A 57,671-nucleotide genomic window follows, 5' to 3' on the forward strand; every position below is an offset into this window, starting at 1 on the left:
TTCTTGACGACCATAGAGCATTGGAACCACCTGATCCCATCCCGAACTCAGTAGTGAAACGATGCATCGCCGATGGTAGTGTGGGGTTTCCCCATGTGAGAGTAGGTCATCGTCAAGATTAAATTCCGAAACCCCTGATTGCTAACGCAATCAGGGGTTTTGTTTATGTAGAAGTCCATGAATTTCACCGGCACGTTGCAAGCGCAACGGGCTGGTACACAGAATTTCTTGACGACCATAGAGCATTGGAACCACCTGATCCCATCCCGAACTCAGCAGTGAAACGATGCATCGCCGATGGTAGTGTGGGGTTTCCCCATGTGAGAGTAGGTCATCGTCAAGATTAAATTCCAAAACCCCTGTCTGCTAACGCAGACAGGGGTTTTGTCGTTTAGGGGGGATGATAATGCCCCGGCTGCAGATCGCCCACATATACGTCTGGGCCGGACAAAGGCAACCTGACGACACCCACAAAAAAGCCGGCACCAGGAATCAGGCGCCGGCTTGTTAGAAGCTTTAACGGATCAGAACTGATAGCTGACCGTCGCACTGACATTACGCTCTTCACCCAGATAGCAAAAGTTCAGGCTGGCACAGGACGCCACATAACTCTCATTGGTCAGGTTGTTGGCATTGAGCCTTACATCCACACCCTTCAAGCCCACTTTGCCCAAGTCGTATCCTCCTGAAGCGTCAAACAACGTATGGTAGGAGGAGTCTGGTGAGTCGTTGAGAAAGCGCACAGTCATGATCAAGGTCCGTAGAGGCCGGTCAAGGCAGATAAAGAGGCTTACTGTCTAAGCCGGACTCACGGAAAAAAGCCGCCAACAAAAGCTGAAAAAGTCAGGCCTGGCGTTCCAGGCTCACCCACCAACGTGTGCGATAGCGCACTTGAACTGGCAGTGTTTGCGCAACGATCGCCAGCAACTTGTCGGTGTCGTCCAAACGGAAAACCCCTGATAGCCGCAAGTCGCCGATATCCGCCGCACAGCCCAGGTAACCCTGACGGTAGCGCTCCACTTCCGACACCAAGTCAGCCAGGCGCATGTCTCGCGTCACAATCAGCCCATCGGCCGTCTGCGGTGAATGGATGGCCACATTGCCGCTGACCACGCCTTGCTGTCTTGGCGCACGGTAAAACGCCCATCGATGCCTTCGAGCAAGCCGTGGCGAGTGTGTACCAGCAAAGGTGCTGACGATAGCGAACCGCAGGTCACCTGGATTTCCCCGCGCACCAATGTGATCAGGCGCTGTTGCGGATTGAAGGTGAGGTACACCGTACTGTCGGAGTTGAGTTGCAGGCGTGTGCCGTCCGGTAATTGCACGCTGCGCCGCTCGCCGGTGGCGGTTGCGAAATCGGAGGTCCAGCGCTGCCAGCCGGTCATGCCCCGGCTTATCCACGCCGCGCACCCCACCAACACCACACTCGACAACACCTTCAGTGCCCGTCGTCGGCCCAAGCCTTGTGCGACGTTTTCCAGTGCCGCATGCGCCCCAGGAATCGCCGCCCTTGCCCAAGCGACTGCGCAGACAAGTGTTGAGCCAGTTGTGGTGGGTGCTGCAAAGCGTGTGTACAACCCTTTCGCGCGCAATGTAGTCAGTAGAGGGCACTCACACAGGCCTGGCCAAGTGTCACAAATGACAATTAGTCGCATTGTCGCGAGGGCAGAAAAAATTTGCAGCGCCGAACCCTGAGCGTCTACCGCTGGTCGGTTTCCTACTCAAAATCAGGATGCTTCTCACAAATCTCTAAGATTTCTCCTGAAGTGGCCGAAAGCCTGACGAGCCATGCGTGCACCGAAATAGAGCGGCCGAAGAGTCCGCCTATCCCGTTACATGGAATGTTCCACTCGGCACGCTCACCCCCCTTTGGCAAAAGAAGTCGATGAAATGAATCTCAAGTTCAGTCATAAAATTCTACTGGCCGCGTCAGGCGTCGTGGTTCTGGCCTTCGCGCTATTTACCCTCTACAACGATTACCTGCAGCGCAGCACCATCAAACAAAACCTTGAGTCGTCCATTCAACAATCGGGCGAACTCACGGCCAGCAGCGTGCAGAACTGGCTCAGTGGCCGCATCCTGGTCCTCGAAAGCCTGGCGCAAAACGTTGCTCACCAGGGCAGCGGTGCTGACCTGCCAGGGCTGGTCGACCAGCCCGCGCTCACCTCGAACTTCCAGTTCACCTATGTCGGCCAAACCAACGGCGTATTTACGCAGCGCCCTGACGCCAAGATGCCCGACGATTACGACCCTCGTCAGCGCCCTTGGTACAAGCAGGCGGTCGCGGCCGATAAAACCATGCTCACTCCGCCTTATATGGCGGCGGTTGGCGGGCAAATCGTGACCATCGCCCTGCCGGTCAAAAAGAACGGCGAGCTGCTCGGCGTAGTCGGCGGTGACCTGAGTCTGCAAACCCTGGTGAAGATCATCAATTCGGTGGACTTCGGGGGTATTGGCCATGCGTTCCTGGTCAGCGCCGATGGCCAGGTCATCGTCAGTCCTGACCAGGACCAGGTGATGAAGAACCTCAAGGATATCTACCCTGGCACCAGCCTGCGTATCGAGAAGGTCAGCCAGGACGTTGTACTCAACGGCCAGGACCGTATTCTGTCATTTACCCCGATCAGCGGTTTGCCGGGCGCGGATTGGTACATCGGCCTGTCGATCGACAAAGACAAAGCCTACGCACCACTGAGTAAATTCCGTACATCGGCACTGATCGCCATGTTGATCGCCGTGGTGGCGATCGCCGTGCTGCTCAGCCTGCTGATTCAAGTGCTGTTGCGCCCGCTGACCACTATGGGCGTGGCCATGCAGGACATCGCCCAGGGCGAAGGCGATTTGACCCGCCGCCTGGACGTGACCAGCAAAGATGAGTTCGGCGAAGTGGGCAGTGCGTTCAACCAGTTCGTCGAGCGCATCCATGCCTCGATTTCCGAAGTGTCTTCGGCTACGCGTCAGGTGCACGACCTGTCGCAGCGCGTCATGGCGTCCTCCAACGCTTCGATCATCGGCTCGGACGAGCAAAGCGCGCGCACCAACAGCGTGGCAGCCGCCATCAACGAACTGGGCGCCGCCACCCAGGAAATCGCCCGCAACGCAGCCGATGCATCGCAACATGCCAGCGGTGCCAGCGAGCAAGCAGATGACGGGCGCAAGGTGGTGGAGCAAACCATCCTGGCCATGTCGGAACTGTCGCAAAAGATCAGCTTGTCCTGTACGCAGATCGAAACCCTCAACGCCAGCACCGATAACATTGGGCACATCCTGGATGTGATCAAAGGCATCTCTCAGCAAACCAACTTGCTGGCGCTCAACGCGGCGATCGAGGCTGCGCGTGCCGGTGAAGCCGGGCGCGGATTTGCCGTGGTTGCCGATGAAGTGCGCAACCTGGCGCACCGTACCCAGGAATCGGCCGAAGAGATCCACAAGATGATCACTTCGCTGCAAGTGGGCTCGCGTGAAGCCGTGACCACCATGAACGCCAGCCAGGTCTCCAGCGAAGAAAGCGTTGAAGTGGCCAACCAGGCGGGTGAGCGCCTGGTCAGCGTGACGCAGCGAATCGTCGAGATCGATGGCATGAACCAATCGGTTGCGGCGGCTACCGAAGAGCAGACCGCAGTGGTTGAAACCCTCAACGTTGATATCAACCAGATCAATCTGTTGAACCAGCAAGGTGTCGTCAACCTCAACGAAACGCTCAAGGACTGCGATGCGTTGTCGCAGCAGGCCAGTCGATTGAAGCAACTGGTCGACAGCTTCAAGATCTGACCCGGCTTGGCAGGAGCGAGGCCTCTCGCTCCTGCTGATCAGTCGAACATCCGGCGCACATTCTCCAAGGCGCTGTCGGCAAAAGCCTGCGCAAACTGCTCGAACTCCGCCTGCGGTATATCAACCGGTTCGCCAATCAGCGTCCAGGTCGCCCTGGCGTGTTTGGCGCCAAGTGCTTCCACACGCATGGCGGCCCATAGCCGCGCGACCCCCAAGGTGTTGTAGAGGGTGGTCCACGTCATGCACATCGCTTCGTCGTCACGGCTGTTGAGTTGCTCAACGACGCGATGCCCATCATGGAAAAATTTGGTGCGTAATGCGCCTACGCCGGTTCCCGTCATTTCGATGTGCGACAGGGCAGGAATGAAGGCATCAAAGCCTGCAAAATTTCCCACCACACTCCACAGGCTTGCGGCATCGCACGCGACGTCAACACACGCTATCAGCGGCGCGCCATTCGGGTTACGGATCAATGTATCGGGTTGCAGCGGTTCCATAAGGAGTCCTGTCAAAGAAAGCCAATGGCCTTGAGGTGGTCGCAGCCTTTGCGCAACAGCGCAGGGTCCTTTCGCGGGTACTGTTCGCCCATCGCTGCCACACCCTGGCGTGCGTTGTCGTGACAAATCATCGAGACGTCGCTGATATCTTCCGCGAGGTCATCCAGGTAAAAACCCAGTACGCCAAACAGCGCGTTATCAGGCCCCACCGTTGGCAGCATCTTTTGCCACTGCGCGACGCTCACCCGTTCGAAAAGATGGCCGGCCTGGCTGAATGCATCCAGGTAATGGTCCCAGCTCAAAGGCTGCGGGTTATGCAGGTTGAAGACGTTTCGCCGTGCCGCGAATTGACTGCAGTGAAACGCGACGAAACGTGCGAGAAAGTCCACCGGCATCAAGTCAAAATTCACTTCCAGGCTGGGCGCGAAGCCCAACTGCAGCGACCCCTTGAGCATCAGCATCAGGCGGTTGTTTTGCGGCTGGCAAACACCGTTGTGGCTGTTGAACGCAATATTCCCCGGTCGATGAATATTCACCCAGGCACCTTGTTCGACCGCACGCCCCAGCAGCCGCTCGGCAACCCACTTGGAAAGGTTGTAGCCATTCTTGAGGTAGAGCGGCAACGTGGCCACGGCCGGTGCTTCGAGGATGTGACCCTGAGCGTCGATGCTGCTGCAGGCTGACAGCGTCGAGATGAAGTTGAAGACTTTCTTGCTGTGGGTTTCACACAGGCGCAGGCACTCAAGCACGGGTTCGACGTTATCCCGGGCGAGTGAGGCATAGTCCAGCACATGGTTGACCCTGGCGGCGTTGTGCACCAACACACCATGGTTTCGGGCGAGGTGGTCATAGACATCGCAGGCCAGGCCCAGACGAGGCTGGCTCATGTCAGCGGCATAAACCTGCACACGGCTCAGGTCCAGATGCTCCAGGTGGTACTCGCGCAGTGCCTGTGCAAACCGCGCTGGCGCCGAGTGCCCCGGGCGTTCACGCACCAGGCATGCCACCTCCTGTGCTCCACCCGCCAACAACGCTTCGACCAGATGCACACCCACGAAGCTGTTTGCACCCGTGACGATCACCTTGCGCGGATCCCCAGCGGACCGCTCTGGCAGGATTTCTACATTCAGCGCCTGGCATGCGTCCTTTTCCATCTGGCATGACGGTGTGTAAGACGGTGCGGCGTCTTCCATCAGCAAGGCAAGCGAACGAATCGTCGGTGCTTCAAAAAAACGGTTCAAAGAAAGGCTGCGGCCAAACTGTTCGCGCAATCGCAGCAGCAAGGTCGACAGCAAGATGGAATGGCCGCCCAGATTGAAAAAACTCTCATCAATGCAAAGATCAACGCCAGGCACGCCCAACAACTCGCTCCACAGGGTCACCAGTTGCGTTTGCAGCGGCGTTTGCGCCGAGGCGCGGGCGGTGCGTGGCGTCGCGTGCCCGAGCACCGTCAGCAACGCCTGGCGGTCAATTTTGCCATTGCCGGTGCAGGGCATGCCCGGCAGCTCTGTCCAGCGCTCGGGTTGCATGTAAGCCGGCAACCACTGCTCTGCATGCTGCTTCAGATCCGTCACCGTTGCGTCGGCCTCGGGCTGGGCGGCAAAAGCTAAAACCCGTCGGTCACGGTCGATCACCACCGCCACTTGGCGAAATAGCCGACTGCTGCGCAGGCACTGTTCGATCTCCTGGGGTTCGACGCGAAAGCCCCGGATTTTCACCTGATCGTCCCGTCGTCCGCCCAGCTCTATACCGTCCGCCGTCCATTTGGCCCGGTCACCGCTGCGGTAGGCCCTCAGCGCTTGGCCGCCCGGCAACGTAAGCTCAACGAACGGGTTGCCCCCGGGCGGCGGCGCGGTCACATACCCCAGCCCTACGCCAGGGCCTGTGATGTAAAGGTCGCCCATGACCTGCTCATCCACCGGTTGCAGCGCGTCATCGAGGATCAGCACCTGGCTGTTGGCAATGGGGCGCCCCACGTTGCGATTGCTGTCACCGGGGCGCAACGTCCGGTGGCTGACCAGCACCGTGGTCTCGGTAGGGCCGTAGAGGTTGTGCAACCGGCACTGGCCCGCCAGCCGTTCGATCACATAGGGCTCGCAGGCATCGCCGCCGGTCAACAGATGGGTCAGGCCCAGGGGCTCTTCCAACGGTAGGATGCTCAGTAGCGCCGGCGGCAAAAAACCATGGCTGATGCGCTGTTGGCGAATCAACTCGACCAGTTGCTGAGGGTCGCGCCGCTGCTCTTCGCTTGGGACGATCAACTCGGCACCGGCGATCAGGGCCGGGAAGATATCGATCAGTGATGAGTCGAAACTCAGTGGCGAAAACTGCAGGACACGGCTGTGTTCATCCAACGCCAGGCTGGCGCCGGTCCAGCTGGTGAAATGCGCAAGATTGCCCTGGCTCAGTAGTACGCCTTTGGGCTGGCCGGTGGTGCCCGAGGTGAACAGCACCATGCACGGAGCGTCGATGTCGGGGCGGCGTTGTATCAATGGCTGCGTGATGTCGGCGTGGTTGGAGTCAATATTGCCGACACTCAGTGTCGTGAACTGCTCGCGCAAAGGGTGTCGGCCGTCATCCAGCAATACCTTGGCGCCGCTGTGTTCCAGCATGGCCTGCTGGCGTTGCGGCGGATGATCCGGAGCCAGTGGCAGATACACCGCGCCGCAACCGAGTACTGCGAGAATACTGGCATACAACTCGACGGACTTTTCCAGGCACACGCCAACCACCGGCGTCTCAACGCCTTCCAGTAGAGGGTGCAGGCGTTGCTGGATCGACAAGGCGCGAAGCTGCAATTGGCGGTAGGTCAGCACGCTACCCGCGATGTTCAGCGCCGGGCGCTCGGCGAAGGCGTGCAGACCGGCCTGCAATCGCTCGATCATCGGCACCTGGGCAGCCAGCAACAATGCTGGCTGGTCGGTGCGATTGAACCGGTGCATAAACGCAAGGGCGTCCAGTCCGTGCAAGCTTTGCTCAGGCCAGAGGTTAATGGTGCTGCTGGCGGCAAAAAAGCCCGCATCCCTCGAGAAGCCGCTGACCAGCGAGGTGGCCCACTCCACGAGTGAGCTTGTCGCCTGCCGGCGCAATCGCTGGCCGTTGCCGCTGGGCTCCTCGGCAACGTTATGTACCGCCAGCACGCGTTGGTCACGGTCATAGCAGCGTAACTGCAGTGAGGGCAGGCCGCCTTCGTACACCGGGCCGATACCCAACCGCAGGCTTAACCATCGGGTTGCGGCACAGTATGCGAGCGGCGCTTGAGTGCCGTCCTCGATAAACAGGTCGAAGGCTTGTGTCACGCTGGCGTGTCCGTATTCTTCGAGCACTTGCTTCAGCGCAATCAGGGCGTGGCTGGTGCCGGCCCATCCGATACTCAGACGTCGCATGTCTGCCTCCCCGACTCGGGCAGGTAGTCGCTCAACGCGCGGGCGACGCTTGGCGTGTGCAGCACGCCGCTGTTATGCAGGAACCCCATGATATTGCCGAGCAGCGGGTGCTGGCGGGTGATGGGAAAGTGCAGGGCCGTGACTTCGTCGCGTAGTGCCTGGCGGATGTCGGTGCCTACGTCCAGGTGCTCGACAAGCTGAAGGTCGAAGCCTTTGTGCAGCGTGTTGGTCAGGTAGTGGGTCAAGAAGGTCGGCAGGACTGCGGCGATGCTGTCGCGGTCTGCCGGGCTAGCCGCCTGCCAGTAGAGACGCACCAGCTGCGTCCAGAACTGGGCGTGACGCCCCTCGTCAAACAAGTGGTCGGCCATCAAGCCGCGAATCGAAGGTTTGACGCTATCGTCCTTGGCAAACGCCGCTACATCGTGGGTGACGGTGTTCTCGGCGATGGCCACGCCAATCAACGCTACAGCGTCGTGCAGGTGTTGCGGGGCAAGCGCCTGGGCGGCCGGCAAGGCCCGGCTCAGTTCGATTTGCGTGGGCAGCTCGAGCGGTTGTATGCCGGTCAGTTCAATGGTCTGTTGCAGGAAGTCCAACGCGACCAGCGCGTGGTAATCCTCATCGACCACGACCGTCATCGCATCAATGCGACAGGCAAGGGGGAAGGGCAGTGCGAAGCGATTCTTGGCAATGCTGCGGGCGGTCTTGTCGACGATCTCGGTTTCGAAGATCACCACGTCATTAATGAATTTGTAGAAACTTTGCGTCAACACGAAGTCGCGCCACTGCGGGCAATGCTCGACAAAAGTTGCGTTTAGCACCAAGGGTTGGCGGCAGAGCGGAAAGATCAAGCGATCGTCGTTTTCCAGCAGGCGCCGGGGGCGCGTGCGGATGGTGGCGCGACGTTCCCAATCTTCGGCAAACGAGCGGTAGTCTGCGGTGTTCATGGTCGCACCTCGTGTAGGGAGGCATGCACGTCGTCCCAGAAACCGAGGCGGTTTTCTATGGCGCTGATGGCGGTTTCATCCGCTTCGCGTTGGCGTTTGGGGTCGGCACCGATCAAGCGCTGGAGTAACTGCTCTGCGCCTGGGCCATGATCCTCGGTGTCCAGTTCGATGTGACGGCTGAGGTAGTGACAGAACAGCGGTGCCTGACGCGCCATGAAGGCGTCGCCCTGCAGAATACGTTCGAACATCGATGGGATGACGCTCTCGCGGCCGTGCAGGAACGTCGCTGCCACACAGTGGGCGGGCGCGTTCAGCGCGATCTGCAAGGTGCTGCTGACGAAGCGCGTTACGCCAGGGCGTACATTGACCCTTTGCATCGCAGCATCTGCCTGGACGCCTTGGCGCTGCAGTTCAATGAAGCGTTGGATGGCTGAGGTATCTGCGCCGGTCTCGGTCATCGCCTCCAGATATAGCTCGAAGTGGCTGCAGTGGCCACGCGTTGGATGTTCGTCTGACTCTTCGCCAAGCACTATTTCATTGATCAGCCGTGCGCTCTGCGGGTCAACGGGTGGCAGCCACGGCAATTGCATGCATGTCAGATCCTGCTGCAGGCGTTTAGCCAAGCTCATGAAGTCCCAAACAGCAAATACATGCTGCTCCATAAAAATTTGTAACTTGTTAAGTGAAGTTATTTCTGCAAATAACGGATGGCTGCATAGCTGTAGTTTTTTTTGTTCAAGCAAATGTTGATGCATGGTTGACGCCTATAAGTTGTTGCGACTGCTCTGGAAACAGTAATGGGGTTTTGTAATGAAAAGCGGATGGCCTGCGTTTAGGCAAGCCACGCGTACAGCGCTAACCTGACATAGGTTGGCACTGCCGAATGAAGTGTTCTTTTATGGGTGAAAGATAATAATCCGATTAAACGTTTGGATAAACTGATGAAAGTATTAAATGTTTTTGCGGGAAGCAACTAGTCGTGATCAAGTAGTGTGCAAGTGTGTGAGAAGTTTCTTTAACAAGCGTGGGCTTATTTGAATGTTAATCTCAGCGTGGCGCATAAACATGGGGCACTTCCTGAGAGGATAGATACCCCATAGCGTTAACGTGGCAAGAAAGGGCGGTGTAGACCCTTACTGTGAAGTTTTTTTTGCGGTGCCCTCAAGGCTATCGAGGTAGGTATTGATCACTTCCATGCCGCGCATCAGGTGATTGCGTAGCGTCAGGATGCTTTCGTCGACTTTCTTGTGCACCACCAGGTTCAGCAATTCACGGTGATCTTCCTGGGATGTCTCGCCCAGGCCCATCGCTTCGAGGTTGAAGCGCAGAAAGCGTTCCTCCTCATTCAAGCCGTGCGCAACCAGATTGAGCAACCGCTGGTTGGGCGCCTTGCCATACAACGCCATGTGGAACAGCCGATTGAGCCGGCCAATCTCGGCATAGTCACGCTCTTGTTCCAACGCATTGATGCAGGCTTCAGCCTCGGCAATGTCTGCGTCGGTGAGCAACGGAATTGACAGGCGCAGCGCTTCGGATTCCAGCAACATGCGCAGGGCATAGGTCTCGGCCGAATTGTCTTGGATCAACGGCGCAACCACAGCACCTTTGTGGGTTACCACATGGAGCAAGGACTGGGCTTCCAGCTGGCGCAAGGCTTCGCGCACGGGCATGCGGCTGACGCCGAACAGGCTGGCCAATTCTTGCTGGCGCATCGCGGTACCACAGGGCAACCTGCCGTCGAGAATGGCATTGCGCAACGTTTCTTCAATAACGGCGCGTGCAAGATGGGCGGGAATAGGCCCGCTGATTTTGATGCTGCTTAATGGGTTCGGCTTCTGCGTCACGGTTACGCTATCCTCCCTTCTTGAATGGAGTGTGTTTAATTGGATCCAAAGCACACTAGAGATGGGTCGCGCGCTTGTCAAACAGCCAAAGTTTCAGTTTGTAAGGGCTTACAGGCGGAACTTTGTGAGTCCCACAAACGGTGTTTATAAACTCGAACCCCTCATGAATGATTGCACTGTGCCATTGTTTTTTGTTGATCGAAGCTTCACCATCCCTGAAATTCCGTCTCCCTTCACGGACTGAACGCCTTGGCGGTAAGTTTTATTCCCTCTCGAATAGTCGGCTGGCTACTTTCAGCGACTTTGCTCGCTGGCCTGATGCCCGGCGGGCTGCATGCCGATTGGGATTTCTCGCAGATCAGCCGCAAAGCCACGGCTCTGTACGGGCCGCTCGGCGAGGGCCAACAGCGCATCGACGCCTGGCAGCGCCTGTTGGCGACTGAAAAGAAGGTCGATGAACAGGAGCAGCTCAAGGTCGTCAACCTGTTCTTCAACAAGCAAATGAGCTACGTAGAAGACATCGACCTCTGGCACGTGGTCGACTATTGGGAAACCCCCATCGAAGCGCTGTGGAAGGGTGCAGGAGATTGCGAGGACTACGCAATCGCCAAGTATTTCAGCCTGCGCCACCTGGGCGTCTCCAGCGACAAATTGCGCATTACTTACGTTAAGGCTTTGCGTCAGAATCGCGCGCACATGGTGCTGACGTATTACCCGACGCCCGATGCCATCCCGCTGGTGCTCGACAGCCTGATGGATGAGATCCTGCCGGCCACCCGCCGTACCGACCTGGTGCCGGTGTACTCATTCAACGCCGAGGGCTTGTACCTGCCCGGCGCCAAGGGCAACAAGAAAGTCGGTGATACCAAACGCTTGTCGCGTTGGCAGGATGTGTTGAAAAAAATGCGTGCGGAAGGCTTCCCGGCCGAGCCTGCCAACTAGGAGTAACTGATCGGATGTCACTGTTCAAACAACTATTGATCGCAATCTGTCTGTTCCTGGTGGTCGCCTTCAGCGGCAGCTTCATGGTCAGCCTGGAAAGCTCGCGCACCCAATACGTCAACCAATTGCGCTCCCATGCACAGGACGCGGCTACTGCGCTGGCATTGTCGCTGACGCCCAATATCGACGACCCGGCGATGGTGGAGTTGCTGGTCAGCTCGATTTTCGACAGTGGCTATTACGCCAGCATCCGCGTGGTGGATTTAGCCACCGACAAAACCATCGTCGAACGCAGCGGCATCCCGGACAACAACGGCGTGCCCAACTGGTTCGTCAAGCTGATCGGCCTTGAACCGGCCGGCGGCGATGCACTGGTCAACCGCGGCTGGGAGCAGGCGGCGCGCGTGGAGGTGGTCAGCCACCCGATGTTCGCCCTGGCCAAGCTCTGGCAAAGCGCCCTGGGCAGCCTGGGCTGGTTGCTGCTGTGCGGCGCGGTGAGTGCGGTGCTCGGTGCATTGCTGCTTCGTCGGCAGTTGAAGCCGCTGGACTACATGGTCAAACAGTCCCACGCCATCGCCCGCCGCGAGTTTCTCAGCCTGCCGGATCTGCCCCGCACGCCGGAACTGCGGCGCGTAGTGCAGGCCATGAACCAGATGGTCGAGAAACTCAAGGCGCTGTTCCAGGAGCAGGCCGAGCGCAGTGAAAAATTGCGCATTGAATCCTATCAAGACAACCTGACCGGCCTCGCCAACCGGCGTTATTTCGAGATGCAGCTCAACGCCCGCGTCAGTAACCCGGAAGACACCAACTCCGGTTACCTGCTGCTGCTACGAGTCAAGGACCTGGCCGGCCTTAACCAACGCCTGGGTGGCCAGCGCACCGACCAGTTGCTGCAAGCGGTTGGCGAACAATTGTTGCGCCAGTGTGAGCCTTACCCGGAAACCCACAACCTCGTCACCCGTATTCGTGGTGGTGAGTTCGCGGTGCTGGCGCCCGGGCTGGTGCGTGAAGAAGCGCTGCAATTGGCACAAAACCTTGAAAGCACCCTGCTCAGCCTGCAGGCCACCAGTGCCAGTGACGTCACGCCGGTGGCCTACATTGGCCTTGCGCCATTCAACCACGGTGATTCGCCCCAGGCATTGCTGACCCTGGCTGACCAGGCTCTGGCCCAGGCCGAAGGGCAGGGCGACAGCAGTTGGGTGTGCCTGGACCACAGCGCCGCCGCCAGTGTCGGTGACGATCACCATGCCTGGCACACGCTGTTGGACCAGGCCCTTACCCACCAGCGTTTTGAGCTGTACTTCCAGCCGGTTGTCGCCAGCCAGGACCCGCAATTGGTGCTGCACTACAAAGTGCTGTCGCGTTTGCAGGATGACGACGGCCACACCATCCCGGCCGGGCGTTTCCTGCCGTGGCTTGAGCGTTTCGGCTGGACTGCACGCCTGGACCGACTGATGCTCGAACACGTGCTCAAGCAGATGGCCAGCCATACGCACAGCCTGGCGCTGAACCTCTCGGCGGCCACCTTGCAGGACGCCCAGGCGTTGAACCGGATTGTCGAGTTGCTGCGCCAGCACAGCAACCTCGGCCCGCGCTTGACCCTGGAGATCGGCGAAGAACAATTACCCGAGCAGGCTCTGCTGGAGCAGTTGACCCAGCGCCTGCGCGAGTTGGGCTTCTCCCTCAGTCTGCAGCGTTTTGGTGGGCGCTTCAGCATGATCGGCAACCTGGCACGCCTGGGCCTGGCGTACCTGAAGATCGACGGCAGCTACATCCGCGCCATCGACCAGGAAAGCGACAAACGCCTGTTTATCGAAGCGATCCAGCGCGCGGCCCACAGCATCGACTTGCCGTTGATTGCCGAGCGCGTGGAGACCGAAGGTGAATTGAAGGTGATTCGCGAGATGGGGATTTTCGGTGTGCAGGGGCAGTTGATTGGTGAGCCTGCGTCCTGGAAGTGATGCAAATCCAATGTGTGTGCGGGCTTGTGTGGGAGTTGGCTTGCCTGCGATAGCATCACTTCGGTGTATCAGGCAAACCGAGGTGATGCTATCGCAGGCAAGCCAGCTCCCACATTTCGATCCGGTTCGACTTTAAGAAATTAGATCAACCCAGTCTCTTCATCATTGATCAGATGGCTCAACCCACCCAGCGCTTCCCGTGCATGGTTACGGTCCATCAGCTTGGCCTGGGCCGCCGGGGGCAGGTCGGTGACGCTGATCACGCCCTTGCGGGTCAGTACCTGAATCAAGTCGTCCAGTACCCGGATCATCTCCATGTCACTTTGTTTGAGCTGGGCCAGGCTGGTTTCCACCACTTCGTTGGCGTACCAGGCCTGGATCTCATGGTGATCGGCCGGCAGGGTTTCGGTCGAATCGGCAAAGGCGGCGGCCTCCACGCGACTCAGCACTCCCTGTGCATCACGTTGCACGTAAAACATAAGAATCCCTCGAAAATGAGCCACACGCGTTCACCAGCATAGGTCAATGCTGTGTTTATGGTCGCGAGTATGCGATGCAACCGGCCGCCAGGGCCAGCGACGTATCGCCCAAGCAAATCGACCGCCCTTGCGGGCGGCCGATAAATCACAGCTTAGGAGGTGTGGTCGATCTTGATGGTCGGGTCGGCGCCTGTGATCAGCGAGTTGATGCTGGTGTGCGACCAATCGTTGCCTTCCAGCTTGATGGTCACATCGGCATTGGCCAGGCCGCCGGCGGCGTTGAGCTTGCCTTCACTGCTGATTTGCAGGGTCGACACACCTTCTACCGTGGTGATCTTGAGGTAGTTGTCGATGGTGCTGTCCGTCTCACCTTTCAACAGATCCTTGAGATCGATCCGGTCACCTTCCGAGGCCTTGAAGTCCTTGATCACGTCGTTGCCGAAGTCGCCCGCCTTCCAGACGAAGGTGTCGGCACCCGAGCCGCCGATCAGGATGTCGTTGCCCGGCCCACCGATCAGGGTGTCGTTACCGGTGCCACCCAACAGGATGTCATTGCCTTTGCCGCCGTCCAGCAGGTCGTTGCCGCCCTGGCCGAACAGGATGTCATCACCTGCGCCGCCCAACAGCGTGTCGTTGCCGTCCTTGGCGCCGGAGACGTCGAAGTCCGCGTAGTGCTCGGTGACGTACTGGTGCACGTTCGAGGTGGTTACCGCGGAGACGGCCACACCGGTTTTCTGTGCCACAAAGGCCTGCAGTGCGTTGTAGCCCTCACCGGTAATCCCGCTGAAGCTCACCAGGTCGCCGAAGAGGATGTCGTTGCCGTCGCCACCGCTGATGGTGTCGGCGCCTGGCAGCGTGGCTTCGGTGTGGCCGAGGATCGCGTTGGCCAGGTCCTTCGGATCGATGTTGCTTTGCGGCTTGCCATCGGTGTCGTAAGGCTTGAGGTCGTTGAGGCTGACGTCGCCGTTGATACCGATGGCTTCAACCGCCGACAAGCCTTTGAGCAGTGCAAAACCGCTGTTGGCATTGCTGGTGGTTGACGAGTCGGTGCTGCTGCCGCTGCCGTTGAGGTACGAGACTTCAAACGTCCCGTCGCCCTGGGCATGCACGGTGCCGATAACGCCGTTGTCGTACCAACTGCCACCGCGGTATTGCACCCACTGGTGGACCTGGCCACGACTGTCGATCAACTGCAGGTTAGTGCCATTGACGTTGATGTTGAAGGTGTTGCCCAGCACATAGTTGTTGGTGTTGATGTAATCGTCCAAGCGACCATCGGTGGTGTTGCTGCTATAGAAATCAACCACCACCGGGTTCGTCTGCTCGCCGCTTTGGTAGTAGGTTGGCTGACCATCGGTGATGAAGTACGTCAGGTTCGTGGCACTTGTGTTACTGGTTGCCAGGTTACTCTGGAAGAAGTTCGCAGTGGCCTTGAACACGTCTTCATAGTTGGTACCGCCACCCGACACCATCGAATCCAGCACAGACTTGAGCAACGTCAGTGCATTTGGATCGTTAAGGTTGATCGCGATCGACTTGTTCACCTGGGTATCGAAGTCCGCCAGGAAGATGTTCACGGTGCCCGAGGTGTTCGCGCCGAGGCTGTCTTTGAGCGAGTTGAACACCGACGTCAGCGAAGCTTTGGCCGCGTTGACCGAAGCGGTGCTCATACTGCCGGAACTGTCCACCATGAACGCGATGTTGTAGTTCTTGCCTTGCACCACGTTCAGGCCGCCGATATCGGCCACGACGATGTCATTGCCGTCAGTGCCGACAATGTTGTCGCTGCCCGAAGTACCCGTCACCGAGTTGTAGGTTGCCGGGTACACGGTGACTGGCAATTGCGCCGTGGTAGACGCCGAACCGCCGAGGCTTTCGGTGGAGGTCGACGTCACGGTCAGGTTGAACTGGCCGCTGTAATAGGTCGGTGGCTTGATGGACAGGGTGTTCAGGTCCCAGCCCGTGACGTTCACTTCGCCCACGCCTTTGGTCGCAGTGAAGGTGTGCCCGGACGCGTCGGTGAGGACCGAGCCTGCCGGTACGCCGCTGATCTTCACGCTCAGGGTTTCCGAACCGTCGGTATCAGTCAGCGCGGTGGTTACCTTGGACAGCTTCACAGTGCCGTTTTCCTGGGCTTCGTTAAGCTTGTAGCCCACGTAATAACCGTCACCGTTGCTGCCATGCAGGTCGGACACGGTCACACCGGCGTTGGTCAAATCAGTGAGGCCGGTGTACAGCGGCACGGTGCTGGTGCTCAAGTTCTGAATCGCCCCGCCGTTGATCGACAGATTGACGTCAAAGCTGCCAGGCCCCGCTTGGTTGGCTTGGTAGATCTCGAGGCTGTAGTAACCGCTGACCGTTGGCGTAAACGAGCCGCTGAATTTGCCGCTGTTGGTCGCCCATAGCCCGCTGGCAATGTCTTTACCGCCAACGTTGACCACCACACTGTCATCGGCGACGCCGCTGAAGGTGTAGCTCTTGCCAGCTTCCATGTACATCAGGCCGGAGATCTTGGAGCCAGAGCCGGCGTTGACATTGTCGACTGACTCGACATTGGTGACGACACTGGTGTTGTTCGGCGTACCTGCGTTGTCGATGGCGTTTTTCAGTACGTCTGGTGCCGCGCCGTTCCCGTTGGTGCCGAGGCCGGCAATGCTGTTCCAGCCCTGTTTGATCAGACCGGTCGAGGCGACATTGTTATCGGCCACGTTCAGCGTAGGTGCATCGGCCACGGGTGTGATATCGACTTTCACCGTGGCGCTGTTGCCCAGGTCCTTGCCGTCGGTAGGCTGGAACTTGAACTGCGCATAATCAGCCTGCTTGTTGCCAACACCGGTGCCCCCATAACCGTCGGCGCCGGATTCGTTGGCGTTAGGCATAAAGCGCAACTGGCCGCCGTCGATCTGGGCCTTGGTGAAGGTCTGGTTGGCAGTCACGTTGGTCCAGGTGGTGCCATCCGCTGCCAGGTATTGCAGCTTGCCGGCCACCGGCAGGTCGGTGATTTTCACGCCCAGGCTGGCTTGTGGCGAATCCACATCGGTCACGCCGAAGTTGGCCCAGGTCAGCGCCAGCGGCGTGTCTTCGGTGCCGGTCACGGCGCTGCCGGTGGCGACTGGCGGATCGTTGACTGCCACCACGTTAACGGTGGTGGTGGCAACGTTGGAATAGTTGCCGCCATCGGTCACGGTCACGGTGATGGTCCGCGGCGTGGTGCTTGGGTCGTGACTGTTGTTGGTGAACGTGATGTTCTGGATACGCTGCATGTAATCAGCCAGCGTCGCGCTGCCCGACAACGTCAGGGTGATGGTGCCCGTCTGGTTGTTGGTGCTGACGATGATGCCGTTGACGCTGTTGCCCAGGTTCAGTGCATCACCGGCCTGTGCGTTGGTCAGGGTGACCGTCGCACCGGTCAGCATCGTGCTGTCCGGATCGGTGATCTTGATATCGGTGTCGGCAATCGACACACCCGGCCCGGCGGTGCCTTCGGTGAAGGTGGTTCTGTAGTCGGCACCGGTCGCGCCGCTGGAGTTGTTGGCGTCCAGGTCGATGACCGGCGGCGCATCGTTATCGATGATATTGGTGCTGACGCTGCCGTTGCCGACCACCAGGTTCTCGAAGTTGCCGCCGGTGGTCTTGTCGATAGTGATGACAATCTGTTCGGTCGGCTCGGTGATCCTGTCGTCGATCGTGGCGATGTTAAACGGCACGCTGCTGGCGCCCGCCGGGATCTTCACGGTGTATACGCCGTTGAAGTCCGAACCATCGGTGGCGGTGCCGCTGTACTTGAGCGTCACGGTCACATCGGTTTGCGCCGGGTTGCTCAGGGTCAGCGTGTAATGCGCAGTGCCGCCTTCAGTCACCGAGGCGTCGCCGGTGATGCTGATGGTGGTGTTGTTGACCACATCCGTCACTTTGGTGGTGACGGTGCTGCCGTCGACGATCAGGTGTTCGTACTTGTCGCCGCCGCTGACTACGCCGGTAATCTTGTTGTTCACATCGTTGGCGCCGACATACGCGTCGTTAGGCGCAACAGCCGTGGTGGTGCTGCTGGACTTGCCGTTGCCGATGGTGATGGTCGAGCCGTTATCCAGCCTTACCACCAAGTCGGAACCGACGTTGGTCACTGCCGCGCCGTTCTTGTCGACCAGCGATGCGGTGTAGGTAATCTGACCGCCTTCAGCGACCGAGCCGGTGGCTTTGAGTACCACGGTCACATCATCGATGGTGTCGTTGATGGTGGTGGTCGCGCCGCCCGGAGTGATGGTCACGCCTTCGAAGTTACCGCCGGTAGTGCCGGTGATCTTGACGGTTTGGGTGCTCTTGTCGATGAACACGTCATCGCCAGGCGCGGCAACGGTCACAGAGCCTACGGTCGCACCTTGCTTGATGGTGATGCTCGAACCGTTATCCAGCGTGACTACCATGTCGGTGCCAGCCTTGTTGCTCAAGGTGGCGGTGTAGGTGATGGTGCCGCCTTCGTTGACGGCACTTGGTGCGGTCAGCGTGACGCTGGTGAGATCGGTGGTGCCTGGGGTATCCGTCACTGTGGTGTTAACAGGCGTAGTGCCTGGCACCAGATTCTCGAAGTGCGCGCCGCCGGTCACGTTGGTGATGGCGGTGGTAACGGTCTGGTCGCCTTTGTACACGTCGTTGGGTGCTACGACGGTGACGGTGCCGCTGGACTGGTTCACACCGATGGTGATGGTTTTGCCGTTGTCCAGGGTCACGGTCAGCGGGCTGGTGATGTTGGTCACCAGCGCGCCGTTTTTATCCACAAGGCTGGCGGTGTAGATGATGTTGCCGCCTTCGCCAACCGTGGTGGTGGCGGTGAGGACTACATCAACCTTGTCGATGGTGTCGTTGATCGTCGTGGTTGCGCCGTTACCTGCAACTTCCAGTTTCTCGAAGTTGCCGCCAGCGGTGTCGGTGATCTTGACGGTCTGGGTGCTCTTATCGATGAACACGTCATCGCTAGGCGCAGGGACGGTTACGGTGCCGACGGTGTCACCAGCTTTGATGGTGATGGTCGAGCCGTTATCCAACTTCAGGGTTACGTCAGTACCGGCCTTGTTGCTCAAGGTGGCGGTGTAAGTGATCTGGCCACCTTCGTTGACGGCACTTGGAGCGGTCAGCGTGACGGTTGTGGTGTCCGCAGTGCCAGGTGTGTCAGTCACTGTGGTGTTAACAGGCGTTGTGCCTGGCACCAGATTCTCGAAGTGCGCGCCGCCGGTCACGTTGGTGATGGCGGTGGTAACGGTCTGGTCGCCTTTGTACACGTCGTTTGGTGCTACAACGGTGACGCTGCCATTCGACTGATTCACACCGATGGTAATGGTCTGGCCATTGTCCAAAGTCACGGTCAGCGGGTTGGTGATGTTGGTCACTGCCGCGCCGTTTTTATCCACAAGGCTGGCGGTGTAGACGATATTGCCGCCTTCACCGACGGTGGTGGTGGCGGTCAGAACCACATCCACTTTGTCGATGGTGTCGTTGATGGTGGTGGTTGCGCCATCACCAGCCACTTCCAGTTTTTCGAAGTTACCGCCAGCGGTGTCGGTGATCTTGACGGTTTGGGTGCTCTTGTCGATGAACACGTCATCGCTAGGCGCAGGGACGGTTACGGTGCCGACGGTGTCACCAGCTTTGATGGTGATAGTCGAGCCGTTATCCAACTTCAGGGTTACGTCAGTACCGGCCTTGTTGCTCAAGGTCGCGGTGTACGTAATCTGACCACCTTCATTGACTGCGCTTGGCGCGGTCAACGTGACGGTAGTGGTGTTATCAGTACCCGGAGTATCGGTGACAGTGGTGCTGACAGGCGTAGTACCTGGCACCAGGTTTTCGAAGTGCTCACCGCCAGTCACGTTAGTAATAGCGGTAGTGACGGTCTGGTCGCCCTTGTACACGTCATCTGGAGCTACAACGGTCACGTTGCCGCTGGACTGATTAACGCCGATGGTGATGGTCTGGCCGTTATCCAGGGTCACGGTCAGCGGGCTGGTGATGTTGGTCACCGCATTGCCCGACTTATCGACCAGCGACGCGGTGTAAACGATGTTGCCGCCTTCGCCCACTGTGGTCGTTGCGGTCAGCACCACATCCACTTTGTCGATAGTGTCGTTAATGGTCGTAGTTGCACCATCACCAGCCACTTCCAGTTTTTCGAAGTTACCGCCAGTGGTGTCGGTGATCTTGACGGTCTGAGTGCTCTTGTCGATGAACACGTCATCGCTAGGCGCTGCAACAGTCACGGAGCCGACGGTATCGCCAGCTTTGATGGTGATAGTCGAGCCGTTATCCAACTTCAGGGTTACGTCAGTACCGGCCTTGTTGCTCAAGGTCGCGGTGTACGTAATCTGACCACCTTCATTGACTGCGCTTGGCGCGGTCAACGTGACGGTAGTGGTGTTATCAGTACCCGGAGTATCGGTGACGGTGGTGCTAACAGGCGTAGTGCCTGGCACCAGATTCTCGAAGTGCGCGCCGCCGGTCACGTTAGTAATAGCGGTAGTGACAGTCTGGTCGCCCTTGTACACGTCATCTGGAGCTACAACGGTCACGCTGCCGTTCGATTGGTTCACACCGATGGTAATGGTTTGGCCGTTATCCAAAGTCACAGTCAGTGGGTTGGTGATGTTGGTCACCGCATTACCCGACTTGTCGACCAGCGACGCGGTGTAAACGATGTTGCCGCCTTCACCAACGGTGGTGGTGGCGGTCAGAACGACATCGACTTTGTCGATGGTGTCGTTAATGGTGGTGGTTGCGCCGTCGCCTGCGACTTCCAGTTTTTCGAAGTTGCCACCAGCAGTGTCGGTGATCTTGACCGTCTGAGTGCTCTTGTCGATGAACACGTCATCGCCAGGCGCCGCAACAGTCACGGAGCCAACGGTATCGCCAGCCTTGATGGTGATGGAAGAGCCGTTATCCAACTTCAGCGTTACATCAGTGCCCGCTTTATTGGAAAGCGTAGCGGTGTACGTAATCTGACCACCTTCGTTCGCCTCGGACGGAGCCGTCAAGGTGACCGTCGTGGTGTCAATCGAGTCGGTAATCGTGGTGACCGCAGGCGTAGTGTTCGGCACCAGGTTTTCAAAGTTGCCGCCGGTCGCGCCAGTAATGGTGGTGCTCACCGTACTGCCATTCACGTAAACGTCGTTCGGTGGAGTGTCGACCACCACACTGCCGACAGATTCGCCAGCTTTGATAGTGATCACCGAGCCATCGCTCAAGGTGACAGTTACCGGGGTTTGCGCCGGGTTGGTCAGGGTGGCGGTGTAGGTAATCTGCCCACCTTCGGTAACGGTATTGGTAGCCGTCAGCGAAACAGTGGTGGTGTCGATCGAATCGGTGATCGTGGTGACCGCAGGCGTAGTGCTCGGTACCAGGTTTTCAAAGTTGCCGCCGGTTGCCCCGGTGATGGTGGTGCTGACGGTCGAACCGTTGTTGTAAACGTCGTTCGCCGGGGTATCCACGACGACGGTGCCAACCGACTCCCCAGCCTTGATCGTAATCACCGAGCCATTGCTCAAGGTGACAGTCACCGGCGTCTGCGCCGGGTTGGTCAAGGTGGCGGTGTAGGTAATCTGGCCGCCTTCAGTCACGGTACTGCCCGCCGTCAGTGTGACGGTGGTGGTATCGATCGAATCAGTAATCGTAGTAACCGCAGGCGTAGTGCTCGGCACCAGATTTTCAAAGTTGCCGCCGGTCGCACCGGTAATAGTAGTGCTGACAGTCGAGCCATTGTTGTAGACGTCGTTCGCCGGAGTGTCCACGACGACGGTGCCAACCGACTCCCCAGCCTTGATGGTAATCACCGAGCCATTGCTCAAGGTGACAGTCACCGGCGTCTGCGCCGGATTGGTCAGGGTAGCGGTGTAAGTGATCTGACCGCCTTCGGTCACGGTGTTACCCGCCGTCAGCGTGACGGTGGTGGTGTCGATCGAATCAGTGATCGTAGTAACCGCAGGCGTAGTGCTCGGTACCAGGTTTTCGAAGTTGCCGCCGGTCGCACCGGTAATAGTAGTGCTGACAGTCGAGCCATTGTTGTAAACGTCGTTCGCCGGAGTATCGACAACAACAGTGCCAACCGACTCCCCAGCCTTGATCGTGATCACCGAGCCATTGCTCAAGGTGACAGTCACCGGGGTTTGCGCCGGGTTGGTCAGGGTGGCGGTATAGGTAATCTGACCGCCTTCAGTCACGGTATTGCCCGCCGTCAACGTGACGGTGGTGGTGTCGATGGTGTCGGTAATCTGCGTAACGGCCGGGTTCGGGTCAATCGTCAGCACCAGGTTGTTGCCGCCGGTGGTGCCGGTGACGTTCACGTTGATCTGGCTTGGGTCGATGTACGGGCTGTCATTCGGTGCCAGCGGCACGTTAACGGTGCCGGTCAGTTGGCCGGCGGTGATGGTGATCACGGCACCGTTGGACAGGGTGATGCTCAGGTCATTGATCGGCGGCTGCGTGACGGTGGCGGTGTAGGTCAGCACACCACCAGCTTCAGTGATGGTCGGCGTTGCGCTCAGCGTCAGGGTCGACGTCTGCAAGACCAGGTTGCCATTGCCACCGGCGCCCTGGGCGCCCGTGAGTTGGGTCGTTGTTGCGGCGCCCTGGCCCAGTGGGCCGGTCGGGAACCCGATCGTCGGGTCGACACGGCCGGCCGTCGCGTCCAGTACAACAAAGCTGTGGCCCCCGCCCGCAGCACCATTACCGGCAGCCGTCGCGCCGGCGGCGGTAGCATCCAGGTCGGTGGTCGGGTCGGCGCCCGCAACGATGGCTTGCTGCAGTTCAGCAACCGACGGCGCGGCGTTTTCGGCGGCAGCGGCCAGGTCGAGGCTGGAGTCCGGCAGGTCGGCGCTCCACTGGGTTTCACGGCCCAGGTCCAGGGTGCGGCCGTCGGCCAACTCAAGGCTCACAGCGCCGGACATGCCGGTGTCGATCTGGTCGCCTGCGAACAGACGGTCACCTTCTACTAAAACACGACGCGTCCCTTCCGGAGAAATAACGAAAACTTGACCAACAATGCTTTTGACGATGGCAACTACACTGCTCATTAAAGATTTCTCCGGCGATCCGTTACTGATGAATTCCATGTGACCGCTCGCGGGGGGGAGGGCCAAACAGGAGGGGTGTAGTATAAGTAGTTACTGACGTCAAATAATTGGCTAGATTTATTCGTTATCTAGTTTATGCCAAAGTATTGACCTTATGGTCGCCATCCTAAACAATTGGCCCCGTAATGTCACATTGATATTTATGCGGCGAACCGTCCTACATGTGTGAAGCAGTTCCGCTTTTTGAACTTTCCGACGTACGGTCATTACGGTAGCCATTATCCGACGCAGCGGTATCAATCGCTGTGATTTGAGACAAGAAGTCCTGGGGAATTTTTAAATGCGTTTGAACCTGTTCAAGGCAATACCGTTCGTACTCGCCGCCGGTTTCGTACAAGCCCAAACATTGCCCCAGGCCATGCAGCAGGCGCTGGATGTGCACCCGGAAATCCAGGCCGGCGTGAACAGCCGTATCGCCGCCGATTACCAATTGCGCGCCGCTCAAGGTGGTTACTTGCCGCGCGTTGACCTGAACGCCGGTTACGGTCGCGAAGGCACCGATAACTCCACCACCCGCGCCGCCAACGGCCCAAACGGCAACCACTGGGACACGCTCAACCGCGGCGAGTCCAGCCTGCGCCTGCAACAGATGATTTTTGACGGTTTCGCCACGTCCAGCGAAGTTGGGCGTCAACAAGCCAACGTCAACTCCCGTGCTTATTCCTTGCTCGGCACCTCCGAGCGCACCGGTTTGACCGTGGCCCAGGTCTACCTGGACGTGTTGACCCGCCGCGAATTCGTGCGCCTGGCCGAAGAGAACCTGCGCAACCACGAACGCATCTACGACCAGATCAAATTGCGCACCCAGCGCGGTGTCGGCAACGGTGCCGACCAGGACCAGGCCGAAGCGCGTCTGGCCCAGGCTCGCAACAACCTGATCACCGAGCAGACCAACCTGGCCGACTCCCAGGTCAACTACCTCAGCGCCGTCGGCCAGATGCCCGACCAGCTTGAGCGCCCAGCGCCATTTATGGCCATGCTGCCGGCGGACCTGAATGAAGCCCGTCGCCAGATGCTCGATAACAGCCCGATCCTGCGCTCGGCCGAGTCGGATATCTCCGCCGCCGAGAGCCAGTACGAAGCTGCCAAGTCGACCTTCTACCCACGCTTTGATGCCGAGCTTGGCACCAACGCCGATAACAACGTAGCCGGCGACGCCAGCCATAACAACGGCTGGGAAGCCATGGTGCGCATGCGCTTCAACCTGTTCGCCGGTGGCAGCAACAAGGCCGACTTGCAGTCCAAGTCGTACCAGACCAGCCAAGCCCTGGATATCCGTAACAACGCCTTGCGCCAACTCAATGAAGAACTGGGCCTGGCCTGGAACGCCTTGAACAACGCCAATGCGCAGTTGCCGGTTGCCCAGCAATACGTCGACCACAGCACCCGCGTGCGTACTTCGTACCAGCAGCAGTTCAGCCTCGGCCAACGAACCCTGCTCGACTTGCTCGACAGCGAGAACGAATTGTTCACCGCTTCCCGTCGTCTGGAAGAGATCAAGAACATTCAGTTATTTACTCAGTATCGAATCAAGGCGACCATGGGTGAATTGCTCAAAAGCCAGGGAGTGGTCGCACCGATGGCGTCCGTCGTACAGAACGACGTGAAACCTAAAGTTCAACTGCCTGGGATGAATTGAGCCACCCCAATAGCCCCATCTGTTAGTCGAGAGTGCGCCGCGTGGAATCCGAAGTCAGTCGAGTTCATCTCAGTCATGATCCACGCACGCTCCACGACGACCCGTTACTGGACGGGTTGTTGGCGCTCTGTGCCCTGCATCAAAAACCTGCCAGCGCGGCCATGCTCACCACCGGTTTGCCGCTGCCGTCGCAGCGACTGAGTGCCGAGTTGCTGCCGCGTGCAGCCGCGCGTGCCGGGCTGCAAGGCCGGGTGTTGCAGCGCAAGCTGGAGCAGATCCCGACGATTGCACTGCCAGCGCTGCTGTTGCTCAAGGACGGCCGCAGTACCGTGCTGGTGGGTTGGCAAGGTGAAGACGAAGCACGCATCCTGCTCAGCGAAAGCGACGGCGGTGAAGTACTGATCAAGCGTGAGCTGCTGGCCAATGACTACATCGGCAAAGTCTTCTTCGCCCAGCCTCAGCACAAATTCGACGTCAACCACGGCACCCTGATCCCTCGGGCGCGTTCGTGGTTTCGCGACACGCTCAAACGTTCGCGCTGGCTCTACACCGACGCCATCGCCGCGAGCTTCCTGATCAACATCATCGCCATGGCCGCGCCGCTGTTTGTGATGAACGTGTACGACCGTGTCGTGCCAAACCAGGCCACCGCGACCCTCTGGGTGCTGGCCGTGGGTATCTGCGGCGCCTACCTGTTCGACTTGGTTCTCAAAAGCCTGCGCAGTTTGTGCCTGGACCTGGCGGGTAAAAAAACCGACCTGATCATCTCGGCCACGCTGTTCGAGCGCATTGTTGGCATGTCCATGAAGTACCGCCCGGCACGGGTTGGCAGCTTCGCGCAGAACATCCATGAGTTTCAGAGCCTGCGTGATTTCCTCGCATCCTTGACCCTCACCAGCCTGATCGACCTGCCGTTTACCCTGCTGATTTTCCTGGTGATCGCCATCCTGGGCGGGCACCTGGTGTGGATCCCGGTATTGGCCTTCCCGCTGGCCCTGGGCATCGGCTATGCCCTGCAAAAACCGCTGGTGGCGACCATGGAACGGACCATGGCCCTGGCCGCCGAGCGCCAGTCCAGCCTGATCGAAACCCTCGCCGGGCTCGATGCGGTCAAGGTCAACAACGCCGAGAGCGAGCGCCAGTACGGCTGGGAACAGACCATCGGCACCCTCAGCCGCCTCGAGCTGCGCGTGAAGTTGCTGTCGGGCCTGTCGATGAACATGACCTTGCTCATACAGCAACTGGCCGGCGTGATCATGATCGTGTTCGGCGTTTACCAGATCATCGACGGCAACCTCAGCATGGGCGGCCTGATTGCCTGCTACATGCTCAGTGGCCGCGCCCTGAGCCCGCTGGCCTCGCTGTCGGGCCTGCTGACCCGTTACCAGCAAGCCAAGGTCACCATGACCTCGGTGGACCAGATGATGGAACTGCCCCAGGAGCGCAATTTCGAAGAGCGGCCCATGAGCCGCCGCACCCTGCAAGGTGCCATTGAGTGCCGTGGCCTGAACTTCACGTATCCGAACCAGCAGAACGCCGCGCTGAGAAATATCAACCTGGTGATCAAGCCAGGCGAGAAAATCGGCATCATCGGCCGCAGTGGCTCGGGCAAAAGCTCCCTGGCCAAGCTGATTGTCGGCCTGTACCAGCCCGACTCCGGCGCCTTGCTGGTGGACGGCGTGGACGTGCGCCAGATCGACGTGAGCGAGTTGCGCCACAACATCGGCTACGTCGCCCAAGACATTCAATTGCTGGCCGGCACCCTGCGCGACAACCTGGTTTCCGGTGCGCGCTATGTAGAAGACGAAATGGTCTTGCAAGCCGCAGAGCTGGCCGGCGTGCACGAATTCGCCCGCCTGCATCCACAAGGTTATGAACTGCAAGTGGGCGAGCGTGGGCAGAACCTGTCCGGCGGCCAGCGCCAGAACGTCGCCCTGGCACGCGCGCTGCTGCTCAACCCGCCCATCCTGCTGCTGGACGAACCCACCAGCGCCATGGACAACACCGGTGAAGAACGCTTGAAACAACGCCTGCAAGCTGTGGTGCAAAGCAAGACCGTGGTGCTGGTGACGCACCGTGCCTCACTGCTCTCGCTGGTGGACCGCCTGTTGGTGGTCGACCGTGGGCAGATCCTCGCAGACGGCCCGAAAGCCGTGGTTATGGAAGCGTTGAAAAAGGGGCAGATCAGTGTTGCTTAACTCCATCAAAAGCGCGGTCGGCCGCTACTTCAAAGGCACCGACTCGCTGCAGGGCCAGCCCCTGCCTGAAGTCAACAAAGCGCTGATCGAAGATGCGCCGAGGGTGATCCGCCTGACCATCTGGGCCATCATCGCGTTCTTCATATTCCTGGTGACCTGGGCGGGTTTTTCCAGCATCGACGAAGTCACCCGTGGCGACGGCAAGGCGATTCCGTCGTCCAAGCTGCAGAAAATCCAGAACCTGGAAGGTGGCATCGTCTCCGAGCTGTATGTGAAGGAAGGCCAGATCGTCGAAGCCGGTGCGCCGTTGATTCGCCTCGACGACACCCGGTTTGTCTCCAATGCCGGCGAAACCGAAGCCTTGCGCCTGGCCATGCAACTGCGCGTCGAGCGCCTGAGTGCGCAGGTGGATGACCGCCCGCTGAACATCCCGGATGACGTGCTCAAGGCCGCGCCCAGCCAAGCCGCCAACGAGCGCTCGCTGTATGAAAGCCGCCGTCAGCAATTAAAAGACGAAGTCGGTGGTTTGCAGGAGCAACTGGTGCAGCGCCAGCAGGAACTGCGCGAATTCAGCTCCAAGCAAGGCCAGTACCGCAGCCAGTTGTCCCTGCAACGCCAGGAAATCAACATGTCCGAGCCGTTGGTGGCCCAGGGCGCGGTATCGCCGGTGGAAGTATTGCGCCTCAAGCGCGCCGAGATGGAAACCCGCGGTCAGTTGGACGCCACCACCCTGGCGATCCCTCGCGCCGAGTCGGCGATCAAGGAAGTGCAGCGCAAGATCGACGAAACCCGTGGCAAATTCCGCAGCGAAGCCCTGACCCAACTCAATGAAGCCCGCACCGAGCTGAACAAGGCCGAGTCCACCGGCCGTGCCCTCGAAGACCGCGTCAGCCGTACCTTGGTCACCTCGCCGGTGCGCGGCATCGTCAAGCAGCTGTTGGTCAACACCGTGGGCGGCGTGATCCAGCCGGGCAGCGACATGGTCGAAATCGTGCCGCTCAATGACACCCTGCTGGTGGAAGCCAAGATCCGCCCGCAAGACATCGCCTTCCTGCACCCTGGGCAAGAAGCGATCGTCAAATTCACCGCCTATGACTACACCATCTATGGCGGCCTCAAGGCCAAGCTTGAACGCATCGGTGCCGACACCATCACCGATGAAGACAAGAAAACCACCTACTACATGATCACCCTGCGCACTGATCGCAGCCACTTGGGCACCGACGAGAAGCCGTTGCTGATCATTCCTGGCATGGTGGCTTCGGTGGATATCATTACCGGCAAGAAAAGTATCCTCAGCTACCTGCTCAAGCCGATCATCAAGGCGCGGGCCGAGGCGTTGCACGAGCGCTGATCTTCGGCGCCTGTTGTGACCTCATCGCAGGCAAGCCAGCTCCCACATTTGAATGTGTTCACATATCAAAATGTGGGAGCTGGCTTGCCTGCGATAGCGCCATCCAAATCACCGCAGATCCCAACCCTAAAGCATATCGATATTCGCTAACGGTATTTAAGCTTCCATTCTTATACCTATAAATTCACTCCCCTGTCCGACCGGGAGTGCCCTCATGTCCGCCACCTCTACTGTTCCAACAGCGACCCCAACCGCCCAATCCTTCGAGATTCGCCCACTGCCCGGCAGCGTCGGCGCCGAGATCGTTGGCCTGGACTTGTCCCGCCCGGTCAACGACACAGACTTCGCGCGCATCCACCGCGCGCATCTGGATCACCACGTCGTGGTGTTCCGCGACCAACGCATCACCCCCGAACAACAGATCGCCTTCAGCCGCCGCTTCGGCGTGCTGCAGATCCACGTGCTCAAACAGTTCCTGCTGGCCAACCACCCGGAAATCCTGATCGTCTCCAACATCATCGAGAACGGCCAATCCATCGGCCTGGGTGATGCGGGTAAATTCTGGCATTCGGACCTCTCCTATAAAGAGCTGCCCAGCCTGGGCTCGATGCTGCACGCTCAGGAGCTGCCCTCCGAAGGCGGCGACACCCTGTTCGCCGACATGCACAAAGCCTGGGACCAACTGCCCGAGCACCTGCGCAAAGCCGTGGAAGGCCGCAGCGCCGCGCACTCCTACACGGCGCGCTACAGCGAAACCAAATTCGAAGGTAATTGGCGCCCAACCCTCACGCCCGAGCAGCTCGCTCAGGTGGCGGAAGTGGTCCACCCGATTGTGCGCACCCACCCGGAAAACGGCCGCAAAGCCCTGTTCGTCAGCGAAGGCTTCACCACCCGTATCGTCGACCTGCCGGAAGACGAAAGCCGCGACCTGCTGGCCCAGCTCTACGCTCACAGCGTGCTGCCGCAGAACATCTATCGCCACCAGTGGCAGCCCCACGACATGGTGTTCTGGGACAACCGCTCGCTGATCCACCTGGCTGCCGGTTGCCCGAGCCATCTGCGCCGCAAACTGTTTCGCACCACCATCCAGGGCGATGCGCCTTTCTGATTCCCGGCAAGAGAGTTGACATGAACGCGCCCCTGCAAGGCCACGCGGCCAGCACCCTGAGTACCGCCAAACCGCTGTTGGCGGTGGACAACGTCAGCCTCGAATACCGCACGCCCGAGCGTGTGGTGCGGGCCACGCACCAGGTCAGTTTCGAAATCGACCCGGCCGACCGTTACGTGCTGCTCGGCCCTTCGGGGTGCGGCAAATCCACCTTGCTCAAGTCCATCGCCGGGTTTATCAAACCCTGCGAAGGCGAGATTCGCCTGCTGGGGCAAAAGGTCGACGAACCCGGGCCGGATCGCATTGTGGTGTTCCAGGAATTCGACCAGCTGCCACCGTGGAAAACCGTCAAACAGAACGTGATGTTCCCGCTGTTGGCCTCCAAGACCCTCAAGCGCCGCGAAGCCGAAGAACGCGCGCTGCACTACCTGGAAAAAGTCGGCCTCAGTGCCTTTGCCGACGCCTACCCGCACACCCTGTCCGGCGGCATGAAAGCCCGGGTGGCCATCGCCCGCGCCCTGGCCATGCAACCGAAAATCCTGCTGATGGACGAACCCTTCGCCGCCCTCGATGCCCTGACCCGGCGCAAGATGCAGGAAGAACTGCTGCTGCTGTGGGAAGAAGTGCGCTTCACCCTGTTGTTCGTCACCCATTCCATCGAAGAAGCGCTGGTGGTGGGCAACCGCATCCTGTTGTTGTCGCCGCATCCCGGGCGCGTGCGGGCAGAAATCCACAGCCATCAATACGACCTGCACAGCCTCGGCGGTGTGGAATTCCAGGCGTCGGCGCGGCGCATTCATCGCCTGCTGTTCGATGAAGCGCCCGAAGCCGAACGTGAGTTGGGTTTCGCCGATATCCGCATTGCTTACTAAGGGGCCGAACCATGCGCCAGGAATTTGAAGTCACCCTCGAACCACTGCTCAGCGTCCCTGTCGAGCGCGAACTGCCCCTGCGCCAACGCCTGTGGCAGCAAGGCTGGCTGCGCAAGGGCTTGATCCTGATCGTGCTTGCGATCCTCTGGGAGGCGGTCGCCCGCTACCAGAACAACGACCTGCTGCTGCCGAGCTTTTTGCAGACCTCCCAAGCCCTGTTCGACGGCTTGCTCAGCGGTGAGCTGTTGAGCAAGGTCTGGATCTCGCTGGCGGTGCTGATCAAGGGCTACCTGATCGCCAGCGTGCTGGCGTTTGCCCTCACCACGCTGGCGGTCTCGACCCAACTGGGCCGCGACCTGCTCAGTACCCTGACCTCAATGTTCAACCCGCTGCCGGCGATTGCCCTGCTGCCGCTGGCGCTGCTGTGGTTTGGCCTGGGGCAGAACAGCCTGATCTTTGTGCTGGTGCATTCGGTGCTGTGGGCCTTGGCGCTGAACACCTATTCGGGGTTTCTCGGCGTGTCCGAAACCCTGCGCATGGCCGGTCGCAACTACGGCCTCAAGGGCATGCGTTTTGTGTTGTTCATCCTGGTTCCGGCGGCGCTGCCGTCGATCCTGGCCGGCCTGAAAATCGGCTGGGCCTTTGCCTGGCGCACACTGATCGCCGCTGAACTGGTGTTCGGCGCCACCAGCGGCAAAGGCGGGCTGGGTTGGTACATCTTCCAGAACCGCAACGAGCTGTACACCGACAAAGTGTTTGCCGGCTTGGCCGTGGTGATCCTGATCGGCCTGCTGGTGGAAAACCTGGTGTTTGATACCTTCGAGCGGCTCACCGTAAAGCGCTGGGGCATGCAGCGCTGAGCCACTGATCCCTGCTAGGATTGCGTGCAATTCACTCCCCACTGCTCACGAGTGCTTGGCATGCAACTACCGGACATGAACCTGCTGGTCGCCCTCGACGCCTTGCTCGACGAGGGCAGTGTGGTCGGCGCGGCGCGGCGGATGAACCTCAGCCCGGCGGCCATGAGCCGCACGCTCACGCGGATTCGCGAGGCGGTGGGCGACCCGATCCTGGTGCGGGCCGGTCGCGGCCTGGTGCCGACGCCCAAGGCTTTGCAGCTGCAAGGCCAGGTGCGCAACGTGGTGGAACAGGCGGCGTTGCTGTTTCGCTCCGCGGACCAGGTAGACCTCAGCACCTTGCGCCGCCGCTTCAGCGTGAGGGCCAACGACTTTTTTGTCGGCGTGTACGGCGGTCGGTTGTTCGACACCATGGAGCGCATGGCGCCGCTGTGCGAGCTGTGCTTTGTGCCCGAAGGTGATACCGACGACGACGCGCTGCGCGAAGGGCGCCTGGACCTGCGCGTGAGCAATACGTTGCCGGCCAGCCCGGAGGTGAAGGTACAGAATTTGTTTTCCACCACCTTTGTTGGCCTGGCGCGGCAAGATCACCCGCTGTTCGACGAAGAAATCACCGCCGCACGGTTTGCCAGCTATTCCCATATCAGCATTTCGCGACGCGGCATCGCCCGTGGCCCGATTGACACTGCGCTGAATGCCCAAGGCCTGGAGCGCCGCGTGGCAATGATCGCCCCAGGCTTTCACGGCGCGATGTTCATGCTGCCCGACTCTGATCTACTGCTGCCGGTGCCAAAGGAAGCCTTGCTGAGCGCCAACCGCCTGAACCTGCCATTGCGCGCCTTCCCGTTGCCTATCTCCTTGCCGACGTTGGTATTGGCCCAATCCTGGCACCCGCGCTTCGACAAAGACCCGGCCCATAAATGGCTGCGCGAAACCATGCGCGAGAGCTGCCATGCCACCTGGCTCGAAGCCCAGCCCAGCTGAAGTGCACTCGATCAATGTGGGAGCTGGCTTGCCTGCGATGGCGGTCTGACTGTGTAGGGATTCATTGCCTGACCCACCGCTTACACAACTTTTAAAGGCAGCCAATTACCCTTGTGGCGAGCAGGCTTGTCGAATCGTCGCACCGCCTGCGTTGGGCTGCGAAGCGGCCCCAAACCCAGACGCTGAGTACTTTCAGGAAAAACTGCAGTGCCTTTACTGGGGCTGCTTCGCAGCCCAACGCAGGGCAAGCCTGCTCGCCACAACAGGGCAGTTGCCCCTAACCCCATGAGGATTGCGTCTGGCGCACTTATAAGCTTCCAACAAGTAACTTTTTTGTCATGTATGCGCCCCCTTAAACTGCTCGGGTATTTCTAATTCCGAGTTGCGCGTTCATGACATCCCTCGCTGCCCCCGCTCTCCAGGCTGCAGCCAAACCTACCGCCCTGAGCCCACCTGTGTTCGGCCCGCGCATCATCATCGGCCTGGTCGGCGTGTTGTTGGCGGTGCTGGTCTCTGGTCTCAACGAGATGGTTACCAAGGTAGCCCTCGCCGATATTCGCGGTGCACTGTTCATTGGTTTTGACGAAGGCACCTGGCTGGTTGCGGCCTACACGGCCACCTCCGTGGCGGCCATGGCCTTTGCGCCGTGGTGTTCGGTGACGTTTTCGCTGCGCCGCTTCACCCTGTGCGCCATCGGCCTGTTTACCTTGCTGGGCATCCTGTGCCCGTTTGCGCCGAACTACGAAAGCCTGCTGGTGCTGCGAACCGTGCAAGGCCTGGCCGGCGGCGCATTGCCGCCGATGCTGATGACGGTGGCGCTGCGTTTCCTGCCGGCCCACGTCAAGCTCTACGGCCTGGCCGGTTACGCACTCACCGCCACCTTCGGCCCGAGCCTGGGCACGCCGCTGGCGGCGTTGTGGACCGAATACGTCGGCTGGCAATGGGCGTTCTGGCAAATCGTCGGGCCGTGCCTGCTGGCGATGGCCGCGGTGGCTTACGGCTTGCCGCAAGACCCGCTGCGCCTGGAGCGCTTCAAGCAGTTCAACTGGCGCGGCCTGCTGCTGGGTTTTCCGGCGATCTGCATGTTGGTGATCGGCCTGTTGCAGGGCAATCGCCTGGACTGGTTCGAATCCGGCCTGATCACCTTTTTGCTGATCGGCGGCGGCGTATTGCTGGTGCTGTTCATGCTCAATGAATGGTCGCACCCCGTGCCGTTTTTCAAGTTGCAGATGCTCGGCCTGCGCAACCTGGCGTTCGCCCTGATCGTACTGGCGGGCGTGCTGATGGTACTGACTTCGGTGATCATCATTCCGTCGAGTTTTCTCGCCCAGGTGCAGGGTTACCGACCACTGCAAACCGCGCCGGTGATGCTGTTGATGGCGTTGCCGCAATTGATCGCGCTGCCGCTGGTGGCGGCGCTGTGCAACCTGCGTTGGGTCGACTGCCGCTGGGTGCTGGGCATTGGTTTGAGCATGCTGGTGCTGTGCTGCATCGGCAGCTCGCACCTCACCTCGGCGTGGATACGCGACGATTTTTATGGCTGGTACCTGCTGCAGATTTTCGGGCAGCCCATGGCCGTATTGCCGTTGCTGATGCTCTCTACCGGCAGCATCCAGCCGATGGACGGGCCGTTCGCCTCGGCCTGGTTCAACACCGTCAAAGGCCTCGCTGCGGTCATCGCCACGGCCGTACTGGACACGCTGACCACCCAGCGTGAGCACTTCCATTCGACCATGCTGGTGGACCACCTGGGCAACTCGCCCCTGGCCGACGGCGACGCGCCGGGCCTTGCCCAGCGCCTGCACCAGCAGGCCGTGGTGCTGACTTCTTCGGACCTCTATTACGTCATGGCCGGTGTCGCGGTGGCGTTAATCCTGCTGATTTTCTGGATGCCCACGCGGATCTTTCCGCCTCGCGCTCCGACCTAGCCTCAAGGACTTCTCATGAAACGCAAAGACAAAATTGCCGTCTCCGTTATCGCTGTGTTTGCCGTCGGCGTCCTGGTTTATCTGGTTGCGCCGGGCGTGCTGGGCAACAAGCGCCAGACCACCAACGACGCCTTCGTCGCCGCCGACTTCACGCTGGTGGCGCCGCGCGTGGCCGGTTTTATCAAGGAAGTGCTGGTGGAAGACAACCAGCGGGTCAAGGCCGGCCAGCTTTTGGCGTTGATCGACGACCGCGATTTTCGTGCTGCCGCCCAGGCCGCCGACGCCGACACGTTGGTCGCCCAGGCCCAGTTGAAGAACGCCACCGCGACCCTGGAGCGCCAAAGCTCGGTGATCGCCCAGGCTCAGGCCACCGTCGCGGCCGACCGTGCCGAAGTGGCGTTCGCCGAGCACGAACTGAACCGCTACAACCACCTCGCCGGCGTGGGCGCAGGCACGGTGCAGAACGCCCAGCAAGCCAAGACGCGCATCGACCAGGCAACGGCAAACCTGGCCAAAGCCACGGCCGTACTGGCGGCCGAACGCAAGCAAGTGGAAATCCTCACCGCCCAGCGAGACGCAGCGGAAGGTGGGCTCAAACGCGCCCAGGCAGCGTTGGAAATGGCCAGTTATCAGCTGTCCTACACGCGCATTTTCGCGCCAGTGGACGGCATGGTCGGTGAACGTGCCGTGCGGGTCGGCGCCTATGTGACGCCGGGCAGCAAGATCCTCGCGGTCGTGCCGTTGGCCGAGGCCTATGTGGTGGCCAATTTCCAGGAGACGCAACTGTCGCATATGCATGCCGGCCAAGCCGTAGAACTCAGCGTCGACAGCCTCGACGGCGAGTTGCTCAAGGGCCATCTGGAAAGCCTGGCACCTGCCACCGGCGTGACCTTTGCGTCGGTCAGGCCAGACAACGCCACCGGTAACTTCACCAAGGTGGTACAGCGCATTCCGGTGAAGATCATCCTGGAGCCGAACCAGTCCCATATTGAACGCCTGCGCGTGGGCATGTCGGTGCAAGCCACAGTCGACACCCGGCCAGTCGCGCAGTCGCGTGAGGTGGCCCAGCAATGAAGTCATTTGCCTGGCTCACCTTGAGCCTGATCAGCCTGAGTGCCTGCACGGTCGGCCCGGATTTCCAGCGGCCCCAAGGCCAGCAAGTCACCCAATGGCGCGAACCCCAGGGCCGTCAGGCAGCCAGCCACGCGGTGACCGACCCTTTGCAGGAGCGTTGGTGGGACGTGTTTCACGATGCAGAGCTCTCGGCCCTCACGCGTCGTGCGCTCACTGATAACCTCGACCTGAAACTGGCCAGCAGCCGCCTGCAACAAAGCCGCGCCGTGCGTCAGGTGACCACAGCCGAGCGTTATCCCAACGTCAACGCCAGCGGGGATTACGTACGCCAGCGCAACAGCGGCAAAGGCTTGAGCGACCCGTCCAAAAACAACGGTCAATCTGCTTACAACCAATGGGACATGGGCTTCTCCGCCGCCTGGGAGCTGGACTTCTGGGGCCGCGTCAAACGCGAAACCGAAGCCGCCGACGCCACCCTGCAAGTCGCCGAAGACGACCGCCGCGCCGTGTTGCTGTCGGTACTCGCCGAAACCGCCCAGGACTACATCCAGCTGCGCGGCGTGCAGAATACGCGCGCTGTCACCGAGCAAAACCTCGAGGTCGCTCGCCACAGCCTCAAACTCTCGCAACTGCGCCTGGCCGACGGCGTGGCCACTGACCTGGATGTGGCCGAAGCTGCCGCCCAGGTCGCCGCCATCGAAGCGCGTTTACCGGATTTGCAGCAGCGTCAGGACCAACTGATCAACGCCCTGAGCCTGCTGATGGGCGAGCCGCCGCAAGCGCTGCATGCGCAATTGTCCAAGGACGCCGCCGTGCCGCAAACCCCGCGCCAGGTCGCCATCGGCTTGCCCTCGGAGCTGGCCGAACGCCGGCCCGATATTCGCCAGGCGCAAGCGCGCCTGCATGCGGCCACCGCCAGTATCGGCGTGGCAAAAGGTGATTTTTACCCGCGTATCACCTTGTCCGGCAGCCTGGGCTCCCAGGCCCTGCAACTCTCGGATTTCGGCTCCTGGGGCTCGCGCGCGTTTGCCTTCGGCCCGCAGTTCAACCTGCCGCTGTTCAATGGCGGGCGCCTGCAAGGCATGTTGAATTTGCGTGAAGCCCAGCAACAGGAAGCGGCGCTGGCGTACCAGCAAACCGTACTGCGTGCCTGGCATGAGATCGATGACCAACTGACCCGCTACAACGCCAGCCAACTGCGCCGCGACAGCCTCGCTGAAGCGGTGCGCCAGAACCAGATCGCGTTGAGCACCGCACAACAGCAGTACGTCGAAGGCGTGGTGGATTTCGTCAACGTGCTCACCGTGCAAAGCGCGCTGCTGGCCACGCAGGAGCAGTGGGTAGAAAGCTCCACCGGCGTGTCGCTGGCGATGGTGGGGCTGTACAAGGCGTTGGGCGGTGGCTGGGAGTCGGTCTACCCCGCGACAGCCTCCATTCCCGCAGGCTGAACATAACCCACTGTGGGAGCGGGCTTGCCCGCGATAGCGGTAGTTCAGCCAACGTTATGTTGACTGACGCACCCTCATCGCGGGCAAGCCCGCTCCCACATGGAATATTGCGTGGTTCAAGGGTTCTGCAAAAACACCACATACCCCCTGAACCATTCACTCCCTTTCAAATACCCCGGCTCTTCCCATACGCCACCCTGAATCAGCCCCACCTTGAACGGCAGCCCCAGCCGGTTCATGCGTGGCAAATACGCCGCGTAGTCCGGGATGCTGTGGCGCCCTTGGTAGGTCTGGACCACCACTTCATCGACCACGCCTTTGAGCTGGGCGATGGCGGCTGGGTCGGCGTTGCTGCTCCAGTCCATCAGGCCGGTAATGCTCAGCCGCAGGTCAGCAGGCAGGCGTTGGCGCAGGTCGCGCAGGAAGCCTGTGTATTCGTGCAGGTACTGGGTGCGGGCGTCGAAATCGATCTGGATGCCGACCACCGGGTTGCCCGCATCGCGCCAGCGTTGCACCTGGCCGAGCAGTTGGGTGTAGACGCGCTCGGGCCAGTGCAGGGTGTGGGCGCGGTACACCACCCAGACCTCGCCTTGGGTGATGCGCGGTACGCTGATGCCTTGGGCGATAAACTGCACACCCAATTGCGGCGCACGGCGCGTGGAGTTGATCTGGCCCTGGAGGATGTACAGGGTTTTCGCCTGTTTGAGCACCGGCTGCGGCGTGACCCCGCTCCACAGCCAGAAGGCATCGTAGTCGCGGGCGTCAACGCCGGCAAAGGCCGGGCTTGCCAGGAGCAGCAAGCCTAGCCACAGGTGCTTCACCAGTAGTACTTCAGCGACTGGGCCCACTCGGTGTCGGCAAACCCGGTTTTGAGCTGGCGGAACCAGCCTTTACGCACGGATTTATCCACGTCTACACCGCCGCAGCCGTTATAACCGGCCCGCGCATAGCAGTTGATCGCACGGAACAGCGCGTAGGCCTTGTCGTTGTGCGGCGCCTTGGGGTTGGCGATGACCTGGCGGTAACCGTCGAGCCGCGAGAAGGTCTCGCCCTTGAACAGCGAGGCGGTGCTGCCCAGGCTGCCGGCGGCGCGCACTTGGTCCAGTGGCATGCCATCGAGGTTATTGCGCAGGATGAACTCACCCAGGCAGTTCAAGCCCTTGGGGTTTTTACCATCTGCCTGCAGGGTGCTGGCGATTTGCGCAATGCTCGGGCAGGCGTAGCCGGACTCCGCCTTATCACCGTTCCACTGGAACAACTGCAGCGAGCGGCCATCGCCATAGACATAACCCAGGCTGGTGCCGAGCTTGTCGGCGGGCGCCGATGCCGGCAGTTGCTTGAGGTCGTCGGCGAAGGTGGCGTACTGGCCGCGCATCAGGTCTTTGTACAGCAACACAAACTGGGCGGTGGCACGTTCCACCGGGTCGCTGGCCTGGGTGATCTGTTGGCGTAGCAGTTCCTGGCCTGCGATGTTGCGTAGCAAGATGTAGCGCACCTGCTTGGCGCTGATCGGCGAATCGCTGGCGAACACGCTAGCCAGTTGGTCGTTGCGCTCGTAGTTCATCGCCAGCGCCAGTTCCAACTGGTCGCGCTGCAAGGGTTGCTTGGCCAGGGGCAGCAGCTTCAGCCACAGCGCTTGCGCGCCTTGCCAATCCTTCTTGGCTTCCAGGGCAAGGCCGCGCAGGGTTTGCTGGCTGAAGGCGAAGTAGTCGAGGCTGGCGGGCACGTCCTGAGGCAGCAACTTCAAAGTGTTATCGGGCTGATGTTCGACGTACAAGGCAAACGCCGCTTGCACGTAGTCGTACAGCGCCGGCTCCTGGGCAAACACCGGCTTTTGCGCGTCCAGGGCCGCGCGGCTCAGCTGCGGCGGGTTGCCGGCGCGCATCCACATCAAGTCGTTGACGGCCAGCATCAGTGGGGTGGCCGAAGGTTTTTGGGTGGCACTGAGCAGCTTGTTGTCGGCTTCCTGCACCAGGTCGTCCAGCGACACATTGCGCTGTTTGGCGCTCAACTGCGCGGCCAGGTCGTTGGCCAGCTTGTCGGTATCGCCCGCCAGCCAATGCACCCGGCGCAGCAGGCCCTGGGCAGAGACAGCGTATTCACCCTGTGGATAAGTTTTCAGGTACAGGTTGAAGCTGGTGTCGGCATTCGCCAGCACCGATTTATCCACATGCTCCAATTGCGGCATGCCGTATTCGTCGAAGGCGTTTTCCTGGGCCTGGTTCAACTCGGTGCGGGCGATCATGTAGAACGCCGCTTCCTTGACCCACGGCAGGCTGCCGGCGGCGGCGGCAACAAAACCGCGCTGCGCATCAGCGAAACGGCCACTGTAGAAGTCACCGGCGGCTTGCAGGTAACTGCGCAGCTCGCGGCCTGCGGTGGACTGGATCTGCTCCGGGTCGCCCAGGCTTGCGCCGTCCCAGGTGCAGGCGCCGAGCATCTGTACACGTCCCTTGGCCAGCAGCTGGCGCTCCGCGTCGGGCACGTCGGCTTTAACCACTTGGCTGATAAACGCCGTGGCACTGCTTTCATCATTGCTGCGGCAACGGCTGCCTTCGCCGGTCAGGAAGGCGTCACCCGCCGCCTTGTCGCCTTCACGCTGAATGCCCAACGGCGCAAGCAGCTCATCGAGTTTGCTGGGCGTAGGTGCCACGTCGGTTTTTTCATCGGCGGCGTCGGCTACCGGGGTCAGGCGGTACACCGGGAACGGCACCGGGCCGAAGCCCTCTTCAAGGTCCGTCTCGCCCAATGCGTTGGGCGTCAGCGGTGCCACCTGTTTATCCGCCAGCAACAGGCGCAGGTTGACCCGGCTGTCATTGCCCGGGCTCAAGAAGGGCAGGTTGCTGCAGCCTTCAAGGCTGTCGCGTGAGACCCGCCAGTCGGGGTAGCACGAGTCATCGCCGCTGGCCTGGGCCTGGAAGGAAAGGCTGGCGAGCAATGCCAGGGTCAGTGGTGACAGAAAACCGATGCGCATGACGTGTCCTTGATCCTGAGTCCTTTGAAGGACGCAATAATAGCGTGATCTGACAAATGCTTCGGTGAAGGTCTACACAAATCGCTGATTTGTCCGATTCCAGCAGCGAATAAAGGGTTTTTGTCCTAGAGTGGCGGTCATTCACGCGCAGGGCTTTTTGGCCGGCCGGAAAAGGCGATGGTAGGGGAATCGAGGTGCGACGGTCTGTGGTGGAGCAAGATGAAAAGGTGGCGGCATTGTCCGCATTTGATCGCGTCGCGAGTAGCTGGCACGTTGCCGGCTGGATGAGCCGTCTGTGGTGGGTACCGATCCTGGTACTGGCCGTCGCTCTGCGTTTTTACAACCTGACGTCCGCCGCAATCTGGGGTGACGAAGGCTCCAGCCTGCTGCTCAGCGAATACGCTGCCGGTGACCTGTGGTTTCACGCCGCCCATGATGTGCACCCACCGTTGTACTTTTTCATGCTGCGTGGCTGGATCGAGCTGTTCGGTGACAGTATCTGGTCGATTCGCAGCATGAGTGCGATTCCCGGTGCGATTGCAGTGGGCCTGGGCATCTGGTTGACGCGGCAATTGGCTACCCGGCGTGCCGCCGTGCTCGCCGGGATCCTGCTTGCGCTGCTGCCCACGGCGGTGCGTTATAGCCAGGAAGTGCGCATGTATTCGCTGTTGGCCGTATGGCTGCTGGGCGCCACGCTGGCGCTGGTGTATTGGGTGCGCCAGCCCGAGCGCACGCGCTATCTGGCGGCGTATATCGTGCTGATGAGCGCCGGTTTCTACACCCATTATTTCACTGCTCTGTGTGTGCTGGTGCATTGGGCCTACCTGGCCTTGTTGAGCTCGGCCCAGGCGCCCGCCCAGTCTCTGCTCAGGCGCCCGGCGTGGTGGGTGGCCAACGCCGCGATCGTCGTGGCGTACCTGCCGTGGTTACCCAATGTGTTGGGCCTGGTGCAACACGTTGAGCAACTGAAGGTGGGCGGGGACATCGGCTGGGAAGACCCGGTCAACCTGTTTTCACTGCCGTCGATGATCTGGCAATTCATTGTCCAGGACGAGGGCACCGGCTTTTGGCCGCCGTTGTTCTGGTTGGTCCCATTGTTGCTGATTGCTGTGGTGAGCATCACCGCCTGGCAGGATCGCGAACGCCATCGCCCGGCCAGCCTGCTGGCGCTGTTTTTCCTGCTGCCGCTGCTGCTGGTGTACGCGGTTTCGTTCGTTTCGCCGGTGTTTATCGAGCGTTACCTTACGGTGTACGCCTTGGGTTTGCCCATCCTGTTGGCGCTGGCCATTGATCGCCTGCCGGCGCGCTGGTCATGGCTGGGCGTAGCGTTGTTCGCGCTGTTTGTCGGTGTCGAGTTGATGGGGCTCAAAAACAACTTCACCGTCGATGAACATGACCAGTTCAACGTGCCCGTGGAATTCGTCAATCGTAATTACCAGGAAGACGACCGCATCGTTCTCAGCGACATGCTGTGGTACCTCAGCTACGTGTATTACGACCAGACCGACGCCCAATTGCAGCTCTATACGCCGCCCAAACCCGACGGCACGCCGACCCGCCCGAACGCCTACGGTTTCGGCACATTGGTCGACCAGGACGGCGGGCGCATTTACCTCGACCGCCTGTCGGCATTGCCTGCCGATACCCACCGCGTCTGGCTGATCAGCAGCAACGAAGCGCCGGATGATTTCGCGCCCTTACCTGAAGGCTGGCGTGAGTTGAGCCGTCAGGATGGCGGTGGTGCGAGGGCGCGACTGTTCGTGCTGTGCAACGGGGCGCAGCCGCAACCTGAAGGTTGCCGCTAGACTCAGTTAAGTCTTCTTGACCTGGAGTTCGCCATGGAATCGCCTGTGCACAGCTTGCCATCACTGTTCAAACAGCTCGGGCTGCCGGATGACCCGGCCAGTATTGAGAAGTTTGTGGCAGTGCATTCGCCGCTAAAGCCGGAATTACATCTCGCGGATGCGTTCTTTTGGACGCCCGGCCAGAAGGCGTTTTTACGCGAAGAAATTCTCGACGATTCGGATTGGGCTGAAGTGGTGGATGAGCTGAATCTGTTACTGCGGGAAGGGCGCGGCGTGTAAAAAATGTGGGAGCTGGCTTGCCTGCGATGGCGGTGGTTCAGTCAACATCAACCTCGACTGATCCACCGCTATCGCAGGCAAGCCAACTCCCACAGGTGTTTTGTCTGATTGTTCCCATGCTCCTCGTGAGAAGTGGGACAGCTTGGGAAGTTTCCTATTGGTTAAACAGAAGCGGACGATAGTCGCCAGAATGAGGAGCCCGCTATTTACAGACGCTGATTTCCTTTTATGGCCACATCATGCAGCGTCTGATCCCTCACAAAGAAATTGAAAACTATGATCTCACCAAAATCGAAACCCCCTACTTTGCTGGTATCAAGGTAAGGGAGTTCTTTCGCGCGCCTTATGCATTGCAGGGGCTGTGCGAGCTGCTAGCCGAGTGCAATGTTTCTCCTGTTCGGTGTTCAGGGGATAACGATCAGCGCCGAGTTTTGGACAAGTTGGCGTCCGGTGATTGGCTGTTCGTAATGGACAGGCCTTTTCTTCCTTTAAGTCGAGAATGCCGTGTTAAGTATGGGCATTTGATGGGGCGCCGACTTTATGTCGGGCCTGGTAAATGGGAAAAGGTAAGTATCGATTACGATGGGGTTAAAAATACTGCAATCCTGGCCGCAAACCGGCTGGCATCTATGGGTGACGAAGGACGAATGTTCTTATCCGACGGGAAAGATCTTGCGAACACCACCAGGGTCATGACGCAGCGCTGGGTCCGCTTGGATAGTCGTGATGACCAGCTCACCCACAGATCGGTTGAGCGCCGATACGGGGAGCTGCGGCAAATCAAGCAACGCTATCTGGAGGGAGATGACAATTGGCAACAGGGTGGGAAATCCTGGCATTGGCAGCCTGTGACACCGGACACAGCGTATGAATACAAGGATGCCAAACAGTGACGCGCAAGCAGGTCTTTTGGTTTTGGGGAGCGATGGATGCCATCTATCTGGTTCGCTATTGGGTCACCAGTGCGGTGGAGGGGCGAGTTCCTTACTTGAGCGATATCGAGAGCGCATTATGGGTTTTGCGTGACCACAGCGTGCTGCAGATTTACACCTTTGGCTTTGTCATGTTGCTGCAGATCTCGATAGTAGCGTCCTGTTTTTTATTTCTTCTCAGTAGTCAAAAGGTCCGCTGGCTTGTTTACCTTCAAACCCCGTTACGGTTAGTTTTTTTCATCCCTTCAGTTGCTCTTCTGCTTATAGGCGCTCAGTTAGTCCCAGGCTACAGCGTGGTGGTGATGGCGGTGCTAGTCGTCGCGTCCGAGGCCATGAAGGTTTGGAGCGTCTGGCGATGGGGCAAGAAATCTGACGTTTCCAGCAGTCGGCGTTAGTCGATAAGCCAGTTGCACAGCTTCAACCATCCCCCCTATAGTTCGCCCCGTCGCCGCACATCGGCGATCGGATTTGGCGATCCGCATTCTATGACGCGTTACAGCGCTCTAACTCCGTGTTCTCCGCTTGGCGGATACATGAGTTCTATGGCGGCTGTGCGCGGGAGATCTTCGGATCTGCCGGGTTTCATAGATAACCGGTTCGCCAACCTGCGTACAGCTGCCACCCATACTCGTTTGGCGACGGGGACGGGTGGTCAAAATCTTATCTATGAGGCTTTATCGATGGACCAATACAAACCGCTTCAAACCAATCCCACCGGCGTTCCCGTTCTGGCATTCAACACGTTTGCGCCCTCGCACCTGCTCCATGAAACAGCCCGCAGCCGCGTGCGTATCGGCACCGAGCTGTTGGAAACGCTCAGCGCCAAAACGGACAGCAAGAACCTTCATCACCTCGTCACCGCAGCACTGGTTTCGTTGCGCGATGGCTTGGACATGATGGGCGAAATCCAGCGCCGCTTGGATGCTCAGGCCGAACAGCCAGTCTGAGGCCAACACGGGTCCAAAATGTGGGAGCTGGCTTGCCTGCGATGGCGGTGGTTCAGTCAACATCGACCTCGACTGATCTACCGCTATCGCAGGCAAGCCAGCTCCCCCAGGTGTTTTGTTCTGCCGGAAATCCAACGCTCGCTCTTAAACCCGCTTTACTTATCCACAACCCCACCACCCATCACAAAAGTGTTTCAAAACTTGACGGCTTTGGATCCATCCACCATATTGATAGTTAGCAAACTAACTGTATGCGAACAATCCAGTGTCCCAAACCCTCGAACAGCTCCATATGAACCTCAGCAGCAGCATGGTGGTGGGCGCCCGTAACTGGCGCAAAATCTGCCAGACCACGCTGGTGAGCTATGGTATTTCCGAAGCCTGCGCCGTGCCGCTGTTGATGATCGGCCGCTTGGGCGACGGTGTGCACCAGGTGAAAGTAGCCCAGGCATCCGGCATGGAAAGCCCGTCGTTGGTGCGCCTGCTTGATCGTCTGTGCCATGACGGTTACGTGTGCCGTACCGAAGACGTCCATGACCGTCGCGCCAAGGCCTTGAGCCTCACCGAGCGCGGCCGCGAGTTGGTGCAGGCGGTGGAAGTGCAACTGGTGCGCCTGCGCCAGGAAGTGCTGGCGGACATCGCCCACGGCGACCTTGAAGCGGCGTTGCGTGTACTGCAGGCCTTCGAGGCGGCTGAGGCGACCTCTTGAACGGATTTTTTACCGGCATGCCGCCGGCCCGCGACTGGTTCTACGGCGTGCGCACCTTCGCCGCTTCGATGATCGCCCTGTACATCGCCATGCTTATGCAAATGCCGCGTCCGTATTGGGCGATGGCCACGGTGTATATCGTCTCCAGCCCGTTTGTCGGCCCTACCAGCTCCAAGGCGTTGTACCGCGCCATCGGCACCTTCATGGGCGCGGCGGCGGCGGTGTTTTTTGTGCCGATGTTTATTCAGACGCCGTACCTGCTGGTGGTGATCATTGCGCTGTGGACCGGCACCTTGTTGTTTTTGTCTTTGCACCTGCGTACCGCCAACAGCTACGCGCTGATGTTGGCCGGCTACACCTTGCCGCTGATCGCCTTGCCGGTAGTGGATAACCCGCTGGCGGTGTGGGATGTGGCCGAGGCGCGTACCGAAGAGATTTTCCTCGGCATTGCTGTGGCCGCCGTAGTAGGCGCAATGTTCTGGCCGCGGCGCCTGATGCCGGTGTTTGATGGCTCGGTGGCCAAGTGGTTTGCCGACGCTCAGGTCTATAGCCAGCGCTTTCTGACCCGTAACGTTGCGCCCGAAGAAATCAGCACCTTGCGCGGCGGCATGGTCGCCACCTTCAACACCCTGGAACTGATGATCGGCCAGTTGCCCCACGAAGGCGCTCGGCCACAGACGGTGCGCAACACCAAGGAACTGCGCGGGCGCATGATTCACCTGCTGCCGGTGATCGACGCGCTGGACGATGCGGTCTACGCGATCGAACACCGCGCCCCCGAGTTTCTCGACCGGTTCACGCCGTTGCTGCAAGACGCCAACGCCTGGCTGGAGAGCACCACCGAGCAAGCACCGCTGGAACGCTGGCGCGTGTTGCGCGACAAGATCGACGCCGCGCAGCCACAGGGCGAAGCACTGGACGACCGCCACACGCTGCTGTTCTCCAACGCCCTGTATCGCCTCGGCGAATGGGTCGACCTGTGGCAAGACTGCCGCAGCCTGCAAGCCGCCATCCAGTGCGAAAGCCAGGACACCTGGCGCGCCGTCTACCGCCATTGGCGCCTGGGCCGGCTCACGCCGTTCCTCGACCGTGGCCTGATGTTCTACTCGGCGTTTTCCACCGTTACCGCGATCATTGTCGCCTCGGTGCTGTGGATTCTGCTGGGCTGGACCGACGGCGGCAGCGCAGTGATTCTGGCTGCCGTGGCCTGCAGCTTTTTTGCCTCCATGGACGACCCGGCGCCGCAGATCTACCGGTTCTTTTTCTGGACCGCCATGTCGGTGCTGTTTGCCAGCCTGTATCTGTTTCTGGTGCTGCCCAACCTGCATGATTTCCCCATGCTGGTGTTGGCGTTTGCGGTGCCGTTTATCTGCATCGGCACGCTCACGGTGCAGCCGCGTTTTTACCTGGGCATGCTGCTGACGCTGGTGAACACCTCCTCGTTTATCAGCATCCAGGGCGCCTACGACGCGGACTTCCTCAACTTCGCCAACGTCAACCTGGCCGGGCCGGTGGGCTTGCTGTTCGCCTTTGTGTGGACGCTGGTCGCACGGCCGTTCGGCGCCGAACTGGCGGCCAAGCGCCTGACGCGTTTCAGCTGGCGCGACATCGTAACGCTCACCGAGCCTGCAACCCTGGCCGAACACCGCCACATGGCTGTGCAAATGCTCGACCGCCTGATGCAGCACCTGCCGCGCCTGGGCCTGATCGGCCAGGACACCGGCAGCGCCCTGCGCGATTTGCGCGTGGCGCTGAACCTGCTTGACCTGTTGGCCTACGCGCCACGCATCTACGGCGTGCCACGGGTGCTGCTCAACCAAGTGGTGGAAGGCGTGGGCGGTTACTTCAAGGCCTGCCTTAAAGCGGGTGAACGCGTGCCCGCGCCCAGCGGTCTGCTGATGACCCTCGACCGCACGCGCCGCGCCCTCAACGGGCAAGGCCTGCAAGACGAAGATGACACCCGCCTGCATCTGCTGCACGCACTGGCCGGCCTGCGCCTGTCGTTGCTGCCCGGCGTGGAATTTATTGGCGGCACCGAAATGCAAGCGCCGCTGCCTGATGGAGCGCCTTTATGATCGGTGATCTGGATATCAGCGGGGTGTTCCTGCCCACGCTGCTGGTGCTGATGGGCATTACGTATGTGTTGTTTCTGGTGGTGCACGGGTTGTTGACGCGCATTCACTTCTATCGCCTGGTCTGGCACCGGGCATTGTTCAATGTGGGGCTCTACGCGCTGTTACTGGGCGCCGTGGACTCACTCAGTCGATACCTCATGACATGAAAAAACCTTTTTTGACCATCGGCCGTGTCGTCCTGACGTTATTGATAGTGACCTTCGCTGTCGTCGTTGTGTGGCGCATGGTCATGTACTACATGTTTGCGCCCTGGACCCGTGACGGGCATATCCGTGCCGACATCGTGCAGATCGCCCCGGACGTGTCCGGGCTGATCCAGCAAGTCGACGTGCGCGACAACCAGTTGGTGACCAAGGGCCAGGTGCTGTTCGCCGTCGACCAGGACCGCTTCAAGCTGGCCCTGCGCCAAGCCCAGGCCGCCGTGGCCGACCGCCAGGAAACCCTGGCCCAGGCCAACCGCGAGTACAAGCGCAACCGTGGTTTGGGCAACCTGGTGCCGAGCGAACAACTGGAAGAAAGCCAGTCGCGCGTGGCCCGTGCCCAATCGGCCCTGGCCGAGGCGCAAGTGGCCGTGGACGCCGCCCAGCTCAACCTTGACCGCTCGGTGATCCGCAGCCCCGTGGACGGTTACGTCAACGACCGTGCACCGCGCAACCAGGAATTCGTCACCGCCGGGCGCCCGGTGCTGTCGGTGGTGGACAGCAACTCCTTCCACATCGACGGTTATTTCGAAGAGACCAAGCTCGACGGCATCCACGTAGGCATGGCCGTGGATATCCGCGTGATCGGCGACAACGCCCGTCTGCGTGGCCATGTGCAGAGCATCGTCGCCGGTATCGAAGACCGCGACCGCACCAGCGGCTCCAACCTGCTGCCCAACGTCAACCCGGCGTTCAGCTGGGTGCGCCTGGCCCAGCGGATTCCGGTGCGTATTGCCTTTGATGATGTGCCGGCGGACTTTCGTATGATCGCCGGACGCACGGCCACGGTGTCGATCATCGGCGATAAGGTCAAAGACGGAGAAAAACCATGAAGCAGCTGCTGGCAACCGCTGCGCTGGGTTTGCTGCTGTCGGCCTGCCAAGTGGTAGGCCCGGATTACAAGCTGCCGGACACGTCCGCCATCAACCGTGGCGACCTGCAAGGGCAGCTCGCGGGCGAGGGCAACAACGTGGTGTCGGCGCCGGTGCCGGCCGATTGGTGGAAGCTGTACAACGACCCGCGCCTGGATGAGCTGGTGCGGCAGGCCATGGCCTCCAACACCGATTTGCGCGTGGCTGCCGCCAACCTGCAACGCGCGCGTTTCCAGACCCAAGAGGCTGAATCCGCAGGCGGTTGGAGTGCTGGCGCCAAGGCGGAAGCCCAGCGCCTGCAGGAATCGGGCGAAGCGTTTTTGCTGACGGAAAAAGTCCCGGTGGCCAACATCGGCAGCGCCAGCATCAGCACGTCCTACCAGTTTGACCTGTTCGGCACCTTGCAGCGTGGCATCGAGAGTGCCCAGGCCAGCACCGACGCGGCCCAGGCCGCCGCCGATATTGCGCGCATCACCCTGGTGGCAGATGTGGTGCGCTCCTACACCCAGGTGTGCGCGGCCAATGAAGAGCTGGCGATTGCCAATGAGTCCCTCGACCTGCAAGGCCAGAGCACCAAGCTCACCCAGCGCCTGCGCGACGCCGGGCGCGGTGACGAAACCCAGGTGACCCGCTCGCAGACCCAATACAAATCCTTGCGCGCCGAGATCCCGCGCTATCAAGCATCGCGTCAGGCGGGTTTGTTCCGCTTGTCGATGCTGCTGGCCAAACCGGTGGACCAACTGCCCGCAGGCACCGGCACCTGCGCCGAGCTGCCGCATATCGCCCAATTGCTGCCTGTGGGCGACGGCGCAGCACTGCTCAAGCGCCGCCCCGACGTGCGCCAGGCCGAACGCCAACTGGCGGCTGCCACCGCCCGTATCGGCGTGGCCACCGGTGCGTTGTACCCGGACATCAGCATCGGCGCCACGGTGGGCACGGTCGGCATTCTTGACGACCTCGGCACACCAGCGACCAATCGCTGGAGCTTTGGCCCGCTGATCAGTTGGACAGTGCCGACCAACGGTGCCCGCGCACGTATCCACGAAGCCGAAGCCGCGACCCAGGGCGCCCTGGCGCACTTTGACGGCGTGGTGCTCAATGCCATCCGCGAAACCCAGACCGGCCTTGCGCAATACACCGCGCAACTGCAACGCCGCGACGCCCTGGCCGACGCCGGTGCGTCCGCCAAGGAAGCCTCGGAGCAGACGCACCGCTTCTTCCAGGCCGGCCGTGCCTCGTTCCTGGCCGACCTGCAGGCCACTCGCACCTACACCGATGTACGTGCACAGCTGGCAGCGGCCAACACGCAAGTTGCCATGAGCCAGATCGATCTGTTCCTGGCCTTGGGCGGCGGTTGGGAAAGCGGACGAACGCAGGCGTCACAACCCGGCAAACCCTGAGCGAAAAGCTATGCTTTGACAGGCGGGCCACCGTGAGGCCCGTCTGACAAAGTTCGCGTTTGCTCATGGGGATTCCAATAATGAAAAACCCTTATGCTCCCGCTTTCTGGTGCGTGCTTTTCGCACTGGTGTTGCTATCGGCTGCCTATTTCTACGGCGTCATGCTTGCCCACCAACTCGACAAGGCCATGGTGTTTCTCGATAGCGCCTGTCTGGTGATCGGCACGTTGTCCATCGGCGTGGTGGCCTGGGCGTCCTATCAAAATCAACGGGTGAAGAAAAAGCTGCTTCAACAAGGCAAGACCCGCGTGGCGATCTGGGACACCAAGGTTGCTCTGCGCCGCGTCGAAACCGTATTCGACCGCTATTTCTGGGGCAGCTACTGGCAGCCCGGGCGTACTTTCCAGGAAGTCATGGGCGAGCTCACCGGCACGCCGCTGGAAAAAAGCCTCGAGGCCCTGAAAAAACAATGTGTGCTGCTCGACCAACAGGTCGCCGACGGTAGGCATTGGCTCAATAACGCCCGGGAATTGTCCGACGTGGCCACGCAAATGGCGCGGGAACGCTACCAGCTGGACTTCTGCGACCCCAAGGCCGATACCCCCAGCAACACAGTGATACACCGCGAGTTTGAGGTGTTGGTGTACACCTGGACCGCACGCTTGAAGAGTTTCGATCACCAACTCGATGAGGTTGAATTGGAATACTCGTGAACCAACCGCTGACCTGACCTCTCTGAAAAGCTGGGCCGTTATCGGCCGCCAGTGCTAATCTTCCCCCGTTTTCGGCGGGCTTGAGCCAACCCCTTCGGGGTTCAAGGAAGACAGCCCACTTCTCACAGGATTTGATCAGGTCACTTCATGAATAAGCCAGCAGTTGTTTTCTTGGGTTTCGTTGTCGCCGTCGGCGCCATTAGTGCAGGCGGCGCCTGGTACACCGGTAAGCAACTGGAGCCGGTGCTGCAAACCGCCATCCAGAACGCCAACAAAGAACTGCAGACCTCTATGGCCGGCGTCGATGGCACGGTGAACCTGGAGCTGGTGTCCCTGGATCGTGGCCTGTTCAGCAGCACCGCGCACTACCGCCTCAAAGGCCAAGGCAGCGTGTTCGGTGAAGAAAACCCGAACCCTGAGCTGTTGTTCGTCGACCATATCGAACACGGCCCGCTGCCGTTCTCGCGCCTGGTGACGCTGAAGTGGTTGCCGGTCATGGCCACCAGTCACTATGCGCTGGAAAAGAACGCCACCACCGAAAAATGGTTCGCCGCCAGCAAAGACGTGTCGCCGCTCAAAGGCGTGGCCAATATCGGCTACAACCGCTCGGTCGACGGCAACGTCGAATTGCTGCCGCTGGACATCAAGGACGACAAGTCTTCGGTGAGCTTCTCGGGCGCCAACCTGGACTTCGACAGCAGCGCCGAAGGCCAGAAGGTCAAGGCCAGCGGCTACATGAACAGCCTCAAGGTTGCCGTGATCGACGCCAATGGCCAGCCGCTTGAAGCCGAACTGTCCGGCCTGACCGTGGCCAGCAACCTGGAAAAATCCACCTTCGGTTTCTACACCGGGCAAAACACCGTTGAGCTGACCGACACAAAAGTCACCTTCGGCCCGCAGAAAGCCGTGCTGACCCTCAAGGGCTTCGAGCAAAAAGACACCAGCGAAACCAAGGACAACAACCTGGCAGGCCGCGTTGACTACAAGATCGACGAAATCGGCTACCAGGGTAAACCCGTAGGTTCGGCCGCCATGGCCCTGAGCATGAAGAACATCGACATCCCGGCGATGCTGGTGCTGACCAAGCTCTACCAGGACAAGATGCAGCCGGTGCAAGCCGCCGCGGCTGCCGGCCAACCGGTGCCTGAGCTGCAACTGACCGAAGCCGAGCAGACCCTGGCCGAGGCCAACGTCAACCAGGTGCTGGCCGCCAAGCCGCAAGTGGCAGTGGAAAACCTGTCGCTGAAAACCACCCACGGTGAAAGCAAATTCAACCTGGTGGTAGACCTGACCAAACCCACCTCGATGGAATTGCCACCGGTTGAGCTGGGCAAGCAGGTTATCGCGCTGCTGGATGCCAACCTGACCCTGTCCAAGCCGATGATCGGCGACGTCGCTGCCCTGCAAGCGGAAGTGGGCGGTGTGACCGACCCTAAAGCCATCGAACAGCAATCACAGATGGCGGCCGAGATGGTCAGTGGCATGGCCGTTGGTACTCAGTTGGCAACCCTGGTGGGTACTGACGTGGTTTCCAAGCTGCACTACGCCAACAACGAAGTGACGTTTAATGGCCAGAAGATGACCGTGGAGCAATTCATTGGCTTTGTGATGGCCAAAGCGGGTGCGGTCAGCGGCGCGCAGTAAGATTTCTTACATCGTTAAGAAATAATTATTGGAGGCGTGGGTTTACCTGAAGCGGCAGTCAAACAACCGGCATACAGGCCGGCTGTGGCTGCTTAGCTCAGGCAAGCCTTGGCCTCCATTGGTTTTTCTGCGGTTGGATAATTCTGAACAATTGTTCTGATTTGGGCATTTCCCTACTTTCCTAAGAGATAGTTCCTACAGGAAAGCTAGGCCGGGTCACGAGACGCCGGCACCCTGATGCGTTTTGCTCAGGACCACCTATCGTTATAGCTTTCCGTGTGTAAGGAAGCTCACGATATGCTGCGAACACTACCCACCAGTGCTTCAGGCCGGTTGCGCCTGCTCGTTGGGGCCGCCTTATGCAGCCAATTGCTGACGCCCAGCCTTGCCTTCGCCGACCCAGCCTATGACGCGCTGATTATCCAGGCGCGTAACGGCAACTTCACTCCCGCGCTGACCCAATTGCGCCAACTGCCGCCTGAACGCCAGACACCTGGCCAGATCAGCGATCACCTGGTGATTGCCGGTTGGGCAGGGCAAGACGCCGAAGTGTTGAAGGTCTACGAGGCCCAAGGCAAAAATCGCAACCTCACCACCCAGGCGCTGGCCACGGTGGCGCGCACTTATCGCAACCAAAAGCAGTGGCCGCAGGCTCTGGCGGTTTATCAGCAAGCGCTGGTGCGTGAGCCGGGCAATGTCGACCTGCAGCTGGGCCAGGCGCTGACCCAGGCCGACGGCGGCCAGGCCACGACGGCCGTGCAGCGCTTGCGCGCACTGGTGGCGGCGCAACCCAATGACCCCAACCGCCGCATGGCCCTGGGTTATGCGCTGACCCGCGCAGGCTTGAACTACGACGCCTTGTTCGAGTTCGACCAAGCCTTTACTCGCGCCGGTGACAAGCCTGAAGTGGTCCGCGAATACATCGTCGCCCTGCAAAAGGCCCGCCTGCCGGAGCCGGCGCTGCGCCTGTCGGCCAAACATCCGGGCCTGCTCGACGCGGTGACCCAGCGCCGCCTCGAAGGTGACCTCGCCGCCGAGCGCGTGCGCATGGCCGAGTTCGCCACCCGCACCGAAAAAGAACGCTACGTGGTTGCCGACCGCGCCCTCAATGACTACGACAAACTGCTCGCGCGCTGGACCCCGGACCCAAGTGCCCATGATGATGTGGTGCGCTGGCGTATCGACCGCCTGGGTGCCCTCAAGGCGCGGGCACGCACCGCCGATGTGATCCGCGACTACGAAACCCTCAAGGGCGAAGGCGTGCAATTACCGACCTATGCCCTGCGTTGGGTCGCCGCGTCTTACCTCGACCAGCGCTTGCCGGAAAAAGCCGAGCCGTTGTACCGCGAGGTGATCAGCGCTGCCGATGCCGAACCCGATGATCGGGTCGAAGACACCACGGCCTTGTTCTACACCTTGCAGGAAAGCGACAAAGGCGCCGATGCGCGCGAAGTTGCCAACAGCCTCGCCACCAGCCAGAAACCTCGAGTCGAACTCAAGGGCTTGCCCATTGGTAACCCCAACGACGCCTGGATGGACGCGCAACAGCTGTCGGCCCAGGCCGGCGTCTACGGCGGTGACCTGCCGGGCAGCGAAGCCGGCCTGGACGCGTTGGTGGCCAAAGCTCCCGGCAATGTCGGCTTGCGCCTGGCCCAGGCCGACATGTACCGCGCCCGCGACCTGCCACGCCGCGCCGAGGGCATCCTCAAGGAAACCGAAGCCCAGACCCCGCGGGATATCGGCCTGGAAGTCAGCCAGGCCTACACTGCCATGGACCTGCAGGAATGGCGGCAAATGGACGTGCTCACCGATGACGTGCTGGCCCGCAACCCGGACAGCCGCCAAGTGCAGCGCCTGAGCCGTCTGCGGGATGTACACGACATGGCCGAGCTGCGCGTGGAGGCCTACACCGGAAAAAGCTACGGCGGCGGCAATAACAACAACGCCGGCGCAGTGGCCGGCAGCCGTGACTGGGGCATCGAAAGCGTGCTCTACACGCCGCCTATCGATGAAGACTGGCGCCTGTTCGCCGGTGCCGGCTACGCCACCGCCGACTTCAGCGAAGGCACCGGCCAACACCGTTGGCAGCGCGTCGGTGTGGAGCGTCGCACCCGCGACATGACCCTGGAAGCCGAAGTGTCCAACCACTCCTACGGCTATGGCTCCAAGCAGGGTGCGGCCGTGTCGATTGCCCGCGACATCAACGACAACTGGCAGTACGGCGGCAGCCTCGGCTACCTGCTGACTACCACGCCGCTGCGAGCGTTGAATGCCGATGTCACCGCCAACGGCGGCAGTGGCTTTATTCGCTGGCGCGCGAATGAAAGCCGCGAGTGGAAACTGGCCCTGAGCCCGTCCCACTTCAGCGATGGCAACAACCGCTTCGAAGCCGTACTGACTGGCCGCGAGGGCATCTACAGCGCGCCCGGCGTGCAGGTAGACCTGGGCCTGGAAGTCGGCACCAGCCACAACACCAAAGAAGACACGGTGTACTTCAACCCCAAATCCGACTTCACCGTGTTGCCCACGGTCACGGTCAATCATGTGCTCTATCACCGCTACGAGACTCAGTGGAGTCAGCAGTTCCAGCTCGGTGCAGGTACTTACAGCCAACGGGATTATTCCACCGGTGGCGTCGGTTTGATCGGCTATGGCCAACGTTTTCGCTGGAACGATGTACTGGACGTGGGCGCCAACCTGAGCCTGATCAGCCGACCTTATGACGGTGATCGCGAACGCGATCTGCGCTTGCTCGTCGACCTCACTTACCGTTTCTAAAAGAGCCTGACCATGACCGTCCTTTGCCGTTGCTTGTTGGTCCTGGGTGTAATGCTGGCCAGTGCCTGTGCCCAGCAACCCGCGCCTTTCACCCCACCCGCCGAGCGGCCGATACTGGCCAACGAAGCGCCGTGGCCGAAAAACCATTTCCTGGGCATTGCCTACCACGATGTCGAGGATCGCGACCCCGACCAGGCGGTGGTGGCGGTGCGCACCGAGCGTTTGATCGAACAACTGGCGTGGTTGCGCGAGAACGGCTACCAGGCGGTCAGCGTCGACCAGATCCTGGCGGCACGCAACGGCGGCCCCGAGTTGCCGCCCAAAGCCATCATGCTCAGTTTCGATGACGGCTATTCCAGCTTCTACACCCGCGTGATGCCGATTCTGCGCGCCTATCACTGGCCAGCCTTGCTGGCGCCGGTGGGGTATTGGATCGATACGCCGCTCAATCAACCGGTCGACTTCGCCGGCTCGCCGCGCCCACGTGGGGAGTTCCTCACCTGGCAGCAGATTCGTGAAGTGTCGCAGTCGGGCCTGGTGGAAATCGCCGCACACACCGACAACAACCACAAAGGGATTTTGGCCAACCCCCAGGGCAACCTGGAGCCGGCGGCGACCAGCCTGCGCTTTGACCCGGCCACCGGGCGTTATGAAGACCAAGCCAAATTCGATGCGCGCATGCGGGCTGATGTCGCGGCGATCACCAACAAGATCCGCAGCGTAACCGGCAAGGCGCCGCGGGTGTGGGTGTGGCCTTACGGCGCCGCCAAAGGCACCTCGCTGGCGATTGTCGGCGAGCAGGGCTACCAGATGGCGCTGACCCTGGAAGACGGCCTCGACAGCCTCGGCAACCTGATGAACAGCCCACGCTTCCTGGTGGCTTCGGACCCGGACGGCGAGCATTTCGCCAATAGCATGGTGGCCGTGCAAACCCAGGCACCGCTGCGGGTGCTGCACGTGGACCTCGACAACGTTTACGACCCCGACCCGGCCCAACAAGCGCGCAACCTCGACCAGCTTGTACAACGTGTGGTGGACATGGGCGCGGGCACTGTATTCCTGCAAGCCTTCGCCGACCCCAAAGGCGACGGCCTGGTGCACTCGCTGTACTTCCCTAACCGCCACTTGCCGGTGCGCGCCGACCTGTTCAACCGCGTCTCCTGGCAGTTGCACACCCGTGCCCACGCGGCTGTGTATGCCTGGATGCCGGTGCTGAGTTTCGCCCTCGACCCCAAGCTGCCGCGTGTGACCCGCTGGGACCCGCAAACCGGCCAGGTCGGCACCGACCCGGACCAATACAAACGTTTGTCGCCGTTCGACCCGCAGGTGCGCAAGATCATCGGCGAGATCTATGAAGACCTGGCGCGCAACAATGCCATCGACGGTGTGCTGTACCACGACGACGCCGTGCTTTCCGACTTCGAAGACGCCAGCCCCGCTGCGCTCAAGGCTTATGCTGCCAACGGCCTGCCGGGCAGCATTGCCGCGCTGCGTGCAGACCCTGCAGTGATGCAACGCTGGACGCGCTTCAAGAGCCGCTACCTGATCGACTTCACCAACGAGCTGACCGCCAAGGTTCGCGCCATCGGTGGCCCGCAAGTGGCGACCGCACGCAATATCTTTGCCGAGCCGATGCTCAACCCGGCCAGCGAAGCCTGGTTCGCGCAGAACCTCGACGACTTCCTCCAGGCCTACGACTGGACTGCGCCCATGGCCATGCCATTGATGGAAGGCCAGGAGCTGAAAACCTCCAACGCCTGGCTGGAAAAACTCGTCGCCACGGTCAAGGCGCGCCCCGGCGCGCTGGAAAAAACCGTGTTCGAGCTGCAAGCCAAAGACTGGCGGACCAAAGAAGCGCCGGATATCAAGGGCGCGCAGATGGCCGAATGGATGGGCGTGCTCAAACGCCAGGGGGTCAAGAGCTTTGGCTACTACCCGGATAACTTCCTGGAAAATTCGCCGGACCTGAAGACAGTTCGTCCGGCCCTTTCCAACCAGTGGAACCCTTGATCATGTTCGACAGAATCCTGGCTTTATTCGTGTTGGCGTTGGTGTTGGGTGTGCCCCTGGGCCTGATCTTCCTGGTCACCGGGCAGTTCCTGATGGACTTCGTGTTTTTCTACCCGCTGTTCATGTCGGCGCTGTGGATCGCCGGCGGGCTGTACTTCTGGCTGCACTGGGAGCGGCATTGGCCGTGGAAGGAAGACACGCCGGCGCCGACCCTGGCCGGCAACCCGCTGATCTCGATCATCATCCCTTGCTACAACGAGGGCGATAACGCCGCCGACACCATTCATGCGGCCCTGAACCAGGTGTACCCGAATATCGAAGTCATCGCCGTCAACGACGGTTCCAAGGACAACACCGCTGCCGTGCTCGACGCCCTGGCCTTGCAACACCCACGCCTGCGTGTGCTGCACCTGGCGCAAAACCAGGGCAAGGCCGTGGCCTTGCGCATGGGCGCCGTGGCGGCGCGCAGTGAGTACCTGGTGTGCATCGACGGCGATGCCTTGCTCGACAAAAACGCAGCGGCCTACATGGTCGCGCCGATGCTCGACAACCCGCGCCTGGGCGCCGTGACCGGCAACCCACGCATCCGCACGCGTTCAACCTTGATCGGCCGGGTGCAGGTGGGCGAGTTCTCCTCGATTATCGGCTTGATCAAGCGCACCCAGCGCGTGTTCGGGCGGATCTTCACGGTGTCGGGTGTGGTGGTGGCGTTTCGCAAGAAGGCGCTGGACCGCATCGACTACTGGTCCACCGACATGATCACCGAAGACATCGACGTGAGTTGGAAGCTGCAACTGGACCACTGGGCGATCTTCTACGAGCCTCGTGCCCTGTGCTGGATCCTCATGCCCGAAACCGTAGGCGGCCTGTGGAAACAGCGCCTGCGTTGGGCCCAGGGCGGCGCCGAGGTGCTGTTCAAGAACATCCGAGGCATCTGGCAATGGCGCCATCGCTACCTGTGGCCACTGCTGTTCGAGTACTGCCTGTCCACCGGCTGGGCCTTCACCTTCCTGCTCTCGGTGATCTTCTGGGGCGTGGGCAAGTTCGTGGTACTGCCGCAGGCGATTGCCGTGGATTCCCTGGTGCCACCGGCCTTTACCGGGCTGGTATTGGCAATGGTGTGCCTGCTGCAGTTCGCGGTGAGCATCCTGATCGACCGGCGCTATGAAAAGGACCTGTGGAAAACCCTGTTCTGGACCGTGTGGTACCCGATGGTGTTCTGGCTGGTCAGCCTGCTCACCACCCTGGTCAGCTTTCCCAAGGTGCTGTTCAACCAGCACCAGAAACGCGCGCGCTGGGTCAGCCCGGACCGCGGCATCAAACCCAGTGAAGAGGAGGCGTGACCATGAAGCTGGTCAGAACTCGCCAAAACACCGTGATGTGGATCATCGACGTGCTGCTGACGCTGCTGGCGTGGGGCGGCCTGATCTGGCTGCTCGCGCGTGGTATCGGCGCCATGCTGGAAACCCACGGCGGCCCACGTATTGAGGCGCCGATTTTCGCCGCGCTCAACACCTTGCAGATCTACCTGTGGATCGCCTTGTTCAACGCGGTGATCCTGATCAGTTGGGCGCGCTATCAGCAACGCCGTGGGCGCAAGTTCGCCCAGCGCCGCGCCGAAGCCAATGCGCTGAGCGACAAAAACCTGAGTGAGAGTTTCAATTTGGGCGACGGCCACCTGGAGCAGTTTCGCAAGCCGGGCGTGCTGGTGATCCACAACGACGAAGACGGCGGTGTCGAGGATGTGAAGTCCCACGTGTCCCGCGACGTGGAGCGCCCCGGCCTGACCCTGGTGCCCGGCGCGGAAAAAGGCAAAGACGCCGGCTAGAAAATCCAAAGACCCCAAAGACCCCTGTGGGAGCTGGCTTGCC

At 60.5% G+C, this 57,671-nt stretch carries 38 protein-coding genes, 2 rRNA genes and 2 pseudogenes; 31 read left to right on the top strand and 11 right to left on the bottom strand.

What is annotated here, in order from left to right; translation table 11 throughout:
• The first annotated feature begins 2 nt into the window (after positions 1-2).
• A 5S ribosomal RNA gene (rrf, locus tag HBO23_RS20075) occupies positions 3-118 on the top strand.
• Positions 119-227: 109 nt separating this feature from the next.
• Positions 228-343 (top strand): 5S ribosomal RNA (rrf, locus tag HBO23_RS20080).
• A 181-nt stretch (positions 344-524) separates the two neighbouring features.
• On the opposite strand, the pseudogene HBO23_RS20085 reads toward rrf (HBO23_RS20080), so the two are convergent.
• Positions 525-707: pseudogene (locus HBO23_RS20085) on the bottom strand (hypothetical protein); the annotation flags it as partial.
• A gap of 136 nt (positions 708-843) precedes the next feature.
• A pseudogene (locus HBO23_RS20090) lies at positions 844-1,505 on the bottom strand (FecR domain-containing protein); the annotation flags it as partial.
• Between the two features lie 385 nt (positions 1,506-1,890).
• Between HBO23_RS20090 and HBO23_RS20095 the strand changes: the two are divergent.
• A complete protein-coding gene (locus HBO23_RS20095; protein WP_017134438.1) occupies positions 1,891-3,771 on the top strand; it encodes a methyl-accepting chemotaxis protein in 1,881 nt (626 codons plus the stop codon).
• A 38-nt stretch (positions 3,772-3,809) separates the two neighbouring features.
• On the opposite strand, the gene HBO23_RS20100 is transcribed toward HBO23_RS20095, so the two are convergent.
• The 5 genes from HBO23_RS20100 to HBO23_RS20120 all read right to left on the bottom strand — a co-directional run bounded on the left by HBO23_RS20100 (position 3,810) and on the right by HBO23_RS20120 (position 10,442).
• The gene (locus HBO23_RS20100; protein WP_170039330.1) at positions 3,810-4,268 is read right to left on the bottom strand and encodes an SRPBCC family protein; all 459 of its coding nucleotides are present in this window, start codon (positions 4,266-4,268) and stop codon (positions 3,810-3,812) included.
• A gap of 11 nt (positions 4,269-4,279) precedes the next feature.
• Positions 4,280-7,654, bottom strand: a complete 3,375-nt coding sequence (locus tag HBO23_RS20105; protein ID WP_170039332.1) for an amino acid adenylation domain-containing protein — start codon at positions 7,652-7,654, stop codon at positions 4,280-4,282.
• Entirely contained in the window at positions 7,642-8,598 is a 957-nt protein-coding gene (locus tag HBO23_RS20110; protein WP_170039334.1) for a diiron oxygenase, read from the bottom strand. Before HBO23_RS20110 ends, HBO23_RS20105 begins: the two co-directional genes overlap by 13 nt.
• A complete protein-coding gene (locus HBO23_RS20115; RefSeq protein ID WP_017134434.1) occupies positions 8,595-9,353 on the bottom strand; it encodes a DUF3050 domain-containing protein in 759 nt (252 codons plus the stop codon). The genes HBO23_RS20110 and HBO23_RS20115 overlap by 4 nt, the downstream gene beginning before the upstream one ends.
• 378 nt (positions 9,354-9,731) lie before the next feature.
• Positions 9,732-10,442: a GntR family transcriptional regulator gene (locus HBO23_RS20120; protein ID WP_017134433.1), complete on the bottom strand. Its 711-nt coding sequence runs from the start codon at positions 10,440-10,442 to the stop codon at positions 9,732-9,734.
• Between the two features lie 249 nt (positions 10,443-10,691).
• Between HBO23_RS20120 and lapG the strand changes: the two genes are divergently transcribed.
• The gene (gene lapG / locus HBO23_RS20125) at positions 10,692-11,384 is read left to right on the top strand and encodes a cysteine protease LapG (protein ID WP_017134432.1); all 693 of its coding nucleotides are present in this window, start codon (positions 10,692-10,694) and stop codon (positions 11,382-11,384) included.
• Between the two features lie 14 nt (positions 11,385-11,398).
• On the top strand, positions 11,399-13,345 hold the full coding sequence (gene lapD, locus HBO23_RS20130) for a cyclic di-GMP receptor LapD (RefSeq protein WP_170039336.1): 1,947 nt from the start codon (positions 11,399-11,401) through the stop codon (positions 13,343-13,345).
• A gap of 140 nt (positions 13,346-13,485) precedes the next feature.
• Here the strand turns inward: lapD and HBO23_RS20135 are convergent, their stop codons facing one another.
• Both HBO23_RS20135 and HBO23_RS20140 read right to left on the bottom strand, forming a co-directional pair.
• The gene (locus tag HBO23_RS20135; RefSeq protein ID WP_017134430.1) at positions 13,486-13,824 is read right to left on the bottom strand and encodes a hypothetical protein; all 339 of its coding nucleotides are present in this window, start codon (positions 13,822-13,824) and stop codon (positions 13,486-13,488) included.
• A 152-nt stretch (positions 13,825-13,976) separates the two neighbouring features.
• Positions 13,977-22,880, bottom strand: coding sequence for a retention module-containing protein (locus tag HBO23_RS20140; protein WP_170039344.1), 8,904 nt, complete (start codon positions 22,878-22,880; stop codon positions 13,977-13,979).
• 340 nt (positions 22,881-23,220) lie between these two features.
• Here HBO23_RS20140 and HBO23_RS20145 point away from each other — a divergent pair, with 340 nt between their 5' ends.
• From HBO23_RS20145 to HBO23_RS20190, 10 genes are all read left to right on the top strand, one after another.
• Positions 23,221-24,579, top strand: coding sequence for a TolC family outer membrane protein (locus HBO23_RS20145; RefSeq protein ID WP_017136621.1), 1,359 nt, complete (start codon positions 23,221-23,223; stop codon positions 24,577-24,579).
• 41 nt (positions 24,580-24,620) lie between these two features.
• A complete protein-coding gene (locus tag HBO23_RS20150) occupies positions 24,621-26,777 on the top strand; it encodes a type I secretion system permease/ATPase (RefSeq protein ID WP_026013663.1) in 2,157 nt (718 codons plus the stop codon).
• Positions 26,767-28,131: an HlyD family type I secretion periplasmic adaptor subunit gene (locus tag HBO23_RS20155; protein ID WP_017136619.1), complete on the top strand. Its 1,365-nt coding sequence runs from the start codon at positions 26,767-26,769 to the stop codon at positions 28,129-28,131. Before HBO23_RS20150 ends, HBO23_RS20155 begins: the two co-directional genes overlap by 11 nt.
• 214 nt (positions 28,132-28,345) lie before the next feature.
• Entirely contained in the window at positions 28,346-29,239 is an 894-nt protein-coding gene (locus tag HBO23_RS20160) for a TauD/TfdA family dioxygenase (RefSeq protein WP_170039346.1), read from the top strand.
• 20 nt (positions 29,240-29,259) lie between these two features.
• The gene (locus tag HBO23_RS20165; protein WP_017136617.1) at positions 29,260-30,111 is read left to right on the top strand and encodes an ABC transporter ATP-binding protein; all 852 of its coding nucleotides are present in this window, start codon (positions 29,260-29,262) and stop codon (positions 30,109-30,111) included.
• Between the two features lie 11 nt (positions 30,112-30,122).
• On the top strand, positions 30,123-30,971 hold the full coding sequence (locus tag HBO23_RS20170) for an ABC transporter permease (protein ID WP_170039348.1): 849 nt from the start codon (positions 30,123-30,125) through the stop codon (positions 30,969-30,971).
• A gap of 60 nt (positions 30,972-31,031) precedes the next feature.
• Positions 31,032-31,952, top strand: a complete 921-nt coding sequence (locus HBO23_RS20175) for a LysR family transcriptional regulator (RefSeq protein WP_017136615.1) — start codon at positions 31,032-31,034, stop codon at positions 31,950-31,952.
• Positions 31,953-32,344: 392 nt separating this feature from the next.
• Complete coding sequence (locus HBO23_RS20180; protein WP_017136614.1) at positions 32,345-33,880, top strand: MFS transporter; 1,536 nt, start codon at positions 32,345-32,347, stop codon at positions 33,878-33,880.
• Positions 33,881-33,895: 15 nt separating this feature from the next.
• Positions 33,896-34,954: an HlyD family secretion protein gene (locus tag HBO23_RS20185; protein ID WP_170039350.1), complete on the top strand. Its 1,059-nt coding sequence runs from the start codon at positions 33,896-33,898 to the stop codon at positions 34,952-34,954.
• Entirely contained in the window at positions 34,951-36,402 is a 1,452-nt protein-coding gene (locus HBO23_RS20190) for an efflux transporter outer membrane subunit (RefSeq protein WP_170039352.1), read from the top strand. The genes HBO23_RS20185 and HBO23_RS20190 overlap by 4 nt, the downstream gene beginning before the upstream one ends.
• Before the next feature lie 116 nt (positions 36,403-36,518).
• On the opposite strand, the gene HBO23_RS20195 is transcribed toward HBO23_RS20190, so the two are convergent.
• Complete coding sequence (locus HBO23_RS20195; RefSeq protein WP_017136611.1) at positions 36,519-37,223, bottom strand: DUF3142 domain-containing protein; 705 nt, start codon at positions 37,221-37,223, stop codon at positions 36,519-36,521.
• Entirely contained in the window at positions 37,220-39,376 is a 2,157-nt protein-coding gene (locus HBO23_RS20200; RefSeq protein WP_170039354.1) for an outer membrane assembly lipoprotein YfiO, read from the bottom strand. The genes HBO23_RS20195 and HBO23_RS20200 overlap by 4 nt, the downstream gene beginning before the upstream one ends.
• Before the next feature lie 194 nt (positions 39,377-39,570).
• Between HBO23_RS20200 and HBO23_RS20205 the strand changes: the two genes are divergently transcribed.
• The 16 genes from HBO23_RS20205 (at position 39,571) to pgaD (ending at position 57,628) form a co-directional block, all read left to right on the top strand.
• Positions 39,571-41,181, top strand: a complete 1,611-nt coding sequence (locus HBO23_RS20205) for a glycosyltransferase family 39 protein (RefSeq protein WP_099549582.1) — start codon at positions 39,571-39,573, stop codon at positions 41,179-41,181.
• A 33-nt stretch (positions 41,182-41,214) separates the two neighbouring features.
• Entirely contained in the window at positions 41,215-41,460 is a 246-nt protein-coding gene (locus tag HBO23_RS20210) for a DUF2789 domain-containing protein (protein WP_170039356.1), read from the top strand.
• A gap of 239 nt (positions 41,461-41,699) precedes the next feature.
• On the top strand, positions 41,700-42,353 hold the full coding sequence (locus HBO23_RS20215) for a hypothetical protein (RefSeq protein WP_099549580.1): 654 nt from the start codon (positions 41,700-41,702) through the stop codon (positions 42,351-42,353).
• Positions 42,350-42,787: a hypothetical protein gene (locus HBO23_RS20220; protein WP_099549579.1), complete on the top strand. Its 438-nt coding sequence runs from the start codon at positions 42,350-42,352 to the stop codon at positions 42,785-42,787. The genes HBO23_RS20215 and HBO23_RS20220 overlap by 4 nt, the downstream gene beginning before the upstream one ends.
• A gap of 138 nt (positions 42,788-42,925) precedes the next feature.
• Positions 42,926-43,339 (top strand): hypothetical protein, encoded by a 414-nt coding sequence (locus tag HBO23_RS20225; protein ID WP_143521893.1) that lies wholly within the window; start codon positions 42,926-42,928, stop codon positions 43,337-43,339.
• A gap of 292 nt (positions 43,340-43,631) precedes the next feature.
• Positions 43,632-44,048, top strand: a complete 417-nt coding sequence (locus tag HBO23_RS20230; RefSeq protein WP_017136599.1) for a MarR family transcriptional regulator — start codon at positions 43,632-43,634, stop codon at positions 44,046-44,048.
• A complete protein-coding gene (locus HBO23_RS20235; RefSeq protein ID WP_170039358.1) occupies positions 44,045-46,123 on the top strand; it encodes an FUSC family protein in 2,079 nt (692 codons plus the stop codon). Before HBO23_RS20230 ends, HBO23_RS20235 begins: the two co-directional genes overlap by 4 nt.
• Positions 46,120-46,329, top strand: coding sequence for a DUF1656 domain-containing protein (locus tag HBO23_RS20240; RefSeq protein ID WP_016969155.1), 210 nt, complete (start codon positions 46,120-46,122; stop codon positions 46,327-46,329). The genes HBO23_RS20235 and HBO23_RS20240 overlap by 4 nt, the downstream gene beginning before the upstream one ends.
• Positions 46,326-47,216: an efflux RND transporter periplasmic adaptor subunit gene (locus HBO23_RS20245; RefSeq protein WP_017136597.1), complete on the top strand. Its 891-nt coding sequence runs from the start codon at positions 46,326-46,328 to the stop codon at positions 47,214-47,216. Before HBO23_RS20240 ends, HBO23_RS20245 begins: the two co-directional genes overlap by 4 nt.
• Entirely contained in the window at positions 47,213-48,655 is a 1,443-nt protein-coding gene (locus HBO23_RS20250) for an efflux transporter outer membrane subunit (protein ID WP_170039360.1), read from the top strand. Before HBO23_RS20245 ends, HBO23_RS20250 begins: the two co-directional genes overlap by 4 nt.
• A gap of 80 nt (positions 48,656-48,735) precedes the next feature.
• Positions 48,736-49,368, top strand: coding sequence for a hypothetical protein (locus tag HBO23_RS20255; protein WP_026013660.1), 633 nt, complete (start codon positions 48,736-48,738; stop codon positions 49,366-49,368).
• 147 nt (positions 49,369-49,515) lie between these two features.
• A complete protein-coding gene (locus tag HBO23_RS20260) occupies positions 49,516-51,012 on the top strand; it encodes a YdgA family protein (protein WP_017136594.1) in 1,497 nt (498 codons plus the stop codon).
• 297 nt (positions 51,013-51,309) lie between these two features.
• On the top strand, positions 51,310-53,790 hold the full coding sequence (gene pgaA / locus HBO23_RS20265; protein ID WP_099549574.1) for a poly-beta-1,6 N-acetyl-D-glucosamine export porin PgaA: 2,481 nt from the start codon (positions 51,310-51,312) through the stop codon (positions 53,788-53,790).
• 12 nt (positions 53,791-53,802) lie between these two features.
• Entirely contained in the window at positions 53,803-55,800 is a 1,998-nt protein-coding gene (gene pgaB, locus HBO23_RS20270) for a poly-beta-1,6-N-acetyl-D-glucosamine N-deacetylase PgaB (RefSeq protein WP_138449396.1), read from the top strand.
• Positions 55,801-55,802: 2 nt separating this feature from the next.
• Positions 55,803-57,143, top strand: a complete 1,341-nt coding sequence (gene pgaC, locus HBO23_RS20275) for a poly-beta-1,6-N-acetyl-D-glucosamine synthase (protein ID WP_170039362.1) — start codon at positions 55,803-55,805, stop codon at positions 57,141-57,143.
• A 2-nt stretch (positions 57,144-57,145) separates the two neighbouring features.
• Positions 57,146-57,628, top strand: coding sequence for a poly-beta-1,6-N-acetyl-D-glucosamine biosynthesis protein PgaD (gene pgaD / locus HBO23_RS20280; protein ID WP_099549572.1), 483 nt, complete (start codon positions 57,146-57,148; stop codon positions 57,626-57,628).
• Positions 57,629-57,671: the final 43 nt, after the last annotated feature.

The sequence above is a fragment of the Pseudomonas sp. WS 5532 genome, from assembly GCF_012985445.1.
Taxonomy (GTDB): domain Bacteria; phylum Pseudomonadota; class Gammaproteobacteria; order Pseudomonadales; family Pseudomonadaceae; genus Aquipseudomonas; species Aquipseudomonas edaphica.

Excerpts from the sequence above, each read along its gene's own strand:
- HBO23_RS20255 (WP_026013660.1), top strand. The coding sequence starts at position 48,736 with ATGAAAAACCCTTATGCTCCCGCTTTCTGGTGCGTGCTTTTCGCACTG.
- HBO23_RS20160 (WP_170039346.1), top strand. The coding sequence starts at position 28,346 with ATGTCCGCCACCTCTACTGTTCCAACAGCGACCCCAACCGCCCAATCC.
- pgaB (WP_138449396.1), top strand. The coding sequence starts at position 53,803 with ATGACCGTCCTTTGCCGTTGCTTGTTGGTCCTGGGTGTAATGCTGGCC.
- HBO23_RS20190 (WP_170039352.1), top strand. The coding sequence starts at position 34,951 with ATGAAGTCATTTGCCTGGCTCACCTTGAGCCTGATCAGCCTGAGTGCC.
- HBO23_RS20260 (WP_017136594.1), top strand. The coding sequence starts at position 49,516 with ATGAATAAGCCAGCAGTTGTTTTCTTGGGTTTCGTTGTCGCCGTCGGC.
- HBO23_RS20210 (WP_170039356.1), top strand. The coding sequence starts at position 41,215 with ATGGAATCGCCTGTGCACAGCTTGCCATCACTGTTCAAACAGCTCGGG.
- HBO23_RS20215 (WP_099549580.1), top strand. The coding sequence starts at position 41,700 with ATGCAGCGTCTGATCCCTCACAAAGAAATTGAAAACTATGATCTCACC.
- HBO23_RS20145 (WP_017136621.1), top strand. The coding sequence starts at position 23,221 with ATGCGTTTGAACCTGTTCAAGGCAATACCGTTCGTACTCGCCGCCGGT.
- HBO23_RS20110 (WP_170039334.1), bottom strand. The coding sequence starts at position 8,598 with ATGAACACCGCAGACTACCGCTCGTTTGCCGAAGATTGGGAACGTCGC.
- HBO23_RS20240 (WP_016969155.1), top strand. The coding sequence starts at position 46,120 with ATGATCGGTGATCTGGATATCAGCGGGGTGTTCCTGCCCACGCTGCTG.
- pgaC (WP_170039362.1), top strand. The coding sequence starts at position 55,803 with ATGTTCGACAGAATCCTGGCTTTATTCGTGTTGGCGTTGGTGTTGGGT.
- HBO23_RS20225 (WP_143521893.1), top strand. The coding sequence starts at position 42,926 with ATGAGTTCTATGGCGGCTGTGCGCGGGAGATCTTCGGATCTGCCGGGT.
- HBO23_RS20185 (WP_170039350.1), top strand. The coding sequence starts at position 33,896 with ATGAAACGCAAAGACAAAATTGCCGTCTCCGTTATCGCTGTGTTTGCC.
- HBO23_RS20230 (WP_017136599.1), top strand. The coding sequence starts at position 43,632 with ATGAACCTCAGCAGCAGCATGGTGGTGGGCGCCCGTAACTGGCGCAAA.
- HBO23_RS20170 (WP_170039348.1), top strand. The coding sequence starts at position 30,123 with ATGCGCCAGGAATTTGAAGTCACCCTCGAACCACTGCTCAGCGTCCCT.
- HBO23_RS20140 (WP_170039344.1), bottom strand. The coding sequence starts at position 22,880 with ATGAGCAGTGTAGTTGCCATCGTCAAAAGCATTGTTGGTCAAGTTTTC.
- HBO23_RS20165 (WP_017136617.1), top strand. The coding sequence starts at position 29,260 with ATGAACGCGCCCCTGCAAGGCCACGCGGCCAGCACCCTGAGTACCGCC.
- HBO23_RS20105 (WP_170039332.1), bottom strand. The coding sequence starts at position 7,654 with ATGCGACGTCTGAGTATCGGATGGGCCGGCACCAGCCACGCCCTGATT.
- HBO23_RS20180 (WP_017136614.1), top strand. The coding sequence starts at position 32,345 with ATGACATCCCTCGCTGCCCCCGCTCTCCAGGCTGCAGCCAAACCTACC.
- HBO23_RS20200 (WP_170039354.1), bottom strand. The coding sequence starts at position 39,376 with ATGCGCATCGGTTTTCTGTCACCACTGACCCTGGCATTGCTCGCCAGC.
- pgaD (WP_099549572.1), top strand. The coding sequence starts at position 57,146 with ATGAAGCTGGTCAGAACTCGCCAAAACACCGTGATGTGGATCATCGAC.
- HBO23_RS20245 (WP_017136597.1), top strand. The coding sequence starts at position 46,326 with ATGAAAAAACCTTTTTTGACCATCGGCCGTGTCGTCCTGACGTTATTG.
- HBO23_RS20100 (WP_170039330.1), bottom strand. The coding sequence starts at position 4,268 with ATGGAACCGCTGCAACCCGATACATTGATCCGTAACCCGAATGGCGCG.
- HBO23_RS20175 (WP_017136615.1), top strand. The coding sequence starts at position 31,032 with ATGCAACTACCGGACATGAACCTGCTGGTCGCCCTCGACGCCTTGCTC.
- HBO23_RS20135 (WP_017134430.1), bottom strand. The coding sequence starts at position 13,824 with ATGTTTTACGTGCAACGTGATGCACAGGGAGTGCTGAGTCGCGTGGAG.
- HBO23_RS20095 (WP_017134438.1), top strand. The coding sequence starts at position 1,891 with ATGAATCTCAAGTTCAGTCATAAAATTCTACTGGCCGCGTCAGGCGTC.
- lapD (WP_170039336.1), top strand. The coding sequence starts at position 11,399 with ATGTCACTGTTCAAACAACTATTGATCGCAATCTGTCTGTTCCTGGTG.
- HBO23_RS20115 (WP_017134434.1), bottom strand. The coding sequence starts at position 9,353 with ATGCATCAACATTTGCTTGAACAAAAAAAACTACAGCTATGCAGCCAT.
- HBO23_RS20250 (WP_170039360.1), top strand. The coding sequence starts at position 47,213 with ATGAAGCAGCTGCTGGCAACCGCTGCGCTGGGTTTGCTGCTGTCGGCC.
- pgaA (WP_099549574.1), top strand. The coding sequence starts at position 51,310 with ATGCTGCGAACACTACCCACCAGTGCTTCAGGCCGGTTGCGCCTGCTC.